The organism is Fervidobacterium pennivorans (assembly GCF_001644665.1).
GTDB classification, from domain to species: domain Bacteria; phylum Thermotogota; class Thermotogae; order Thermotogales; family Fervidobacteriaceae; genus Fervidobacterium; species Fervidobacterium ngatamarikiense.
In genome coordinates this window covers 55,103-112,773 of sequence record NZ_CP011393.1, presented here as the reverse complement: position 1 = coordinate 112,773, position 57,671 = coordinate 55,103, and the positions used below count along the sequence as shown (strand labels likewise).

The 57,671-nt window shown below is 38.8% G+C and carries 48 protein-coding genes (2 of these 48 running past the window's edge); 23 read left to right on the top strand and 25 right to left on the bottom strand.

What is annotated here, in order from left to right; translation table 11 throughout:
• From JM64_RS00610 to JM64_RS00575, 8 genes are all read left to right on the top strand, one after another.
• On the top strand, positions 1–950 hold the 3' portion of the coding sequence (locus JM64_RS00610) for an ABC transporter substrate-binding protein (protein WP_064011067.1). 172 nt of this gene lie to the left of the window's left edge; 950 of the gene's 1,122 nt are visible here — the last part of the coding sequence; the start codon falls outside the window, past its left edge; it ends in the stop codon at positions 948–950.
• A 78-nt stretch (positions 951–1,028) separates the two neighbouring features.
• A complete protein-coding gene (locus JM64_RS00605) occupies positions 1,029–2,141 on the top strand; it encodes an ABC transporter substrate-binding protein (protein WP_064011066.1) in 1,113 nt (370 codons plus the stop codon).
• Between the two features lie 87 nt (positions 2,142–2,228).
• Entirely contained in the window at positions 2,229–3,128 is a 900-nt protein-coding gene (locus JM64_RS00600; RefSeq protein ID WP_197473461.1) for a branched-chain amino acid ABC transporter permease, read from the top strand.
• Positions 3,129–3,149: 21 nt separating this feature from the next.
• Positions 3,150–4,217: a branched-chain amino acid ABC transporter permease gene (locus tag JM64_RS00595; protein ID WP_064011065.1), complete on the top strand. Its 1,068-nt coding sequence runs from the start codon at positions 3,150–3,152 to the stop codon at positions 4,215–4,217.
• Positions 4,214–5,095 (top strand): ABC transporter ATP-binding protein, encoded by an 882-nt coding sequence (locus JM64_RS00590; RefSeq protein ID WP_064011064.1) that lies wholly within the window; start codon positions 4,214–4,216, stop codon positions 5,093–5,095. The genes JM64_RS00595 and JM64_RS00590 overlap by 4 nt, the downstream gene beginning before the upstream one ends.
• Entirely contained in the window at positions 5,082–5,792 is a 711-nt protein-coding gene (locus JM64_RS00585) for an ABC transporter ATP-binding protein (RefSeq protein ID WP_064011063.1), read from the top strand. The genes JM64_RS00590 and JM64_RS00585 overlap by 14 nt, the downstream gene beginning before the upstream one ends.
• A 247-nt stretch (positions 5,793–6,039) precedes the next feature.
• Positions 6,040–6,648 (top strand): 4Fe-4S cluster-binding domain-containing protein, encoded by a 609-nt coding sequence (locus tag JM64_RS00580; protein WP_082868220.1) that lies wholly within the window; start codon positions 6,040–6,042, stop codon positions 6,646–6,648.
• Positions 6,636–8,561, top strand: coding sequence for an anaerobic ribonucleoside-triphosphate reductase (locus JM64_RS00575; RefSeq protein WP_156487865.1), 1,926 nt, complete (start codon positions 6,636–6,638; stop codon positions 8,559–8,561). The genes JM64_RS00580 and JM64_RS00575 overlap by 13 nt, the downstream gene beginning before the upstream one ends.
• 4 nt (positions 8,562–8,565) lie before the next feature.
• On the opposite strand, the gene mutS is transcribed toward JM64_RS00575, so the two are convergent.
• On the bottom strand, positions 8,566–11,088 hold the full coding sequence (gene mutS / locus JM64_RS00570) for a DNA mismatch repair protein MutS (RefSeq protein WP_231882399.1): 2,523 nt from the start codon (positions 11,086–11,088) through the stop codon (positions 8,566–8,568).
• 11 nt (positions 11,089–11,099) lie between these two features.
• A complete protein-coding gene (tsaB, locus tag JM64_RS00565) occupies positions 11,100–11,807 on the bottom strand; it encodes a tRNA (adenosine(37)-N6)-threonylcarbamoyltransferase complex dimerization subunit type 1 TsaB (RefSeq protein ID WP_231882395.1) in 708 nt (235 codons plus the stop codon).
• Positions 11,808–11,993: 186 nt separating this feature from the next.
• On the opposite strand from tsaB, the gene JM64_RS00560 reads away from it, so the two are divergent.
• Positions 11,994–13,274: a glycerate kinase type-2 family protein gene (locus JM64_RS00560; RefSeq protein WP_064011061.1), complete on the top strand. Its 1,281-nt coding sequence runs from the start codon at positions 11,994–11,996 to the stop codon at positions 13,272–13,274.
• A gap of 80 nt (positions 13,275–13,354) precedes the next feature.
• On the opposite strand, the gene JM64_RS00555 is transcribed toward JM64_RS00560, so the two are convergent.
• A complete protein-coding gene (locus tag JM64_RS00555; protein ID WP_064011060.1) occupies positions 13,355–13,660 on the bottom strand; it encodes a cupin domain-containing protein in 306 nt (101 codons plus the stop codon).
• Positions 13,661–13,675: 15 nt separating this feature from the next.
• A complete protein-coding gene (locus JM64_RS00550; RefSeq protein WP_064011059.1) occupies positions 13,676–14,986 on the bottom strand; it encodes a DUF438 domain-containing protein in 1,311 nt (436 codons plus the stop codon).
• Positions 14,987–15,288: 302 nt separating this feature from the next.
• Here JM64_RS00550 and JM64_RS00545 point away from each other — a divergent pair, with 302 nt between their 5' ends.
• Positions 15,289–16,833, top strand: a complete 1,545-nt coding sequence (locus JM64_RS00545; protein ID WP_064011058.1) for a hypothetical protein — start codon at positions 15,289–15,291, stop codon at positions 16,831–16,833.
• Positions 16,834–17,028: 195 nt separating this feature from the next.
• Positions 17,029–17,538 carry a hypothetical protein gene (locus JM64_RS00540; protein ID WP_064011057.1) on the top strand — a complete coding sequence of 170 codons (510 nt, stop codon included), beginning with the start codon at positions 17,029–17,031 and terminating at the stop codon, positions 17,536–17,538.
• Positions 17,539–17,584: 46 nt separating this feature from the next.
• Here the strand turns inward: JM64_RS00540 and galE are convergent, their stop codons facing one another.
• The 3 genes from galE to JM64_RS00525 all read right to left on the bottom strand — a co-directional run bounded on the left by galE (position 17,585) and on the right by JM64_RS00525 (position 22,158).
• Positions 17,585–18,574 carry a UDP-glucose 4-epimerase GalE gene (gene galE, locus JM64_RS00535; RefSeq protein WP_064011056.1) on the bottom strand — a complete coding sequence of 330 codons (990 nt, stop codon included), beginning with the start codon at positions 18,572–18,574 and terminating at the stop codon, positions 17,585–17,587.
• Between the two features lie 71 nt (positions 18,575–18,645).
• Complete coding sequence (locus JM64_RS00530) at positions 18,646–21,060, bottom strand: ATP-binding protein (protein ID WP_064011055.1); 2,415 nt, start codon at positions 21,058–21,060, stop codon at positions 18,646–18,648.
• Between the two features lie 30 nt (positions 21,061–21,090).
• Positions 21,091–22,158, bottom strand: coding sequence for a metallophosphoesterase family protein (locus tag JM64_RS00525; RefSeq protein ID WP_064011054.1), 1,068 nt, complete (start codon positions 22,156–22,158; stop codon positions 21,091–21,093).
• Positions 22,159–22,293: 135 nt separating this feature from the next.
• Between JM64_RS00525 and JM64_RS00520 the strand changes: the two genes are divergently transcribed.
• On the top strand, positions 22,294–23,304 hold the full coding sequence (locus JM64_RS00520; protein ID WP_156487864.1) for a phospholipase C/P1 nuclease family protein: 1,011 nt from the start codon (positions 22,294–22,296) through the stop codon (positions 23,302–23,304).
• 12 nt (positions 23,305–23,316) lie between these two features.
• Here the strand turns inward: JM64_RS00520 and JM64_RS00515 are convergent, their stop codons facing one another.
• From JM64_RS00515 to JM64_RS00430, 18 genes are all read right to left on the bottom strand, one after another.
• Entirely contained in the window at positions 23,317–24,615 is a 1,299-nt protein-coding gene (locus JM64_RS00515) for an IMP cyclohydrolase (RefSeq protein WP_064011052.1), read from the bottom strand.
• 26 nt (positions 24,616–24,641) lie between these two features.
• Entirely contained in the window at positions 24,642–26,663 is a 2,022-nt protein-coding gene (locus tag JM64_RS00510) for a methyl-accepting chemotaxis protein (protein ID WP_064011051.1), read from the bottom strand.
• Positions 26,664–26,725: 62 nt separating this feature from the next.
• Complete coding sequence (locus JM64_RS00505) at positions 26,726–27,370, bottom strand: SDR family NAD(P)-dependent oxidoreductase (RefSeq protein ID WP_064011050.1); 645 nt, start codon at positions 27,368–27,370, stop codon at positions 26,726–26,728.
• Between the two features lie 47 nt (positions 27,371–27,417).
• Complete coding sequence (locus JM64_RS00500) at positions 27,418–28,740, bottom strand: hypothetical protein (protein ID WP_064011049.1); 1,323 nt, start codon at positions 28,738–28,740, stop codon at positions 27,418–27,420.
• A 104-nt stretch (positions 28,741–28,844) separates the two neighbouring features.
• The gene (locus tag JM64_RS00495; RefSeq protein ID WP_064011048.1) at positions 28,845–30,581 is read right to left on the bottom strand and encodes a peptidylprolyl isomerase; all 1,737 of its coding nucleotides are present in this window, start codon (positions 30,579–30,581) and stop codon (positions 28,845–28,847) included.
• Positions 30,578–32,095, bottom strand: coding sequence for a lysine--tRNA ligase (gene lysS, locus JM64_RS00490; RefSeq protein WP_064011047.1), 1,518 nt, complete (start codon positions 32,093–32,095; stop codon positions 30,578–30,580). Before lysS ends, JM64_RS00495 begins: the two co-directional genes overlap by 4 nt.
• A gap of 73 nt (positions 32,096–32,168) precedes the next feature.
• On the bottom strand, positions 32,169–32,639 hold the full coding sequence (greA, locus tag JM64_RS00485) for a transcription elongation factor GreA (protein WP_064011046.1): 471 nt from the start codon (positions 32,637–32,639) through the stop codon (positions 32,169–32,171).
• A 61-nt stretch (positions 32,640–32,700) separates the two neighbouring features.
• Positions 32,701–33,156: a transcriptional regulator NrdR gene (gene nrdR / locus JM64_RS00480; RefSeq protein WP_064011045.1), complete on the bottom strand. Its 456-nt coding sequence runs from the start codon at positions 33,154–33,156 to the stop codon at positions 32,701–32,703.
• A 2-nt stretch (positions 33,157–33,158) separates the two neighbouring features.
• A complete protein-coding gene (whiA, locus tag JM64_RS00475; protein ID WP_064011044.1) occupies positions 33,159–34,070 on the bottom strand; it encodes a DNA-binding protein WhiA in 912 nt (303 codons plus the stop codon).
• Positions 34,067–35,056: a gluconeogenesis factor YvcK family protein gene (locus JM64_RS00470; RefSeq protein ID WP_064011043.1), complete on the bottom strand. Its 990-nt coding sequence runs from the start codon at positions 35,054–35,056 to the stop codon at positions 34,067–34,069. The genes whiA and JM64_RS00470 overlap by 4 nt, the downstream gene beginning before the upstream one ends.
• On the bottom strand, positions 35,053–35,901 hold the full coding sequence (gene rapZ / locus JM64_RS00465; RefSeq protein ID WP_064011042.1) for an RNase adapter RapZ: 849 nt from the start codon (positions 35,899–35,901) through the stop codon (positions 35,053–35,055). The genes JM64_RS00470 and rapZ overlap by 4 nt, the downstream gene beginning before the upstream one ends.
• The gene (gene murI / locus JM64_RS00460; RefSeq protein ID WP_064011041.1) at positions 35,858–36,664 is read right to left on the bottom strand and encodes a glutamate racemase; all 807 of its coding nucleotides are present in this window, start codon (positions 36,662–36,664) and stop codon (positions 35,858–35,860) included. The genes rapZ and murI overlap by 44 nt, the downstream gene beginning before the upstream one ends.
• 45 nt (positions 36,665–36,709) lie before the next feature.
• A complete protein-coding gene (locus tag JM64_RS00455) occupies positions 36,710–36,964 on the bottom strand; it encodes a cell division protein ZapA (protein WP_064011040.1) in 255 nt (84 codons plus the stop codon).
• Positions 36,951–37,202 (bottom strand): hypothetical protein, encoded by a 252-nt coding sequence (locus JM64_RS00450; RefSeq protein WP_014451973.1) that lies wholly within the window; start codon positions 37,200–37,202, stop codon positions 36,951–36,953. Before JM64_RS00450 ends, JM64_RS00455 begins: the two co-directional genes overlap by 14 nt.
• 21 nt (positions 37,203–37,223) lie before the next feature.
• Positions 37,224–37,844, bottom strand: a complete 621-nt coding sequence (locus tag JM64_RS00445; RefSeq protein WP_014451972.1) for a site-2 protease family protein — start codon at positions 37,842–37,844, stop codon at positions 37,224–37,226.
• Between the two features lie 67 nt (positions 37,845–37,911).
• Entirely contained in the window at positions 37,912–39,282 is a 1,371-nt protein-coding gene (locus JM64_RS00440; protein WP_014451971.1) for a B12-binding domain-containing radical SAM protein, read from the bottom strand.
• A complete protein-coding gene (locus JM64_RS00435; protein WP_014451970.1) occupies positions 39,242–40,009 on the bottom strand; it encodes a type III pantothenate kinase in 768 nt (255 codons plus the stop codon). The genes JM64_RS00440 and JM64_RS00435 overlap by 41 nt, the downstream gene beginning before the upstream one ends.
• Positions 40,010–40,049: 40 nt before the next feature.
• Positions 40,050–41,546 carry an HD domain-containing protein gene (locus JM64_RS00430; protein ID WP_014451969.1) on the bottom strand — a complete coding sequence of 499 codons (1,497 nt, stop codon included), beginning with the start codon at positions 41,544–41,546 and terminating at the stop codon, positions 40,050–40,052.
• Between the two features lie 261 nt (positions 41,547–41,807).
• On the opposite strand from JM64_RS00430, the gene JM64_RS00425 reads away from it, so the two are divergent.
• The 11 genes from JM64_RS00425 to JM64_RS00375 form a co-directional block, all read left to right on the top strand.
• Positions 41,808–43,622, top strand: a complete 1,815-nt coding sequence (locus tag JM64_RS00425) for an ABC transporter substrate-binding protein (protein WP_064011039.1) — start codon at positions 41,808–41,810, stop codon at positions 43,620–43,622.
• A gap of 304 nt (positions 43,623–43,926) precedes the next feature.
• The gene (locus JM64_RS00420) at positions 43,927–45,165 is read left to right on the top strand and encodes an ABC transporter permease (RefSeq protein ID WP_231882393.1); all 1,239 of its coding nucleotides are present in this window, start codon (positions 43,927–43,929) and stop codon (positions 45,163–45,165) included.
• Between the two features lie 15 nt (positions 45,166–45,180).
• Positions 45,181–47,667 carry an ABC transporter permease gene (locus tag JM64_RS00415; protein WP_064011038.1) on the top strand — a complete coding sequence of 829 codons (2,487 nt, stop codon included), beginning with the start codon at positions 45,181–45,183 and terminating at the stop codon, positions 47,665–47,667.
• 5 nt (positions 47,668–47,672) lie between these two features.
• Positions 47,673–48,674, top strand: coding sequence for an ABC transporter ATP-binding protein (locus JM64_RS00410; protein WP_014451965.1), 1,002 nt, complete (start codon positions 47,673–47,675; stop codon positions 48,672–48,674).
• Positions 48,658–49,653: an ABC transporter ATP-binding protein gene (locus JM64_RS00405; RefSeq protein WP_014451964.1), complete on the top strand. Its 996-nt coding sequence runs from the start codon at positions 48,658–48,660 to the stop codon at positions 49,651–49,653. Before JM64_RS00410 ends, JM64_RS00405 begins: the two co-directional genes overlap by 17 nt.
• Positions 49,654–49,813: 160 nt before the next feature.
• Positions 49,814–52,438 (top strand): alpha-amylase family glycosyl hydrolase, encoded by a 2,625-nt coding sequence (locus JM64_RS00400; RefSeq protein WP_064011037.1) that lies wholly within the window; start codon positions 49,814–49,816, stop codon positions 52,436–52,438.
• Positions 52,439–52,584: 146 nt separating this feature from the next.
• The gene (locus JM64_RS00395; protein WP_064011036.1) at positions 52,585–53,292 is read left to right on the top strand and encodes a hypothetical protein; all 708 of its coding nucleotides are present in this window, start codon (positions 52,585–52,587) and stop codon (positions 53,290–53,292) included.
• A gap of 113 nt (positions 53,293–53,405) precedes the next feature.
• Entirely contained in the window at positions 53,406–54,161 is a 756-nt protein-coding gene (locus tag JM64_RS00390; protein WP_014451961.1) for a hypothetical protein, read from the top strand.
• A 43-nt stretch (positions 54,162–54,204) separates the two neighbouring features.
• Positions 54,205–55,407 (top strand): hypothetical protein, encoded by a 1,203-nt coding sequence (locus tag JM64_RS00385; RefSeq protein ID WP_064011035.1) that lies wholly within the window; start codon positions 54,205–54,207, stop codon positions 55,405–55,407.
• A gap of 43 nt (positions 55,408–55,450) precedes the next feature.
• Entirely contained in the window at positions 55,451–57,439 is a 1,989-nt protein-coding gene (locus JM64_RS00380; RefSeq protein ID WP_064011034.1) for an early set domain-containing protein, read from the top strand.
• Positions 57,440–57,607: 168 nt separating this feature from the next.
• On the top strand, positions 57,608–57,671 hold the beginning of the coding sequence (locus JM64_RS00375; RefSeq protein ID WP_064011033.1) for a 6-phosphofructokinase. 1,115 nt of this gene lie beyond the right edge of the window; only the first 64 of its 1,179 coding nucleotides appear in the window; it begins with the start codon at positions 57,608–57,610; the stop codon falls past the right edge of the window.

Sequence of the window (57,671 nt, the reverse complement as noted above, 5' to 3'; positions counted from 1 at the left end):
GTCAAAAGATTGAAGTTGTGTACATGGACACACGCAGTGAAAAAACGGAAGCTGCAAACGGTATTGCGAGATTGATTGACAAAGAAGGAGTCATAGCAGTAATTGGTGAAGTTATCAGTGGTAATTCAATTGCAGCAGGTGAGATTGCAGAAAAGAAGAAAGTTCCTATGGTTAGTCCATCATCAACAAACCCGCTAGTCACTCAAGGTAAGAAATTCGTTTCAAGAGTCTGTTTCATCGACCCACTTCAGGGAACTGCACTTGCAGAATTTGCTGTTAAGACGCTGAAGATAAAAAAAGCGACAGTATTCACTGATGTGGAACAAGATTACAGTGTTGGACTTTCGAACTATTTCATTGAAAGGTTTAAGAAATACGGTGGACAAGTGCTTCAAGTTCAATACAAATCTGGTGACCAAGAGTTCAGTGCACAACTTTCACAAGCACTCGCGTTTGGTAGTGAAGCAATAGTTGTTACAGGTTATTACAATGAAATAGCTCTTGTAGCACAACAAGCAAGGTCACTTGGTTTCAAAGGTTACATCCTGGCTGGAGATGGAGCTGACGCACCTGAGCTTATCAAAATCGGAGGGCGAGCTGTTGAAGGTATATACTTCTCAGACCACTACCACCCAGATGCACCTGTAACACAGGTTTCAAAGAAGTTCGTTGAGGCATTTGTAAAGAAATACGGTGTCAAACCATCGACACTTTCAGCTCTTGGATACGATGCATACATGCTTATTGTTGAGGCAATTGAAAGAGCGAAGACGACAAAGCCAGAATTGATAGCTACTGCTATCAGGTCAATTAAAAACTTCCAAGGCGCTACTGGTGTGATTTCGATAGATCCAAACACAGGTAATCCAACAAAAGATGTAGTAATTCTAACAGTTAAGAACCAGCAATTTGCATTTGCGGCAAAGATTTCGGCAAGTGATTTGAAATAAATCTTTGTTTGATAAAGTGGGGGCAAATCCCCCACTTTTAAACGAAACACAAAAAAACTAAACAGGAGGTGTTGTAGTGTGAGGAAAACTCTTAGTATCTTGCTTCTCCTGCTTACCCTCAGTATCTTTGCTGATATTAAGATTGGTGTGCTCCTACCTATGACAGGTGGGCTTTCTGCTTTTGGAGATTGGACGAAGAAAGGTATTGAACTTGCATATGAACAGAAAAAGACAGTGTTAGGTGAAAAGATAGTGCTTGTTTATGTTGATACAAGAAGCGAAAAAACAGAAGCAGCAAATGCTATGGCACGGCTTATAGACAAAGAAAAAGTTGTCGCAGTCATAGGTGAAATTTCCAGCAGCAACTCGATAGCTGCCGCGGAAATAGCAGAAGCTAGGAAAGTTCCACAAGTTGCGGTTACATCAACAAGTCCACTTGTCACTCAGGGAAAGAAATTTGTTTCAAGGGTTTGCTTTATTGACCCGTTCCAAGGAACCGCATTGGCAGAATTTGCAGGGAAGAATCTTAAGGTCAAAAAGGTGACAATATTTATTGATATCGAACAAGACTACAGCGTATCTATGACGAATTATTTTGTTGAACGCTTCGAGAAGAAATACAAAGGTCAAGTTCAGAAGGTTCAATATAAATCAGGAGACCAGGAATTTAGTGCTCAAATTGCACAAGCAATTGCTTTTGGAAGCGATGCTATCGTGATTCCTGGTTTTTACAATGAAATAGCTTTAATTGCGCAACAGGCTCGCTCTATGGGGTTCAAGGGTTACATCCTGGCTGGTGATGGTGCAGATGCTCCTGAACTAGTTAAAATAGGCGGAAAAGCGGTTGAGGGGCTCTACTTCACAACGCATTACGTCCCAGAAGCGGCAAATACCAAAATATCAAAAGATTTTGTTGAAGCGTTCAAAAAGAAATACGGAATGCTACCAGCCATGAATGCCGCACTTGGGTATGACGCATATATGCTTATAGTTGATGCAATTGAACGAGCAAAATCAAAGGATCCAGTGAAGATAAACGAAGCTATCAGGTCCACAAAAGGCTTCCAGGGTGTTAGTGGAACTATTACTATAGATGCTAACGGAAACCCAATAAAAGACGTGATAATAGTCAAAGTCCAAAACGGACAATTTAGATACGAAACAAGAATAGAGCCCAAGGATTTGCAATAATAATTGAAAGTCCCTGCCTCACTTAACATGGGGCAGGGCTTTCTTTGTTTAGCTTGAGATGGGGAGGTGCCTGTATTGACTATAAACCTGACGATTTTTGTTCAGAATTTGTTTAACGGGCTTATGGTTGGTGGACTGTACGCCCTTATCGCTGTCGGTTATACGATGGTCTATGGTATATTGAGGTTAATCAACTTTGCTTTTGGTGACATTATGGTTATGGGTATTTACTTTGCCTATTATGGTGCTACTTTGATAAGGCTGAGCTTTCCGTTGGCTGTGATTATCTCGCTTGGAGTGACGGCTGTCCTAGGGGTGTTGATTGACAGGCTAGCCTATAAACCTCTTAGAAATTCGCCTAGGATTTCCGCGCTGATAACGGCAATAGGTGTTTCTTTCTTTATTGAGAGCTTTGCTGTGGTGTTTTTCGGTCCCAATTACAAAGCATTCTTGGAGGCTTTGCAGAATAAAACAATAGCGTTTGAGTCGTTTGTTATTGGCAATGTGTATCTGCCGAAGATTATTTTCATAATACTTGGAATAACAGCAGTTGCACTTTTTGTGCTCTTTTTAATTGTTTACAGAACGAAAATTGGAATGGCTATGAGAGCAATAGCGGCTGACATACCAACAACATCTTTGATGGGTGTGAACGTGGATAACGTAATAGGTTTCACATTTGCCATTTCTTCTGCACTTGCTGCTCTTGCAGGAGTTATGTGGGCATTAAGGTATCCGAGCTTTTATCCTTACACAGGTTTTGTGCCTGGGTTGAAGGCGTTCATAGCGGCAGTTCTTGGTGGAATTGGTTCGATTGGTGGTGCAGTGCTTGGTGGTATTTTGCTTGGTGTTATAGAAATGATGATAATAACGTTTTTCCCAACGCTTATGCAATACAAAGACGCTTTTGCTTTTATTATCCTTATACTGATTCTTCTTGTAAGGCCAGCAGGTCTTCTTGGCAAACGCGCTGTGGAGAAAGTTTAAGCTGAAGTTGGGGTGGGAGCGATGAAGAGCAAGACAAAAAGAGACTTAGGTCTAACAATTCTATTCCTAATAGTTGTTATCATTCTGCTGGCAGTTGCTGATGCGAAGTTTGATTCATACAAAAAGCAAGTTCTTTCTTTGATGGCAATATACGGGATAATGGCGGTGAGTTTGAATCTTGTCAATGGAATTACCGGTGTATTCTCGCTTGGTCATGCAGGTTTCATATTGCTTGGGGCGTATACATCGGCACTTTTGACGATACCGCCAGACCAGAAAGCGATGATATTCATTATAGCCCCGCCAAGTCCTTTGATTGCAAATTTACACACGGACTTTTTAACTGCAACAATAATTGCAGGTTTGGTTGCAGCATTTGGTGCGTTTATCATAGGTTTCCCGGTTCTGAGGCTTTCAGGTGATTATCTTGCGATAGCTTCACTTGGTTTTTCTGAAGTGCTTAGAATTCTCGCACTTAACTTACAGTCCATTACGAATGGTTCACTTGGGTTGAAAGGATTGCCGAATTACACAAACATTTGGTGGAGCTGGGGCTGGCTCTTTGTCACGATAGTTTTTATTGTTAGCCTTGTAAAGAGTTCGTATGGTCGTGCACTCTTGGCGATACGAGATAATTCTATCGCTGCTGAGGCGATGGGTATCAATGTTTTTAAACATACACTTTTGTCTTTTGTGATAAGTGGCTTTTTTGCTGGTGTCAGTGGTGCGCTTTACGCACACTGGCTTACAACAATCGACCCAAGGATAACAACGTTTGGACCAATACTTACTTACTATGTACTCATCATGGTTGTTCTTGGTGGACTTGGAAGCATAAGTGGCTCGGTTGTTGGTGCGATAATCTTTGCATTCCTGATGGAATGGCTTAGAGCTTTCGAGCAACCATTTACATTCTTTGGAAAACAATTTCCAGCAATCCAAGGTATGAGGATGCTGGTGTTGTCTGTGCTATTTGTTGTCACAATGATTGTGTGGAAGAGGGGAATTTTTGGAAGAAGCGAACTCACTTGGGAAGGAATAATCAACTTCTTCAAGCGAATTGGCTTGAGAAGGAGTGGTGAAAAATGAGCAATGTAGTCCAAGATAAACCAAATAACGTCAAAAACAAACGAGTAATTCTTAAAATGGACCATGTCACAATGCAATTTGGAGGTCTAACTGCAGTAGATGATTTTAATAACGTCGCTTATGAAGGTGAGATTCTGGGAATTATAGGTCCAAACGGTGCTGGTAAGACAACAGCGTTCAATGTTATCACAGGAATTTACTATCCAACAAAGGGTAGGATAATCTTTGACGATATAGACATTACGCCGTACAGACCGCATCAAATCACGCACCTTGGAATAGCAAGAACATTCCAAAATATCAGGCTCTTTGGAACATTAACTGTTCTTGATAACGTGCTTGTAGCGATGCATCATCTACTCTCTACAAGGGATGCGGATAAGATTCTCAGAAACCATGGTAAACCGCCGAAGATAAAAGGACATCTCTGGTTCTGGCGTGCTGTAACGAAAATAGGATACAAAAAGAAAGAGATGGAAATGCGAGAAAAAGGTATGGAACTTTTGAGAAAGGTTGGACTTGACCATTTGGCATACGAACTTGCTTCATCACTTCCGTATGGTCAACAAAGAAAACTTGAAATCGCAAGAGCATTGGCTACGGAACCAAAATTGTTGCTTTTGGATGAGCCCGCAGCAGGTATGAACCCAAAGGAATCAGAGGAATTGATGGAATTCATCAGATACATCAGGGATGAGTTTAAGCTTACAGTGATACTCATTGAGCACGATATGAAGGTTGTTATGGGCGTTTGTGAAAGGATAATAGTTATGGATTCTGGAAAGATTATCGCAGAAGGCACACCGGAAGAGATAAGCAGAAACCCGAGAGTTATAGAAGCTTACTTAGGTAAGGAGTGGGAACATGCCGGTGCTTGAAGTTGAGGGACTCCACGTATTCTACGGCGCAATACATGCTATTAAAGGTATTTCTTTTAAGGTAGAGAAAGGACAGGTAGTAACTCTTATTGGTGCCAACGGTGCTGGAAAGACAACTACACTTTCCACAATAGCGGGTTTGGTAAAACCAAAAAGGGGAAGAATATTGTTCGACGGGAAGGATATTCAAAACCTGCCTCCACACCAAATTAACAGGATGGGAGTTTGCCTTGTTCCGGAAGGAAGAAGGATATTCCCTAACCTAACGGTTATGGAAAACTTAATGATGGGTGCTTTCAATAGAAAAGACAAGGATGGAATAAAACAAGACCTCGAGTGGGTATTTACACTCTTTCCAAGATTGGCTGAGAGGAAAAATCAGCTTGGCGGAACACTTTCTGGTGGCGAGCAACAAATGCTTGCAATTTCGAGAGCTCTAATGAGTAGACCAAAAGTCCTCATGATGGATGAACCATCACTTGGTCTTGCTCCAATACTCGTCGAAGAAGTTTTTGAGATTATCAAAAAACTCAATTCCGAAGGAATTACTATACTACTTGTGGAACAAAACGCCGTCGGTGCATTGAACATATCGCACTACGGATACGTCTTAGAAACTGGTAATATCGTTCTTGAGGGACCCGCAAAAGACTTACTAAAGAACGAACAAGTAAAGAAAGCCTACCTCGGATTGTAAAATCTCATCTTAACATCTATTGATAGTTGTCAAAAAACAATAAATACAATATCTCGGGTGGGATTTTGAAAATTCCCACCCTTTTTTCTTGACAGCAGGGCGTAGGGTATGATACTATATATAGTGTAGTTGTTTAAGAATTATACAACATAGCGTATTTTATCTTTGTTTTATCGGCTTCCCTTCGGCTTCTTATCATTTTTATCTAATTTATCTAACGCTAACTTAGACTTTGTGGGGGATGTGTATGGAGATTATGCAATCAGAGGGTGTTGTTCTAGAACCTTTCCAATCATTGATATTAGGAAAGCCACTTTTACGAGTTGTTCGTGTGATGCAAGGGGACCATCCGAGCCTACCTTCCGTGAGCGTTTACTTCCAAGGATGCGACGCCTATCCGAAGTGTTTGGGTTGCCACAATCCAGAGACGTGGGATTTTGATGAAAAGTTTGCTGTTGATTTTTCTCACTTAGTACAGCACGTGGTAGCCAAGCTTGATGTTCTTTTGAATGTGTATGACAAGGTTGCTCTTGTTTTGCTTGGAGGAGAGCCACTTTCTCCGAGGAACAGAAAGTATGCTTACATACTTGCAAGAGTTGTCAAGGAAGTTTTCCAAGAGAAAGTCGTAGTTCTTGTTTACTCTTGGAGGACTCCCAAGGATTTGTTAGAACTCGACGTGCCTTTAGATTACTTTGATGAGTATGTTCTTGGACGTTATCTACAAAAATATCATCGCGATGGGTTCCCTGCCTCAGCAAATCAACTTTACTTAACTAAAGAGGAACTCAAGCAGATTTTTGAGACTTTGAAAATCAACAACCAAATGAAGAAGGGGGAAGTGTTATGCAGCTTTTGAAAGACATGCTAAGAGCGTTTAGTTTTTCAAATGACTTTGTTGATGAAATTTCAAATGTGCCCGCAGAGTTTTTGGAGTTAGAAGGTCTCAACTGGCAACTCGATGTTGTGAAGTTTACTGAACATTTCTTTGATAATGGGATTTTGAATTCTACAATAGATGCGAATGCAAATGTAAGAAGTACGAATGTGTATACATACTTCAACGAGGTTGTGAAGCCATGGTCAAAATTGTATTCTATTTACTACATCTACGAACGTATGAAATCACTCTTTGGGCAAGAGGATGCAAAAAATTTTCTTAGATACCAGATGTATGGAGACATATACTTGCATGATGCCCACCATGCTGCGTTCGAACCATATTGTTATGCTTACTCGCTAAGACCAGTTGTGGAAAAAGGATTGTTTTTTATTGATAGCATAAAATCAGTCCCTGCAAAGCATCTTTCTTCATACATTCAGCATGTGATTCAGTTTGTCATGTTTGCTTCCAACCAACAATCAGGTGCTGTTGGCTTGCCTGATTTCTTTGTCTGGCTTGCTTATTTTTACAGGAAAGATTTGGAAAGCGGTGTAATACCAAAAGATAAAGCTCAAGAATACTTGCACCAGCACTTCCAGATATTCACATATTCTATCAACCAACCTATTAGAGGCACTCAATCACCTTACACGAATTTTACATACCTTGACAGGAATTACATCAAAACAATATTTGAAGGCGAGACATACCCTGATGGTTCGGCTATTACGGAATATGTGGAAGATATAATCTCCCTGCAAAAAGAATACTGGTTGTGGATATCTAAAGAAAGGGAAAAACAGATGTTTACCTTCCCTGTATTAACAGCATCTTTGCTTTACAAGGATGGAAAGTTCGTTGATGAAGATAGTGCGCGGTTCATAAACAAAGTTAATATGAAATGGCAAGATACGAACTGGTATGTCTCTGATAGTATCGATGCAGTTGCTTCGTGCTGTAGGCTAACAAGTTCGACAAGGGAGTTAAAGTTCAAGTTGGGACCTGATAAATTGGCGGGAATGGTCAATTCTATCGGTGGTTCTGATTTGAACATAGGTTCGTTCAAGGTAGTTACCATAAACCTGCCAAGGATTGCACTGGAAACCAAATCGAAAGAAGAATTCTTGAGAAAACTCCAAGAGAAAGTTATATTAGTCCAGAAAGTGCTGGCAGCAATAAGAAACATCATCCAGGAAAGAATTCAGCAAGGAGTTCTTCCGCTTTACAATTTGGGTTTGATGGATTTGAACAGACAATACGGAACAGTTGGTATAAACGGATTGTTTGAAGCTTTGGAGATAATGAGGCTAACGACGGTCGATATAGATGGAGTGAAATATTCTCAAGAAGGTGAACTGTTCGCAAGTCGATTGCTTGACGAAATCAAAAGACTTAACGACGAAGCTTTTGAAAAGTACGGATTTACGTTCAACATAGAACAAGCTCCAGCCGAAAAGGCAGCAGTTACGTTTGCACAAAAGGATAGACTACTTTACAACACAAATTATGTCCTTTATTCAAACCAATGGTTGCCTCTGACAACTGATACAGACATGCTCAACAGGATAAAGTATTCAGGTATACTCGATAAAAAAGTCTCTGGTGGGGCTATCTTGCATATCAACATAGACTCACCGTTCAGAACAGAAGAAGAAGCATGGAACACGGTAAACTTGGTTGCAAAGATGGGTGTGGTGTACTTTGCGTTTAATCAAAAGATAAGCGTATGTGAGGAAGGACATGCGTTCTATGGAACCAAATGCCCAACATGTGGGAAGAACAAAGCAGACGAATACATGAGGATAGTTGGTTACCTTGTGCCAGTAAGCTCGTTTAACAGTGTGAGGAAAAAAGAAGAATACCCAAAACGGGTATTCTACAAAGCATAAAATATTAACCCCATCCCCCTTTGTTCCGCAAATTAATTAAAACATTCTCAACTGTCCCTCCGGGACAGTTTTTTTTTGTGGATTTTATTTTCTTCATCTGCCCTTCTTTCAAAATGCCAACTTTCTTTTCTATATCGCTCTTTTCAACTATTATATTGAGGATTTCTTTAGCCCTTTCAACAATGCTCTGTGGTAAGCCGGCGATAGCAGCGACTTCTATTCCGTAACTTCTATCGGCAACTCCTTCCACAACTTTGTGAAGGAAGATAACACCATCTGGAGTTTCTCTAACCTCGATAGTTAAATTTTTAATTCCTGGGTACATATCAGCCAACTCGGTCAGTTCTGTGAAGTGTGTGGCAAACACTGTTTTGCATTGCACTTCATTGTATATATACTCGCTTATAGCCCATGCAATGCTTATTCCGTCAAATGTGCTGGTTCCTCTCCCAACCTCATCGAGCAAAACAAGGCTCTTTTCAGTTGCTTTGTTGAGGATAAGAGCGACTTCGCTCATTTCTGTTAAGAACGTGCTCTTTCCAGTTGATATGTCATCTCTTGCACCCATGCGGGTGAATATCCTGTCAAATACTGGAATCTTTGCAAAATTTGCAGGGACAAACGACCCAATCTGCGACATTAATGCAATTAGTCCAATTTGCCTTATATACGTACTCTTCCCACTCATATTTGGCCCCGTTAATATGTACATTCTTAAATTTGCATCCATGTAAGTGTCATTTGGCATGAATTCGTTGACAAACCTTTCAACGACAGGATGTCTACCTTGTAGTATTTCAAATTCTCCGTTTGAAAGAACAGGTCTAACGTATCCATAAAGTCTGGCTATGTAGGCGAACGATGTGTATATATCAATCCAAGCGAGTGTTTCAGATGTTTTTCTCAATGCCTCCGTATATGTCTTCAGTTCGTCGCAGAGGTTTGCAAATATCAATTTTTCAAGTTCCTCCACGCGCTCCTTTGCAGCCAATATCTTTTGTTCAAATTCTTTTAGTTTTGGGTTCGTGTAACGTTCTGCGTTAACGAGAGTTTGAAGACGTGTGTAGTCTTCCGGGGCATTTTTCGTTTGACCCTTCGGAATTTCGATGTAATACCCAAAGACATTGTTGAACCCTACCTTCAACTTTTGAATACCCGTTCTTATCCGTTCCATTTCTTCAAATTCTTTGAGTTTTTCGTTTGAATGGTAAAGAAGTTCTCTGTATTCATCAAGTTCTTTGGATACACCTTCTCGGATGATTTTTCCTTCTCCTAAGTCTCCCTCAATCTCGTCATTTAAGGTGTTTTGAATTTTTTCTTTAACGATACTCAAATCTGGTAGTTCTTCGACAAGGTTTATCAGATTTTCATTGCTTTCCAAAGCTTCTCGCAAAGGCTTTATAACTTCCAATGTGTTTTTCAAACTGATTAAATCCTTTGGCTTTGCACTGTCGTACTGGAGTCTGTTGATTATTCTCTCCAAGTCATACACACCATCGAGATATTCTCTGATTTCGTTTGTGAGCAGCATATCTTCAAAGAATGCACTTACCATATCGTGTCTTTTCTCTATCGCTTTTCTGTCTTTAAGTGGATGGAGAATTATCCACTTTAGGAGTCTTGCACCCATAGGGGTTTTAGTTTTATTCAAAACATCGAAGAGGTTTTTCCCACGTTCACCTGGAACGAGTGACAGGTTCTCGATGGTGGAAGAGTCAAGCACCATGTAAATTGATTCATCAAGCACTCTTGGTACCTTGAGCTTTGCTTGTTTGTTAAGTGTGTAGTTGAGATATTTGATTGTTGCACCCAGTGGATAATGTGCTTCACCAAGTTCGAAGTGTTCTATCGTTGCTAATCCGTACGCTTCTTTGATAGCATCGATTGCTCCTGTGTAATACCAATCATCGAGCCTGTCAATGAAAATTTTGATTCTATCTTTAAGTTTGGGATACAAACTTTCAGGGCAAATGATTTGGGAGATTTCGTGTGTTTCAGCATAGTCATAAAATTCTTCGAGATTATCAAATTTCTTTACTATCACATCTCCTGTCGAAGTGTCGGTGAGAACGCAATACAATTCTCCTGCTTTTGTTTCGTAAATAGATGCCATGTAATTGTTGCTCGTTGTCAAAAGTTCGTCTTCAATAAGCGTTCCAGGAGTTATGACACGTGTCACTTCCCGCTTAACGATACCCTTTGCAGTTGCAGGGTCTTCCATTTGCTCGCAGATTGCTACCTTATAGCCACTATCTACGAGCTTTTTCAGATAATTGTCCAGTGCATGGTAGGGTATGCCTGCCATTGGTGCATCCTGACGTTTTGTAAGAACAATATTCAGCACCTTTGACACAACGAGTGCATCATCGAAGAACGCCTCATAGAAATCTCCTAATCGGAAGAGCAAAATCGCATCTTGGTATTTCCTTTTTATATCAAGGTATTGCTTCATCATGGGTGTTAATTTCATATCCTTAAGATTGGGGAAGAGAGCATCGGTTGAATTTGTTTCTGGGCGATGAGTCATTAAACCACCTCTCATTTTTCCTGCAGTTGATGTATTTGCTTTTGCTTTTTCTCGAAATTCAACTCGGCGATACTTTTTTGCAAATAAAGCGGTTCTATGTGCAGAGCATCGACAAAATTATTTGAGCTTATTTCTTCGAGAGTTAAGAGATAAAGGTTTCTTGCACTTGGTAAATTGTACTCTGAGTACTTTGGTTCTTCAAGAACGATACCGATATCCTTAAAATTCTCAGCCCCGTCTCCAAGTATCAGTGCTGGTTTGTTTGATACAACTCCTTTGAACTTCTCTCTTACAACATCAATAGATTCTATAAATGGTTCAACAATTGTTCTGAGTTTGCCAGTTTCAGAATGATATAACCCGGCGTAGAGGTAACCTTCCCTTGCTTTTCTAACAACTCCTATGTATCCGTTGAACGTTAGTGCATTCATTGCGATAAGCTTCAGTGAACTTATTTGAACGAACTTTTTTCCAATTCCCAAGCCAAGAGAAAAAGATATGCCAACCCGAAGCCCTGTTAATCCTCCAGGTCCAATTCCTATTCCGATAACATCTAAATTGCCAAAATCCACTTCCTTCATCTTTTCAACTACCTGAGACACTTGAATACCATGCTTGGCTTTTGTATCGAGCTCAACCATTATCTTTTTTTCTTCATCAAAATAACAGGCAACAACCCGTGGTGAGGACGTATCGATTGAGAAAACCTTCAACGTCATTCCTCCTTGTCTTTCATAGCTTTTTATGTTGTCTTACACATTATTTTATCACAGTTGATGAGCAAAATCTATTTCCCAAGTCACTGTTCTTGTTCTTCTCTTTAAATTCGTGTACAAGTGATATAATGAAATTTACCACGCACTGGGAAAAGTTACTGAGATTTCAAACTTAAGGGAGTGCCTGGATTGGAAAACAAAAACTTGCGAGAAGATATAAAGACAATAATTGAGAAAGTTAAACAAGAAATTCTTCCAGACAACACAGTCAAGATTTGGCTGAAGAAAAACATTTCCAAATTTCAAGATTTAAAAGGTAACTTGTATGTTGTCGCCATCGGTAAAGCTGCATGGCGTATGGCAAAGGCTGCAAATGATGTGCTCAGACATATGATTAGCGATAAAGTTATTCATGGAGTGGTTGTAACAAAGTACAACCACTCCGAGGGCAATATTGAGAATTTCGAAATTTACGAAGCGGGACATCCTGTTCCAGATGAAAACACACTCATGGCAACCAAAAGAGTACTCGAGTTGACAAACAATCTCAAAGAAAATGATGTCGTCCTGTTCCTTATTTCTGGTGGAGGTTCAGCACTCTTTGAGATGCCAGTGGATGGCGTAAGCCTCGAAGATATCCAAAAACTGACCGAAGCACTGTTAAAAAGTGGTGCAAATATAGTAGAGATAAACAACGTTAGAAAGCATCTATCGAAAGTCAAAGGTGGAAGATTTGCACAGCACGTCTATCCAGCAAAAATCGTGTCTCTTGTACTTTCGGACGTATTAGGAGATAGACTTGATAGTATTGCATCTGGTCCTGCGTATCCAGATGGAACAACGTCTCAGCAGGCGATTGATGTGCTGAGAAAGTATAACATAACGGTGAGTGAGAAAATTCTAAATGCATTAGCACAGGAAACTCCAAAAGAGTTGTCGAATGTTGAGACATTCATAATCGGCAGTGTAAAAGTTGCCTGTGAGAATGCTGAAAAATTTGCAAGTCAGCTTGGATACAACACATTCGTTCTTACAACTACACTCGATTGTGAGGCAAAAGAAGCAGGAAAATTTTTGGCTTCCATAGCAAAAGAGATAAAAAACAGCGACAGACCAGTCAAGAAACCAGCTGCGATAATACTTGGTGGAGAAACTGTTGTGAAAGTAAAAGGAAGCGGAAGAGGTGGCAGAAACCAAGAACTGGCTTTATCCTTTGCACTTGCAATTGAAGGACTTGAAAACATCGTACTTTGCAGTTTCGGAACGGATGGAACGGATGGACCAACCGATGCTGCAGGAGGCATTGTCGATGGACAAACAGCTCATAAAATAAGGAAAGCAGGTCTTTCTCCGGAAAGCTTTTTGGAAAACAACGATTCATATAACGCACTCAAAATCGCAGGAGACTTATTAATCACAGGACCAACAGGGACGAATGTGAACGACCTTATCGTCCTGCTTGTTGGATAGCTAAAAAGGTGTAAAAGAAATGAAGGTCGGTCCAAAAGGACCGACCTTTTTTAAATCTCATAAATTTCCAAAGGAAAACATCACTTAATCTTGACCACCAACACCTCTGCTACCGTATCACCAGTGTTTTCCACGCTATGAAGAATGTTCTGCGGAAATTCAATCAATGAATCCTTCTCGAGTTCGTAAGAATCATTTTCAATCACGACTCTAACTTTCCCACTTATAACGAACAACAACGCAAATTCTTTTGATGAGTGCTTTTCAAGCTTCCCACCAGGTTGGATGGTAATCTTTGCCACGATTGCCTTCTCAGAATCATAGAATCGTCTTGCATCGATTAATCCACCCAAAAGATTTTGAACATCCGAAACTTTGTAGACCATACTAAATCACTCCTTTCATTCCTCATCGTAGATTCGTTTTTCGCCTGTTATTTTTTGTATTGGTGCGATATCTTGAGTGACTTCCAATGTTCCGATGTATTCTCCTTTTTCATTTCTCACAGCAAAGTATCTTATAAGCACATATTTTTCGCCAAGTTTTATCCAGAAATCAGCATTGTCACGCTTTCCAGATTTGAAATCTCTCAGTATCTTTTCTACAATATGGACACTCTTTGGTGGATGGCAATTCTGGACTTTCCTGCCGATTACATCTCTTGTTCTTAAGAATATCCTTTCTTTACCTTCGCTAAAATATCTAACTTCATCGTTTTTGTCTACGAATGTTATATCTATAGGTAAAGTGTTAAGCAAATATGTAAGTTCCTCGATGCTAAATGAACCAGATGGGAGATTAATCCTACCCTGAGAGCTTAATGGAGCTGCTGCTGTGTTTTCTTGACTAAGGACGCCCATCTCTTGTAGAAGACTTTTCAGCTCGTCGTAGGCTTTTAAGAGTTTCTCGATTTGCACTGGTTTTTCTGAAGGCATATCTTTTGAATCCTTTTTATGTGGTTTTTCAAAATCAATAGGTTCTGGGAAATAGCAGCAGTAACCTATTTCATCGAAGGTCTTTCTAATTTGCTTGAATTCATCTTCGCTGACAAGACTAAGCGCCGTTGGGAAAAGGATGTGATTTTCTTTATGCATGTGCATCATGAACATTTCGAGCAGTTGTATTGTGATATTCACTCCTTCTGTTTTGAGTCTTTCTACATCGCGGTTTTCTATTATCTTTGCAAAGTCCTTTATCATTACCCGCATCGTGTCGTGTTCAGACCACATAACCTTTGGTGGTTGCTCTACACCGTATTTTTCCACATACGGGAAGATTCCATACTCTTGCTTTTGGAAATGAAGCTCTATCTTTTTCAGTTCCTCTGTCAGCTTACCAATTGCGATAAACGTTTCAAAAGAAGGAGACTTTGTTGCTGTATCAACCAAATCTTTTAGTTGTTTTAGCATTTCCAGAATCTTTTCGTGTTCTTTCATGGATATGTAAATCGGATGCCACGGTTCAACCGTTGGCTCCTCGTTCAAAAATTCTTCCATCAATTCAAGATGAACATCACAGATTTCCCTGATTCGCTCAACTGAAATACCATCTTCTCTCGCAAGCTCGTTTTCAACAATGGCAATCTCTACAGGCTTTAACTCCTTGATAACTGATTTAATCTCTTCTTTGAGTCTTTCCAATTCTTCCGGATTTTTGTCAGCACGTCTAATCAGGTTTTTCAAATACTCTCTCTTGTTAAAAATTTCTGCCATAATTCGCACCTCCTACACTTTTATTAGTTATACCTAATTGTATTTTATAAAAAGAGAAGGTAGATGTCTGTAACATAGGTTACGAAGGAATCAAAAAAATTCGCTATAGCTATTCTGTATGGTTTTTTTGTAAATAGTCACTATAGATAACCTTGATAAACGGGATTCTGGATTTATAATAAAAATGTAACATTTTATACAATGAGTTTTTTATATAGCTCGGACTAGTGCGGAAACGTCGTAAGAATATCACTGGAGGTGAAGGGGCATGATAAAACAGAGTTGGTTTTCCAAGTATTTTTTTGCTTACAGTAATATTCTTGATTGTGCTTTTAGCAACTGGGTGTGCGCTGTTTGGTCCAGAACCGTTACCAAATCAACCAGTTACGGACCAAACAAAACTCGAAGCGCGTGACCCGAGGTATGTTATTGAGCTACTTGCGGATGAAGAGTTGGCAACTATTTCTCAAGAACTTTCTGAACCTTTACTTGCGAAAAGCTTGAAAGACATTTTTGAAGGAAAACTTAGTGTTAAAACTTTGGCAGAGGAATTTGACCTTTCACAAATTCTGGACATCGTTTTACCTCATGAGACGTTTATAAAGAAAATAGAAGCCTTCTTAAATGATGGTGCGAAAAAATTCTACACCCATCCAGAAAGACAAAACTACATTGTTGAAATCCAAGGCGAAAGGAAAGATAAGATAGTTGCACTTGCTAAGCGGATTAATCCAGAAGTAAATGCTCCGGAGAAGTTGTACATGGACTACAGGGACTTCTCTGTGGCATACAACATGCTTGCCGGCCTTTACTATTCATATATTGCAGCTGTGCAAGCAGATCACTTTGAAAAAGCATGGAAAGAAGTTCTGACTATTACAAGTACAGATACAAAATTTGTAATAAAAGATGCAAGAGACTACATTAGGGCAATACTCTTTGAGTTAGCAAAAGGTCCTCTGACTGATTTCTCGAAAGTTAGAGAGTATACTACAAACTTGCTATCTATCAATAATCCTACTGATTTACTTAACATGGCAGACATACTAAACCCAGAACCATTTAAGCTTGTAAATGTGAACAAAATGCTCGATGCACTAAAATGGAGTGTTATGAGTTACCTCGAAATTGGTGCGTTTGAGAACAACACAAGTATAGTTGATAATAAAGGTTACAGAAAAGATGGAAAAGAATCAATAACAACGCTCTTTGCGAAAGCATTTGAAATGAATGAGTGTTTCATAGCAAAGAACGTACTTGAAAACAAACTTGAAATGCCAGAGAACCTTGGAACTCTTAAGTTGAACGGAAAAGTTCCAGAAAAAGTTAAAGATGTTCTTGAAGAATTTAATAAAGCTCTTCCAAATGTTGGTATGATTGAATTAACTCAGGAAGCTACAATGAGTCTTCTTTTTGATGAATACAAATACAAATTCATCTACACGTTAGATTTCAGAAAATTGTACAAAGATTCTATCGATTTGAGAGATAACAATATTGGTATAAAAAAGGCTTTCTTCGATACCATTTTTGCAAGTGCGGATGCTTATAATGGTTTTACTCAAAGGCTTGCTAATGGTCAGTTAACAAACGAAGATGTAAGTTTGATAATTAACAACCTCCCATTCATCGTTTTGAGTATAGACCCAAATAACCCAAGCACAGGTGTTAGGTTCCAACTCAACAACAATGGGGATCTAAATGACCCTGCAGCAAAGATAGAGTTTATACTCTATGCCAAATATACAGAAGTTGTGCCAAAAGTTTCATCGGCGGTAAAAACATTCGTAATAAGGGAAGGTTTGAAACAAAAGCTTGAGGAGATGTTGAAAACTAGTCAGAAATAACGTATAGATTTTAAAGATAAAATAAGATAGACCATCTGAAGCAAGCCGGTTTTTTCGGCTTGCTTTTTTTATTTTCTAAGCAAACTTTCAGCAAACTACAAGGACGTTTTAAGCTTTGCTGAGTACAATTGCATTGTCCTTTGTAAGAAAGGACGAAAAACAAGAAAACCACAAACTTAGAGGAGGTTGGTAAGTATGAAAAAGTTCTTAGTCGTCTTAGCGGCAGGTGTGCTTTTGGTAGGTAGTATTTTTGCATTTGGTCCAGCAAGTGCGCCAAGGTATGGGTATCAGTCAGCAACTACTCAACAAACGCAAGTTCAACAAAACACACAAACAAGGCTCTACAAAAATCTACCTGCAGGAACAACACTTGGTGAGACTCAGACATTCAAAGGAACGGTTAAGGAATACACATGGGATGTAAACAAAGGCTTTACACTTAAAATTCAAGTTGGAAACACGGTATATGATGTTCATGCAGGACCTATATTCAAATCAGTTGAACTCAAAGCAGGACAGCCAATAGAAATTGTTGGAAAACTTGCAACAAGTGGGGAAAGTAAGTTTATATTAGCTGAAAAAGTTACGGTAGATGGAAAGATTATTGATACGGCAAGTTTGAAAGGACCAAGATGGCAGGCAAATAGGGCAGGTGTAGTTAGAAAAGCACAAAGACCAATGCAGGCAAGAGGATGCAGAAGATAATCAAACAAAAAGGCTTCGGTGAAAAACCGAAGCCTTTTTTATTATGTCACTTCTTTCTGCAAAAATCCTTTCTCAATTTTCTGTGCCAATTCCAAGCAGTTTTAATAATATCCTCAAGGTCGTATTTGGGTTGCCAATTGAGTATTTTCCTTGCTTTTTCGTTGTCAGCTATTAAATATGCTGGGTCACCAGGTCTTCTGCCAGTTTCTTCGACTTTAAAATCAAGCTTTGTGATTTCTTTGACTTTTTCTATAACCTCCCTGACGGAGTATCCCGAACCATTGCCAAGGTTGAAGTAATCGGTCTTGTTTTCGCTCATTAGATATTCCAAACCTTTTATGTGTGCGTCCGCTAAGTCATTGACATGGATGAAATCTCTTATGCATGTACCATCTTTTGTGTCGTAATCTGTTCCGAATATCTTCACGCTTTCTCTTACTCCGCAAGCAGCATCGAGTATCAACGGAATTAGATGTGTTTCTGGTTCGTGCGCTTCTCCGATTTCCAAAGATTCATCAGCGCCTGCTGCGTTGAAATATCTGAAGCGAATGCTTTTTAATCCGTAGGCTTGGTCGTAATCTTCGAGTATTTGTTCAACCATGTATTTGCTTTTGCCATAAGGGTTAATTGGTGCTTTTGGGTCGTCTTCTTTTATGGGAATACGTTCTGGCATGCCATATACTGCAGCGGTTGATGAGAATACAAAGTATTTTACGTTGTGTTTGAGCATGGCATTCAGTAATGTAATGGTATTTGAAACGTTGTTTTTATAATATTTGTTCGGGTCTTTGACAGATTCTCCTACCTCGATGTAAGCGCAAAAGTGCATTACGGCTTCTACGTTGTAGTTCGTGAATATTAAATCAAGCAAGTTTTCATCTGCGATGTCGCCTAATATAAACTCACCATATTTTGCAAAGCTACGATGTCCATGAGAAAGGTTATCTAAAATAATTACGTCGTATCCCCTTTCTTTTAGCATCTTGCAAACATGTGAACCTATGTATCCTGCGCCCCCAGCAACTAAGATTGCCACGATATCTCCTCCCGGGTTTTCGTATATTTTGAGCTTGCCATTTTAAATTCTATCATTTACTTTTTTCGCTGTCACCTTTCTTCTATAAATTCCTCGAGCTTGATAATATCGATGCCGATTTTTTCCCCTATTTCCACAACTTCGTCTTTCGCTGTGAAATACAGAAATTGCCAACCTTGTTCTGATAGGTCCACAAGTTTTTTGATTTGCTTTTCAAGGCGTTTTTTGTCGTACTTTATGAACGGGTCATCGAGGATAAAGAATGCTTTTTCTCCGCTGTTTTTTCCAAAGAGATGTTCTGCGAGTGCGAGTCTAATGGAAAAGTAAAGTTGGTCGTAAGTGCCAGCTGAGAGTTGTTCGGGTGTAAATTCAACTCCGGAGACGTCTTTGACTTTTATTTTCCCGGTATTTTGATTACTTTCGTATGATATATTTACATAGCGCCCGTCAGTAATTTCTGCGAAGAGATTTATTAAGTTGCTTTGCTTGAAGATGTCGGATATGTTTTTCTTTTCTTCCTCCTCGATTTCTTGGAGTATTTTAAGAGCGGTTTGTTCGATTTGCTTTTGCTTGTTCATGTTGGTGATTAACTTTTCGAGCTCTGATTTGAGTTTTTCAAGGTCCGATTTGTATAGAACATCTGGTATTTCGTCGAATAAACCTTCTATTAGTTGTGATTCTTGCGCTTTGATGAAGATAAACTTCATGTTCTCTTGCTGCTGTCTTTGATTGTTTTTTAGGATTTCCAGTTCTTTTTGGAGTTGGTCAATTTTACTTTTTATCGTTTCCTCTGATTCCACTGATTCGGTGGGTTCTACTGTTTCTTCGCTTTCTTTTGGTTTGTTGATACGGAGCTCCGTCAGGTAGTTGCGGATTATATCTTTTAATTTTTCTAGCTTTTGAGTTACTTGTGTATCGAAGGGTTCCGGTAAGTCATTTGGGAGTTCGTTAAACTTTATACCGGAGGTCTTTATTTTCGTGAGGATTTGGGATTTTATTGCTTGGTACTGTCCGTCGAGTTTTGATTTTTCGTCGAGCTTTTGCCTCAATTCACTGGGTGATTTTACAGATAGTAGGTCTAATAGCTCGTCTCTTTCTTTTTGAGCTTGTGAAAGAGCGTTTCGTTGGCTTTCGAGTTCGGTGAGCAAACTATTCTTGCTATTTTCAATCTCAATTTGACTCGTCCTGAGTTGGCTTTCTGTTTTGAGGATTTCTTTGTACTGTGATTCAGCTTCGAGGCATTTGGCTTTAACTTCAGTAACATCACTGAACGGTGTTCCGAAAAGTTCGGTTGCATCTCTTAGTATTTCTATCTGAGCTTGTTTCAGGTTATTGATTAATTTAACTGCTTCGAAAGTTTTTAACAACATGAAGATAGAAATTCCATAGAAAATGGAAGAAAGCGTGCTTTTGAGAACAGCGCCTGGTGCGAAGATGAGAGAAAGTGTTCCAGTGATGAGCATAGCGATACTTAAAATGAGCCAGAGAGTTTTTTTGTGTTTTAATTTTTCAAACCCCAAGCTTTGCGATTCGTAAATGAAAATTTTTTCCTTCATTTTTGCTGCAAATTCAGATTGTTCACGCATCTTTGGAATGTTCTTTTGTATACTCGTTAGTTCGGTTGTAATTTTTGTGAGAGATTCTTTTGCTTGTTCCGCTCTTTCTGTTAGTTCATCTACCTTTTCCTCAAAGTTTTTGATTTTGTTTTCGAGCTCAATTAGTTTTTGCAATTTTTCGTTCGTGTAAGGTTTGTATTCTTTTAGCTTCTCTACCACCAACTCGAGTTTATGGATATCTTCCAAAAGTTCGTTGCAGAAGCTTTCTTGTTTCAGGATTTCCAAAGTTTTTAGTTTTTTCTTTAATTGTTCGATTTCTAATTGTATTTTTGTTATTTTTTCTTCTATTTCGAAATAATCGGCATTTTCAAGTGCAGGTAATAGTGTATCTATTTCTTGGATTACAGCCCTTGCTTTTTCGTAACGTTGTTTGTATTTTGCGTCTTTTTGGTCTTTAAATATTCCGCTTTCCGTGATGATACTGTTTTCCAAAATTTTTGCTCGAATGGATTGAATTTCTGATATCCTTGAGCCTACCAGTTTCTCAGTGACTATGCTGTACACATCTGATTCTTTGTTTTTTTGAGAGCTTTCGATACCTAAATCGCTATTTCGAATGATGATGGTATTCTTGAGTTCTTCGTGGGATAAATTGAACTGCTTTAAAAATTCACCGTTCTCTACATAGATTGACTTCCCACCATCTTCCAGGATGAGATAACCAGTGGGAAATTCCTTCACTCGGTCAATGTTTTCGTAATATTTTTCCTTTGCCTCTTTTTTACCAACGAGCATTTTCAGGATAGCTTCTATTGTTAACGTCTTACCGCTTTCGTTTTTTCCATAGAATATTGTGAAATTTCTCAGTTGGAATGGTTTTGAAAACGTGATAGGTCCGTATTCACTAATGTGGAATTTTTTTATTCTCACGATAGTTCCCCTCCCGATAGGAACTTATTTTCACATCATAGCGTTAATAAATATTTCGATGAGTTGCCTTTTGCCTTCTTCGTCGAGCTCTTCGTCGTTTATTTTTCCAACCTTCTTGAGTATTTTCTCGAATATCGGGTTATTGCTAAGTCTTCCAAGGTCCTTTGCCAAGAATTCAACTTCAGATTTTGGGTTAAAGTTTTTCGCAAGCACTTGTAGTTTGGAGTTTAATTCTGATTCACTAAGGTTGTATTTTGCGCCATCAAAGTGTCCGGTTACTTTAAAGATAGGTGAGCAGTTCGCTGGAATGTTTAGGCTTTTTAATTTTTCTATGAATTTGTCGACAGGGTTTTCTTCATCGAATATGCCCAGTCTGATTTCGAGTTCTTCGTAATAGAATGATTCGATTTCCAATTCTTCCGGTTCTTTGCCTACTTCCAATAAATCGACTTTTCTTTTCCCTCTTTCTTTTTTCGTAATTGAAACTGGGGAACCGGAGTAAATGAAGAATTTATCAGAGGTTTTCAAAATGCTTAGTTTCGTGTGGAAATGCCCTGCCAGGATATATTGAAAATTAAGTGATTTGAAGATATTTAAATCGATAGGCATGTAACGACCTCTTTCACCAAAGTCGTCAGATTCGTAAAATGGAGCAATCAACTCTCCATGGAAGAGAAGGATGTTTGGCTTGGTATGAGATGTGTGCGTGTTAGCTTCGTGTATTACCTTAACTGTTTCCTTGGAAGATGAACATTCCTTTTTGAATGGAACAGCGATTATTCTCGCATCGCTAAGTTCAAAGACATTATTTTCACTCGAGATGATAGTGACGTTATTTCCGAGATAAAGCCCATCTTCGTAAAATGTTTCGTCATGGTTACCGGGAAGAATAAGAGTTTGAAAAGGTGCTTCCGAGAATATTTTTCTTAGTCTTTCGTAGCTTTTTATAGCGTCTTCTTTGCTATCAAATAAGTCTCCACAAATTACCAGAACATCAACGGAATTGTCCTTTGCTTTATTCACTATGAGTTCAAGCGCTTCCCATCTTTCAAACGTATCTGTTCTTAAATGTAAATCGGATGTGTGAAGAATCCTCATGGCAATCACCTCGATGTGGTTATGCTGTTCTTTGGTAGCATACACATGTATTATAACACCCAAGGTGGTATTTTCTGACATTTCTGGTATATAATCGTGATACAAGAAATTAAGGAAGTAAGGAAGGTGGTTTTGATGAAAAACTATAAAGTATTGATTGCGACTGTAATGGGACTTTTGGTATCCTCTTGCATAACCTTAGCCTGGAGCGGTCACGATGTTTTCACGTTTTTGGTCGCTACATCTATTCCGGGATTTGATTATCAAAGAGTTGTTGAGATAAGACAATACACATATTTGGAGAAACGAGCTTACAACGAGGAAATGTATGTAACAGAAGACCTTATCCTGACGGGTAAGGCAAGGATAAATATCGACGAGGATTTGATTAGAGAAAGTGGAATAAGATTTTTGCCAAACCGAGTTGTTCAAGATGGTAAACTTCCTGTGTGGGCTATATTTCTTGTATATGCTTGCTTTCCAGACAACGGTATGGATTTTGTTGAGCAATCAGAGATTTTGAGAAGCTTAATTGGAGATACACAAGCAAATAGGCATGGATATTTGAAAATATCGTTTTTTGAGTATCTAGAAGGAGATAAATCTTTTTTGCACTTTTTGAAAATGTCAAAAGAAGCTTTTAAAAATGGAGATGAGTATTGGGGATACAGGTTTCTTGCGTATGCTCTCCATTATCTTGAGGATTTGATGCAACCATACCATGTCAGACCTGGAACGGTTCCAGAACTTATTCGATTTATTTTCGATAAAAAAACCAGAATATTTCTTAGGAATGCTCATAGCACGTACGATGTTTATATGACATTTTTGCTACATAGTTCAAAATACAGAGAAGAGTTCCGACAGATGATAAGGGACGCAAAACCTTTGATACTGCCGGTTTCGGATGAGCAACTGATATACGAAGCAATAATGTATTCCTATTCGGCATTTTTTGACATACATGCGGAAGTTAAAAAGGTTTTTGGTCAGATACTCTACGAAAGAAAAGCCACCATACAAGATTTCAAAAGAGCGGAAGAAAAAGGAGAATTAGACAGGTTGTATGAATTAACAAAAAAGCTTGCGAGTACACTCGCAAGCTTGGCTAAGGGGGTTATTTTAAAAACCGTCCCGTCAAACTAATAAATTTTAATTTCAAAAAGTGAAAATGTTAATACCCCTTTCACCACAGATTTTTGTGAACAAACTATCAATCTCCGCGTTCGTATAGATATTTAGTATCTTAGTTCCTGTCTTTTCGGATATTGTTAGAATTTTTTCAAGGTTTTCCATAATATCGGCTAAGCATGTTTCAAATCTGAAGAATCCGTCTTCTTGTTCAGCAATTAATGTGTTTTTTGGCATGAAGCTTAGAAGTAGTTGGAATATATTCCACGGTTTTACAAGCTTTTTTAACATCATGTTTCCCACCATTTGTGCAACTGGTATTTTATCAACTTCGGTGATATCGACTGTGTAAGAAAATCTAATTAGTTCTTTTTCTTTAAGTGTATCTTTTGCGTATTCTTCGTCTTCTATTTCTTCAAACGCGATAGTGATGAATGTACTTTCTCTGAGTTTTCTCACCATATCGTTTGTAAGGCTCCTTAAGACAACCGTTGATCCGGTAAGGTCACATATTCTTCCACCAGAGGCTTTTAAGTTGACCATGGAGACCGGAAATGAGTCATTAAATCCAATAACCAAATCTGGTTCACTTGCAACAACAATGGCTCCCAGTGTTATTGCAGTGGCTTGTTTTGTGTATTTGCTGAGCTTTACAAATTTTTCGTTCACGTCGTCGAGGATTTCATAGCTAGTTTGAGGAGTGGAGAATTTTTCAAATGTCATATGTTCATATTTTTCAGAAGCGAATAGTTCTGAGAGAACTTTGTGGATTGTAGAGTCGTATTTCATTGTGTAATAGAACGCTTTGAGAGCAAACATTCTTCGGTCGTGAAGAGGAACGTCACCACACGAATCTATTAATTTTATGATTTTTTGATAATCATTAGGGTCACACACAACAACAACGTTTCTATGGTTTTTTGCGGCTGCTCTCAACAGTGCAACACCACCGATATCGATATTCTCTATCAAAGTATCTTCATCACGTGTTTGTTTCTGGACCTCTTCAAATGGATACAGGTTAACGACAACCATATCAATAGGAATTATGGAATGTTCTTCTAAATCTGCGATATGGGACTGTTCATCGAAGTTAGCAAGAATGGCACCGAAAATGAAAGGGTGCAAAGTTTTTACGCGACCACCAAGTATTTCGGGAAAGCCTGTTATTTCTGAGACTTGCTTCACAGGGATGCCTGCATCTGCCAAAAGTTTCGCCGTTCCACCTGTGCTTATTATCTCCACACCTCGAGTATGGAGTTCTTTTGCAAATTCAACAACGCCGGTCTTATCAGAGACACTTATCAAAGCCCTTTTGATATTCACGAAAAAATCACCCCCACGTTAATTTTTCAAATTTTCAGGGCTTTTTGAACTTCTACGATTTGGTTCATGATAATGGAGAATGTTTCTTCTATTTTCTTCTGTGTTTCACCGAATAGTTCAAGAGCTTGTTTTAATTCTTCTGAGATTTTTGTTATCTCGTATATGCTGTCTTTTAGATTGTTGATTTCAGACGACTGTTTTTCAAAGGTTGCTTCTACTTTTTCGAAATCATGGGTTAGCAATTGTACACTATCAAAGAATTGGTAAATAGCTTCTGAGAACTTTCTGTTGCTTTCACTTATAATTTCTACATTTTTAAACAAATTAAGTAGTTCTTCCGAAAAACCTTCAAATCTGTTAGAAATAGATGTGATGTTGTTTTCTATTCGTTCTGCAAACTCAGATGCCTCGTTTGCCAGTTTTCTAATCTCATTAGCAACTACAGCAAAGCTTTTTCCTGCTTCTCCGGCTCTTGCTGCTTCGATAGATGCATTGAGAGAGAGTAGGTTTGTTTGGACTGATATAGATTTTATAAGGCTCGATATATCCTTTATTTTTGCAAAGTCGTTGTAAAGTTCATCGAATGTTAACTTCAATTTACTGCTCATCTGATTGAAGTTTGTGACGATATTTTCGATTTCAGAAAAGTTTTCTTTGCTACTTTCTGATATTGAGATGATGTCGGACATAACTTTATCTGATTTGTCAACGGTTTCTTCCAGCAATGAGGAGGTCTTTACCATTTCGTTTAAGAAATTTTCGAAGTATTCAACTGTAATTTGTAGTTTCTCGAGGGCGTTTTCGGCATTTTTTACAGAAGAACCAAGGTTTCTATATAGTTCCTCGATTTCTTCAAAGTAGTTTACGGAAGATGTTGAAAGTTCATTCACTTTATCTCTAGATGCAACAAGATTTTGAATATAGTTTGTTTGCTCCTCCATAAGTTTACTGATAGCTTCGTTCATGTTTTGTGTGGTTCTAAAGACTTCTATAGTCCTTGCTGAAACGTATATGGCTATCGTAAGTCCAAAGAAAAGTTGACCTATGTTGAAGAACATAAATTCTATCTTAACAACGTTGGCTACAGAAAGTAAAGATAAGAACGTTGCACCTATAACTGCTGAGAATCCAAAGAGTACCAGTTGCTCTTGTCTGGTCTTTACTTGTTTAACGAGTATTCCAAGAATCCACAAAAGTAAAACGAGAGAATAAAGGTAGAAAATAGCATAAGAGCTCTTAAGCTGTGTCATATTTCTGGCTAAGATTACCGGGATGAAGAACAACCAATAAAGCAAAATGTAAACCTTTTCGACTTTTGTAGGTTTTCTTTTGAAAATTTCGTTTATGAATCGGTACGCAAAATACATACTAAGCGCTGCACCCAATATTGCTAGTTTTTTCCAGAGTATGAAAGGATACAAAAACAGGTTCATCTCATCTATACTTGTCAATAGTGGTGAGATTACAACTATGGCTCCGTATAGGAAGGTGTTCTCTTTGAGAGCAATTGCCAGTAAGAGTACGATGATGAAAAGGGCTATCATAAAACCTGAGCCTAAGTAAAACATCGATTCTTCAATGGCGTTAGCACGTTCGATGAATTTGATAATATTATCATGCCCACCTATGTAGAATTTTCGTTCAATGCCACCATTTGAAATGAAAGAAAGCTCAATAAGTACATCCCCTTGTAGGATTAGCGGAAAATACCTATGCCAAGGGTTAACGCTGCCTTTTTCTGATGAAACAGAATAGATTATCATACCGTCCTGATAAACCTTTATATACTGGTTAGCTGTTACCGAAAAAGCTAGGGTTTTCCCTTTGTATCTGGACCCATCTATCTTGATTTGCATGATGTAATGGTTGTTCTCTTTGTCTGCGATGAAGTAAGGGAATGGCTTTTCTTCACCATTAACTATAACTTTTGCATCATTAAATTCCTCTATCCCAGGAACATTTCTGTAAGCTCCCATGAATGCAACTATTAGGGATATAATAAATAAACCAGACACGGCTATAAGTAAGTTCTTCATCAAAACTTTCATATGTGCCCCTCCTTGACAACATGTACCTGACTTTAGTTGTAGTGGTATTGGGGCTCTTAGAGCTACCAAGGGATAACCTTACCTGTATAGTCGAGGAAGACTCCGGTCTGGTTCAAATGACGAATTACTTTAATTATGCCAGCAGCGGATTCCTCAGGCAGCAAAGGAGCCTCAGGTCCACCCATGTCTGTTTTTACCCATCCTGGATGGATAGAAACAACGTACATATTCTTCAATTTATGAGCAAGCAATTTTGTCACCATGTTTAGGGCAGCTTTTGAAATAGAATACGGCACGGACGTAGTCCCACCTGTGCTTGAGATACTACCGAGGATACTGGAGATATTTATTATCTTGGCCCCATCTTTAAGTTTACCTTGTTTGTAAGATTCTTGTACAATCATGTACGGACCCATTGTGTTGACTTTAAATGATAGAAGCATACCTTCTTCTGTGACTTCGGGAAACCGTTCTTCGATGAGGACCCCCGCATTGTTTATGAGAACGTCTATAGGTTCTTCTATTTGTGAAACGAACTCTTCTATGGAAACGGGATTGGAAGTATCTACTTTCAATACTTTAAGGTTTTCATGCTCGAATGGCATAGAGGTTCTGACACCTACGGTCAATCGTTCTCCTTCGAATAGTAGTTGTTTTGCTAATGCTAGTCCAATACCCCTATTTGCACCTGTGATGACCCAGTGCATGTTCTCCCCCCTAAAATTTAGTTTTTTATTCTCATTTGTTACTCATGTTACTCATCGTCTTCGACTTTGTAATTTGGATTCTCTTGATATAATTGTTCCAAGTATTTTTTTGAGCTTTCTTCGTCTCCAAGTACTTTGTTCATTCTGTACAGATACTCAAGAGCTTTTTGTCTTACCTCGGGGTTTTTAGAGTTGCTCAATTCTTCAAGTTCGGAAAGGTTTGAATATATGTACTGTAGAACAGAAAGTGTGTCACCTTTCTTTATGTACCCTATCAAAATCTTTGCGAGTTCTACATTGTATTCTAGCACAACGTTTTCGGAATTGTCGAAATTCCTAAGTCTTGCAAGAACTAAGAATGATTTGTATCCCATATCGTAAAGTTTCTTTATTGCTAGTTCGTATTCTTTTTTGTACTGTTCGTCTAGCTTAGCATCTTCGATAGCTGTGATAAATCCAGAAATTTCTATCGGCTCAACTGAAAGGAGATTTCCTGATTTGTCAAACAGGGAGGAGTAGTATTTTTCCACTAATTTTTCCGCAGGGACGTTTTGGACCATGTCAAACCAAATTGCATACTGTGATGGAACTATGAATTTGATACTTTCAGCTGAAATTTTTTCTTCCACATATTTTTCGAACTTATTTTCTGAAAGACTACTCATAACTTCTTCGTACATTGGAGAAGATTTGAATTTTTCGAATGTTGAAAGGTCATTCAGGTTTTTTATGTAGAATACAAAACTCGCGTTATCAGTTGTATGCATTCTAACTGGTTTTTCTGAGGGTGCGAAAAGAACGTCAACGAATGCCTCATTAGTTTCTGATTTCTTAAGCCCTAAGTATGTATCGGTACTCAAAAGTTCTGAAGGGGAAGCTTCAGAAAACTCTTGAACAGCCTTTTCGAAACCAACTTCAATTACTCTCTTGTAAAATTCTTTTGCTATTTCTTCTGTTTCGAAAGCAGCGTAATCAAAATCAATGAATGCCTCTTTTTGTATTTGCTCACGGTTGTTCTCGTAGTATTCTTTCATGTCAGCTTCCGAAACGTTCGAGTGGGAAGATTTGAAATCTTCCGGTGATAAACCTTCTGCGGAGGATAGATATCCGATAAATTTGTCTTCTAGAAGTTTTTTCATTACTAGAGCTTCAACGTAAGGTTTTTCGAATAGAGGGTCAAACAAACCATAGTATTGCTCGTAAAGCTGATACATTTCATCAATTTCCTCTTGGCTAATTCCAGCGATAATATCTCCGCTCTTTTCAAGGTACGCCACAAAATTCTGTAAATTACTCGCTAATGCCAAAGAGCTGAAAAAGAAAATACCGACTGCAAGTAAAAGACTAAGAATCTTAAAATACCTTTCCATGCTAACACCTCCATTAGAATTTTTTCAAACCAAATCTTATAAATAAACCGTAACTTGCCAAATGAAATTATCCCCCGCAGATTTTGCGGGGGATATTCTCGCTGTTATCTGTTATTTGCCGTTTGTGTGGATTTGGTGGTTGTTTGTGTTGAAGTGTTTGTTGTCTGTGTAGATTCGTTTGTTGTTTGTGTTGATTGCTGAGTAGCTTGTGCTTCTTTTTGTTTAATCATATCCTCAAGTTCTTTTTCAGCCGAATCAAAGTTTATACTGTAATCTGGTTTGAGTTCTTTAAGCTTTTGTAAGTAATCCTTTGCTGTTTTCGGATCATCGAGTAGCTTGTTCATCTCGTACAACTTGTAATAAGAATCCGCTCTTATCTTGATATCAACATTCGTTGCTTCGGCAAGGTCTGCAAATCCTTGATAAACTTCAAAGAGTTGGTTCATCACGATGTAAGCTCCACCTACTGAGAGATATGGTTTGATGGTGTCGTACAATTTAGTGTAATAATCAAATGCTACATCTTTCTTGTCTGGGAAGTATTCTTTCATCCTTCTAAGTATTTCGAGAGAAGAACCTTTTACCTGGTCATAGATGGATAGGACTATCTTCTTTTCGAATTCTTTAACATCTTTCTTTACTGCATCGAATGACGTATCCGTGCTAGCTGCGATTCTATCTGCAACTACCAAGAATGCTGCTTTTTGCTCGGCTGGTATGTCGGTTCTTACTTCTTCTGTTTTTGTGAAGAGTTGTTCATAGAGTTTTTTATAGGCGGTAAGTAAATCTTTTCCTTCAGCCGTTAATGCTTCGTACCATGTCTTGTAAACAGCATCCCTTATCTCGAACGCCACTTTGTTTTCTTCTTTCCATTTCTTGAAGTTTTCACCGAATTTTTCGTTCTTTAGGTTCGTAAGGATTTCGTTGAATGCTTCTGATTTTTTGAAGTTCTCGAATGTGTCAACTTTTTGGACACTTTTAACATTGAAAACAAAGTAAGTGCCGTTGTATGGGAATGAGACAAGTGTTGATGTAGCATCGAAAATCATTTTTTCGAGCTCTTTGGGAAGTGTGCCTTTGTTCAAAGTGTAATCTGTCATTGTCAAAGATGCTTCGGATGCAGCTTGAGTTACACCTTTTTCCATTGCGGATTTGACGAACTTTTCCATCTCTTCTTTGGTAGAGAATGTGACATAGGATGTCTCTGCTTTTGTATATTTGTTTATAATATCTTGCTTGTTTTTATTGTAGTAGTCCTGGACTTCTTTGTCAGCAACCATTCCAAGTTTGTCTTTTACAGCTTGTATTGTTAGCTCTTCTTCTTTTTGGCGCGTAAGCTCTTTTTCATAGTTTGTAAGGCTTCCATATTGGGCTTTAATTTGTTGGAGTTTTGCATTATCCTTCTTTGCTTCATCGATAGCTTTTTTCACTTCTTCTTTTATTTTGTTTTTGTCCGGTTTGATTTTGTTAACCTCGGCATAGTAGAGCATCAATTTTTTGTTGAGTAAATCGACAGTGATTAACGTTTTGACATATGGTTCCTCGATTACGGGGTCAAGCGATGGATTACCATATTGAGCTAAAAGGTTACCGTAAACTTCTTCAACATTTTCTGGGAATACCCAATATGCTTCGTTCTTTAAAGCTGTACCATCTTTAGTAACGTAGCCGACAGTTTCTTCGATAGTTCTTTTCATCTTTTTTGCTGCTGGTGAGTAGTTGACAGCGAGTGCCCACAACGCGATACCTGCTATAAAAGCAATAGCTATAACCCAAATGAATACTTGTTGCCACTTACTGATATGTCTCCTAAGTTTTACATCTTTACTTTCCTTACTCATACTCTATCTCCCCCTTCTTCTGCTTTTTCAGAGATTTCAATTTCTTCTATATCGATATCGCCTTCAGGCCTGACGAGTGGGAATGCTATTACATCACGTATGTTTGGGCTATCTGTTAACAACATAACAAGCCTGTCGATACCTATTCCAAGTCCACCTGTTGGTGGCATTCCATACTCAAGAGCTCTGATGAAATCCTTATCGAGCATGTGCGCTTCTTCATCGCCGAGGTCTCTTAATTTTAATTGGTTCATAAACCTTTCGAGTTGATCAACAGGGTCGTTGAGCTCGCTAAATGCGTTTGCCATCTCCCGACCGTAAATTATCAACTCAAATCGTTCAGTAACCCTTGGGTCTTCCCGATGTTTTTTGGCTAGTGGTGAAATTTCTACAGGGTGCTCAAGCAGGAACGTTGGTTGGATAACCCTGTCTTCCACAAGGTCCCAGAGCTTTTCTATCATGTGTCCCCTATCTTCAATTTCCACGTCAACTCCGCGAGCTCTTAGAACAGAAAGCATCTTTTCGTCAGAATCCTCAAGTATATCTACGCCGAGATTTTCCTTTATGAAATCTCTCATCTTTATCCTTCTCCATGGTCTTGTGAAGTCTATTTCCTGACCTTGGTAAGTGATTTTCGTTGTTCCGAAAAGTTGCTCAACAATATAAGTTATCAATTCTTCAGTGAGGTTCATCATGTCTTCGTAGTCTGCGTAAGCTTGATAGAGCTCTATGGAAGTAAACTCTGGGTGGTGTTTGTAGGAAATACCTTCGTTTCTGAAAATCCTTCCTATTTCGTAAACTTTGTCGAACCCACCTACAATGAATCTTTTCAAATGTAGTTCTGTTGCGATTCGCAGGTACATATCGATATCTAACGCGTTACAGTGGGTGACAAAAGGACGTGCAGAAGCACCACCTGTAAGGTATTGTAGTATAGGTGTCTCGACTTCATAGAACCCTTTCTGGTGCAAAAATTCGCGTATCATTCTAATTATGTCGGAACGTATTCTGAACCTTTTTATGGTTTCGTCGTTAGCAATCATGTCTACATATCTTTGACGGTATAGAATTTCTTTGTCCTTTATACCATGCCATTTTTCAGGCATAGGTCTGAGTGGTTTGACTAAGAGCTGGAACTTTTCAACAAGTATTGTAATTTCACCAGTATTACTCTTGAATACGATTCCTTCAACACCGATGATATCTCCAATTGTTACGTGTTCTTTGAAGAAATCAAAGTTCTCAGTCTTATCTTTACGCACATAGGCTTGGATACGACCGTAAGTGTCTTTAATGTGGAAGAACGCACTTTTGCCATGTTCTCTTATGGACATTATTCTTCCAGCTGTGGATACTCTCTGGTCAGTGACTTCTCCGTTAGCAAGATGTTCAAACTGTTTCTTTATATCTTCGGTGGTGTGAGTTTTCGGATACGAGTACGGATAAGGGTTAATACCAATCTTTCGAAGTTCTTCGATTTCTCTGATTCTCTGTTCTCTGAAATCTTTAAGCAAGATAAATCCCTCCTGAACATATTGTCCTCTCGACTTTTTGCTTATCTTTATCGTTTGGTTAACAACTACTCTATTACTCAGCTGTTATGTCCAACACTTGATATTTGACAATTCCTTTTGGTGCTTTGATTTTTATTGTTTGACCCTTTTTTGCACCGTTTATACCTCTTCCAAGTGGTGAGTCGATGCTGATTTTATTTGCAAATATATCAGCTTCTTGTGGATTAACAAGCTGGACTTTTAATTCTTCGCCTGTTTCAAGGTTTTTCAATAGTACCCAGTCACCAAGACTTACTGTTGATGAATCGAAAGCTTCGGCTATTATTTCAGCGTTCATGAGCATTTGTTCAAGTTCGTTAATACGAGAAGCAATTCGGCCTTGCTCGTTCTTTGCTTCTTGGTATTCTGAGTTTTCCGAAAGGTCTCCAAGCTCTCTTGCAGCCTTTATCCTTTCTGGGATTTCAAACATGAGTTGGCGTTTTAATTGATCAAGTTCTTCTTTGAGTTTTTGGTAACCTGCTCTTGTCAACTTAACTTTTTCCATCACTTTATCCCTCCTGAAATCATGATTAGTCTTCTTCCTTAGAGATTTATTCACCATTCTTTTATGATTCTTGTCGTAATTCTTTTATAACCTCTATAAACTGATCGATTTCTCTGAAGTCTTTGTAGACAGATGCAAAACGGACATAGGCAACTTGGTCGGTTTTCTTCAGTTCATCCATAACTATTCTGCCAATTTGTTCAGTGCTTACCTCGACCGTTCCGCTTTTTTGCAAAGTAGAAACAACGTTATCTACGATTCTTTCTATATCTTCCAATGTAACTGGCCTTTTTTCAAAGGCTTTCAAAAGTCCGTTTAGTATCTTTCTTCTGTCGAATTTCTCTCTTCTACCATCTTTTTTTATAACCGTAATTGGTCCAGTTTCGTATCTTTCATACGTGGTAAACCTCGCATGACAATTCGGGCATTCCCTCCTACGTCTTATTGCCCTTCCTTCACTAAGTTCTCTTGAATCAAGCACTCTTGTATCTTCGTATCCACAGAATGGACACCTCATCTTTACTCACCACTTCCTTTTACCCTTTCCAGAAGTTTTTCCAATTTTTTGAACCTATTGTATACCATACTTTTTGTAAGCGGTGGTTCAAAGAGTTCCCCAAGTTCCGATAAAGTGAGGTCTTCATGTTCTAATCTTAGTTCCACAAGTTTTCTTAGTTCATCAGGCAAGTTTTCTAATCCTACTTTTTCTATGACTTCGTTGATAATTTTTAGCTGTTTTGCATTACTTTCACCAGTTCGTTTGGCATTAGCACTTAAAAAATTAAGCGTGCGGTTTATATCCGCTCTTATTTCACGAGATGTTGTTATTTTTTCTATATGGGACGCAGCACGAATTGCCCCAATCAGTTCTAGTACTTCTTGTATATCGTATCCGCGTTTTAAGTAGTACCTATAATTATACCTCAACTTTGTGATTTTTCCAATCACCCCAAGGAATTCTTCCAATTTTTCGTCAACAAAAGAAAGTAATTGCTCACTATACGAAACAAGTTCAAAATGGTAGTTCTTTGCTGGGTCAGTTACAGAACCAGAAGCAACAAAGAAGCCTCTCAAGAACGCACCGAATAATCCAATATCCTCCTGTATTTCTTTGGGCATTGAAAGAATGGACAATTGGAGTTTCTCAAGTATATCTGTCGGAATGAAAATCTGAACTCTTTTACGTTGAAGCTTGTTCTTTATTAGTGTTAGCTTCTTTTTGTCTATACCCAAAAGGTGTAACAAATTCATAACCCTTCTGGCTGCAGGTATAAATCCAACTTCAAGCAAAACATAACTATCAACAGAGGTTTTTACATACGTACCTTTACCTTTTAAATAACCAATAAGCTCAGCCTGTGCTTCGGCTTGGCTGAGAACTTCTACCTGACATAATTCACCTTTAACTTCTTCAGAGAATGTGTATTTCACAGCTTCACCTCTAAATCTGATGGTTTTCTTTCAGCTTTTTGGTTCTTGACTGAGTTCAATAAGTTAAACAATATTTCTGATATTAAAATCGAGTCGTGACGAATTCTATACTCACCCTCAAATATTATGGAGGAATAGTGACCTGTAATTACACGATTATCATGAATGTCCACTTTTACAGGTTCAGCACCTTTTTCGATATACTTTTTAAGAACTTCTTCGTTCGATGGTGGAAATGAGTGAATAATGTAATCAACAGACACTCCCGCGTATCTTTCAATTTCTTTTACATGGTTTTTGAGAGTGTATCCAAATGTTTCTCCTGGTTGTGTCATGATGTTGCTTATGTATATCTTTACAGCATGTGACTTTTTGATACATTCTTGAAAACCCTCTATAACTAAATTTGCAACAACACTAGTATACAGGCTCCCAGGTCCAAAGATGACTGCGTCGCTTTCTTCTAATACTTTTTGAACTTCCGGGTTTATTCTCACAGGCTCGTGTAGTTTCAGTTCGACTATACGGTTCTTTGTCTTTTTGGAATATTCAACAATATTTGTTTCACCGACCACGTGCGTTCCATCTTCGAAAACAGCTAACAATCTTGCCATTTGCAATGATACAGGAAGAACTCTTCCTTTTATCGCGAGGATATCAGAAGCCTTTGCTATGGCTTCTGCAAAGCTTCCGGTAATTTTTGTTAATGCCGCCAGAATGATATTACCAACGCTGTGCCCTTTCAAAGAACCATCTTGGAATCTATAGTTAAACAACGTGCTCAAGATGCTTTCAGAATTTGCAAGTGCTACTAAGTTGTTTCTTATATCACCCGGAGGTGGGACATTTAATTCTTCCCTGAGTATTCCAGAACTTCCGCCTTCATCGGTTATTGTGACCACAGCGGTTATATCAAAGGGATAATTTTTTAGACCTCTTAGTAATGTTGAAAGGCCAGTGCCACCACCGACAGCAACAACCTTCATCCAAGAGTCACATCCCTGTGCTCAATTGTTGTTTTGAAGTTTTCTTTTCTAAGTTGGGAAGCCAATTCCTCAGCAAAATAAACAGACCGGTGTTTACCACCGGTGCATCCTATTGCAACTACCAATTCTCTTCTGCCTTCTGAACTGTATCTGCTAATAGCAAAGGAGACAACGGATTTAATTTGGTATAGATAATCGTTTACTCCGTCGACCTTTTTCAAAAATTCTTTTACTTCTTTGTCCCGCCCATCTTTTGGGCGAAGTTCGGGGATATAGAAAGGATTGGGGAAGAACCGAACATCAAAAACGAAATCGGCGTCAAGTGGTATTCCATACTTAAATCCGAAACTTATAATGTGTACGGTAAAATCTTTGGTTTCGACGTTTCCAAGAAGCTTTGTCAATTTTTCTCGTAATTGGTGGGGATTTAGTTGAGAGGTATCAATAACAATATCTGCCATTTCAAGAACGTCTTTCATCATTTCTATTTCCAAGTCTATAGCTTCCATTATAGACGTGGTTTGTTTTGAAAGTGGGTGAGCTCTCCTAGTGTGTGCGAACCGCTGGACCAATGTTTCTTTTGTTGCAGTCAAAAAGACAACCTTTGTGAAAGGAAATCTCTCTTTGACCTCTGCAATTGCTTTTTTTACATTCCCAAACATATATCCTCGAATGTCTATGACTATTGCTAATTTATCAATGCTAGGCAATACAAGACTTGCTACTTGATATGTAACTTCTGGCGGAAGGTTATCTATACAGAAGAAACCTAAATCTTCAAGCAAACCAGCAGCGGTGGACTTACCCGCTCCCGAGTACCCTGTCAATATCACAAGCTCTTTCAAAGTATACCACCTTCTGTTCTAATTCTGTGACTTCAAGATGTTTCACTTGGTAAGGATGTCTGAATCCAATCTTTTTAAGCTTTTTCTCAAACTCTTCTGGATTGCCAGTTACATAAAATTCGACGAACGGCTTTCCACTGCCAACAAGGTGGGATATTTCTCTAACCATTTCATCTGCGGGGTCGATAATTCTAACGTTTTCCATAACACGTGCTATTATGTCCTTAAGGAATGGGAAATGTGTACATCCAAGAATCAGTTCGTCGGGTTTAAATCTTCGAAATGGTTCTAGATAGAATTTAACGACGGCTTCAACCATGTTGCCATAGAATATACCTTCTTCAACCAATGAAACGAAAAGCTGAGCGGGTCTTTGAGCAACCTTTTTTCCTCTTTCTTCAAGAGCGTGCTTATAGATACCGCTCTGAACTGTTGTATGAGTGCCTATGACCGCAACTCTCTCATATTTTGAGGCGTTGACACCTGCTTGGATAATGCTGTGATACGGTATTTTGAAAGCATGGCGATATTTCGCCATTGTTGAATCGGAAGTGTTGCATGCTGCAAATATTCGCTCAACTTTTCGCTCCATCAGAAAGCCAATGATTTCCCTACTGAAAGTTTCTATTGTATCACGTGATTTTGTACCATATGGGGCACGCATAGTGTCTGCAACGTAAATATAATGAGCCGGTAGGGTTTCAATTAATTTTTTTAAGACAGAAAGACCACCTATTCCTGAATCGAATAGTCCAATTCTCATTTGCTCCTATATCCCTCCATGGTAAGATTTTTCAGTTATCAGTTTTTAACCCAGCGTTCTAATCTTCTCTTTCACTCGGTTATAAAGTTGGTCAAGCTCTTTCTGAGTATTGTATTCATTTTCAAGTAAGTCACAAATCATGAGAACCAAAAGTTCATCAAACGGAATCTCGTCGTAAAGGCTTCTGTAAGATATTTGGAGCTCTTTGAGTCTTCTGAGTACATAATCTATGAGTTCGTCAGAGCCATCAGTGGCAAATTCGTAATCTTTGCCGAAAACTGATATTTTAACCTTCCTCATGTTCGCTCACTTCCAATATGCGCATTAAATCTTTGACTCTGACAACAAGCTTGTTTATGATTTCTTCGTTATTCCTAAGCAGGTTCTCTAAATGGTTCTTTTCTCTTTCTAATTGACTAATCCTCTCAATCGCTTGATTGAGCTCATTCCATAGTTTTTCGTTTTCTTTTTTCAGCTCCACGTAACTTGTTACTATGCCCTCTACCAAACGTTCCAATTCTTGCACCTTTTCGTTCATTATACCACGCTCCCTTGCGTTTTACCAGTTTCCAAAAATGATAAAGTTTGTAACGTTTGTAATAAAAATAACTAACGGGTGCATTATCATAGGTAAAATCCACAAGACAAGAAGTCCCAGCATGAATAGGATACCATAAAAATTAAATTTGATGTACCACTCATACGATTTGTCTGGCAAAAACGCCAAGACTATCCTTGAACCGTCTAAGGGCGGGAGAGGTATCAAAGAAACGATAGATAAAGTAAAGCTCCATTTTGAAGCAATGTAAAAGAGGTTGAAAACTATCGGAGAGTTGGAAAACCTACTCACCATTCCGTATATTATTCCTAGCAAGAAGCTAGCAACAATACCGTAAATTGAGAAAAAGAACATTTTTTTTCGTCTGATTTTGAGGTAATCAATTAAAGGAGACCTAGTCCAACCAAAGTCAAAGAATAGAAATGTTAATAGTCCTACAGGGTCGATGTATCCAATGGGTGATTTTTTTAAAAGAGGAAAAAGTCTGTTCGAAGAACTTAGTCGCTCCACACTTATTCTGTAAAATAGGCATCTGAAAAACTCACGTGGCCAGCTAATTAAGACATAAGCAGCAAAGCCATAAATAACGTTCTTCAAAGCAGAAAGAACAAGCTGATTCAAAGAAGTCCCCCTCCCCTGCGCTTATACTTATAACAAGATGCACGTAATAACTTTTCCTTTTGCTCTGTCAAACTTCTGTTTTACTCCACCCAAGTTCAATTTTCTTTTGTTTAGCATATTCTTTCACTTCATGTATCTGTTCGTAACTCATATTGTTCCACCAGTAAGGTAACACTGTATTGTTAAGCAATAATGGATCTTCAAGACCTGTAAGCTTTCCTTTGTTTACCAGGTCTATCCAAATATCCGTTCCAACAATTGGAGTAAATTCGTTAACGGAGAAATCTATATCTATACTCGCACAAACATCTATTGCGTTCTTGACGTCCTCAACGCTTTGCTCAGGCAGATTAACCATAATATATGCGCTGACTTCTTTATGTGTAAAACCAGCGTTGTGTAGGATTTCCGATGCGCGAATGATATCTTCATCTCTAACCTTGCCACCAGTTGCAATTTGGAGCTTACCGGATGTTTCGTATCCAAGTTTGATTGTTTTAAAATTGGCTTCAAAAAGTAAATCCGCAGTTTCTTGGTCTAACAATCGCGCATGTATACCGTTTGGCAAATGAAATCTGAGGCTTTTATGCAAATTTCTTTCCAAGATTTTTCTTAAAATAGGTTTAAAGTGCCTTTCTTTGTTCACAAGTATCGCATCGTCGAAGAAAACGATGTCTTTGACCTTTAACATTTCAGAAAACAGCTCTATCTCTTCTAATATTTTCTCTGGATCTTTGAATTTCATATTATCCCAATTTCTGTGGGCAATACAATATGTACATCTATAAGGACAACCAAGTGTTGTCAACAAAACAACGTATCCTAAATTATTATACAACTCATAAGCAGGTGACAGGTCTGTGAACCAATCAATATCTGTGCTGGGAATATTCCATCCAAGTAAATCGTTAAGAAAGCGAGGTAGATAACTCAAGTCTGTTTTTGTGAAAACATACGCTCCAGATTTCTTGGCTATGTGAAGCTGATTTCTTGCAAAGAACCCCCCAAGCACAACAGGAACGGAAAGTTCCTCTTTCAAAACACGTATAGTATCAAAATAACCAGGATACCAATAAGTCAAAGTAGATGTTACGAAAACTGCACTTATATCATTTTTAACTTCTTTCAATCTTTTCCTAAAAAGTTCTTCAGGCATTCCGTATCTTTTGTATTTTCTAGGCATGAAATATAATATGTCTGGTTTTTTAATCTCTATGTGTGGAAACTTCCCAGTGCCGTAGAATTTGTCTTTTGGAACTTTCGTATACAGCGGCAATTCAGGGTCGTACCTGTTCATCAAATCTATTAGTTCGACTTCTATGCCAAGACTTTTCAAAAAGCTACCTACATATAGCAAACCAACGGGTTTTAACCAAAAATCGTAAGCAGCGAAATCTTCAATCCAGGGGTTTACGAGCAGTATTTTTCTTTTCTTCATAGAAGTAGTACATCCCTCGCAGTGTCAAATCTTTGTCGATTATTCCATCAACAATATTCTTTACAAAAACAGACTGACCACCAGTATGTATTATCCTTGGAGCTTCTCTAAATTCTTTGACTATGTGCTCAATAACATATTTTACTGCACCAATTGTTGCATTAATAGCACCAATTTGGATATTTGATTCCGTGTCTTTGCCTATGAACGTTGGATAAGGTTTAAGCTCGACTAATGGCAACTTCGCGGTGCCTTTGAACAGAGCATTTACCATCATCGCAAAACCTGGCATTATTGCTCCGCCTTCGTAAACACCGTCTCGAAGTACTTCAATTGTTATCGCCGTTCCGTAGTCTATAACGATACAGTTATTCCCGTAATCTTTTTTGGCAGCTATGACATCGCAAACTCTATCTGCACCTATTTCTTTAGGATAGTGCACGTTCCATATTATTTTATCATAATCTTGCGCTCTGACAAAATAGACTTCTCCGTTTCCGTATTTTTGAGCAAAATATTCAAATACAACATTTACTGAAGGAACAACCGAAGAAACAACTATAGGCAAATTTTCAACATAGTCTTTGAAAAAGCTTTTCAAAAATGCGTATAGTTCGTCCTCTGTTTCATACTTTGAGGTTGAAATTCGATATTTTTCGAATTCTTTACCTTCTCTTGTTAAAGCAATCGTTGTATGTGTATTTCCTACATCGAACAACAAAACCATAAATTGGAAAACCTCCTTACGTGTTACCTAGTTACAATATTTACCATCGCGTCGTTACTTCCACACCTGTTTCAGGGAGTATCTTGTATTTCTCCAGTATCTCGCGTATATCCTTCGTAACATATATTCTTACAATTTGTATCAGGTTGCTCTTCATGAAGTTGTAAGCCGGATACTGTCTAACATATTCTTCAAAGGTCATTAGGCTGTGTTTTTTTAGAATGTATATATTACTTCTCAGAAACTCTTCGGGATGAACAATTGTAAGTTTGTAAGGGGTATCTATTTTGAAAATTTCATCAAAGTTACCAAGGATGTGCTTGATTGTTTTCATGTCTTCTTCGTCGGCAATTTCCAAGCATCTTTCAAGCCTTAGACGAATTTTTTGTAGCAAGTCTCCGGCAATACCTTGGCTTACGAGTGTTGGGTCGACACCTTCTATTGAAAATGGTGTTTCCAAGACAACTTTCCACAAATTTCGTGATTTTAATCTCTCGACAATTTCGTAAGCCATTACAATGTCAAGTTCGAGAGGTTGAAGATCTATTTCGTATTTTAAAAGTGCTTGCTTTGTATCCTCTCCACCACCGTATTGTTCAACGAGATTGTAGAAATTGAATATAACTTCGTTAATGATTGTTTGATCAGTGAGGTCCAAAAATTTTTCAATGTCCAAAACACGTTCGTCTAATTTAAGCGCCTTGTATGAAAGGTCCAAGAGTTCTTGTATCATCATGTCCGCTGCTCTTGAAGTTTTGTGGAAGTAAACGTTCTTGTACATCATAAATCTGCCAAACAAGATTGTGTATATTTCGTCGACAACTTTTGAATCGTAAGCTAGAATAGTTTTTCCATCTTTTTCAACGATTTTTGAATTCCTAATCAACCGGTCTATAGAACCCGTACCAAATCCTCTTGTCCCCGCATAGTATGAATCTCTCAAAACAAAATCGAGTCTGTCAGCACCAAGTGGACCCTGGACAACTGCAAATTCAATCGTTCCTTTTTCTTCACCTTCGTAAACTTTTATTACTTCTTCCATCAACTGTGCAAAGTTGTCTTCCATGTTAGTTGAGAGTTCACCAAGTGTTATCTCCAAATCTTCTAACACAGCCTTTTTTAGAGTTGATGGAGCTTCTTCGTACTTTTTTATTAACTCTTTTGGAAAGTATTCTCTCAATAGTCTTGTTCGATACTCATCGTGTCCATCATTGAACCCAAGCCTTTTGTAAACGACATCATCAAATTGATGGCTGAAAGGTCCATGACCAATATCGTGGAGGAGTCCTGCGAGACGTAAAATACGAACCTTATCTGGTGTATCATAAAGATGTTCGGCATATACGCCAGAAAGGTGCATCACACCAAGCGAATGTGCAAAACGGGTATGTGTCGCACCAGGGTAAACATATTCAGCACCTACCAATTGGCTGAGGTATCTAAGCCTTTGCATTGCTTTCGTGTCGATAATTAATATTTCAACCGGATAAAGCATGATTTCTGAATAAATTGGGTCTCTTGAAACCTTATGATACACAACTATCGCCTCCTGCTAAAATTTTGTCGTATTTTTATTTTACCATATAACAACGAAAATTGGACGTATTATCACAACAATTGCAAAAAATGTTTTTGTTGGTTGGGTATTCATTGTTTTTACCTACTTGCAATGGACGATAAAAATGTTGTATAATTAATACGAAAATTGTAAAGGTGATAGGCTCTTGTGCATTAAATTTAATTGTTCATGAGAAAAATAGGGGGGCTTCCCACACCACAATAAAAGGAGGGGTTGGCTGTGAAAAAAGTTTTTGTGGGACTTTTGGTGCTTGTTGCACTGTCCATTTTCGCTGTACAGGTTAACTACGGTATCTTCTCTGATGTTACGACAACGAACATCTGGAACTTGCTCGGCTCAGGTTCATCTTCTTGGAACTTTGTTGTTCAGTTGTGGAAATATCCTTCCTTGCTTGGCATGAACAAAGACGGTACTCTCATTCCATCTGCAGCTGCAGAAATTCCTAAAATTGAAAAAGAAGGAAACATGTACACAGTAACAGTAAAACTCAGAAAAGATATGCGCTGGTCAAACGGTGCTCCGTTCACAGCAGATGATGTTGTTTTCACCTACACAACTGTAAAAGGTATGGAAATACCTGGTGGTAACTGGGGTGGAGCTTACGAACCAGAAAAAGTCGAAAAGATTGATACTTGGACAGTGAAGTTCTACTTCAAAGAAAAGAAGACGATGACGATTTACTACGACACACTCATGACCGCTATCGTATGCAGCAACTACTGGAAACCAATAGTAGAAAAAGCAAAGAAACAAAAAGACCCAGTAAAATGGCTACTTTCACAAGAAGTTATTGACCCTGGTATTACGGCACTCAACCTTGGAAAGATTGAAAAAGGTGCGTTCGTGCAAGTTGTAAAACAAGTTCCAAATGACAAATACTGGGCATACGGTGAAAAGAACATTTACTACAAAGGTGGCGGGTTCTCAATTGTTAACCCAAAAACAGGTTTCAAATGGTCAACTGGAGACACAAAACAACCTGTCACACTTCAAGTGGAGAATGGACCATTTGTAGACACAATTGTTTACAAGGTATTCGGTAACAAACAGGTTGCTATCCAGGCTCTCATCGCTGGCGATATTGACTATATTTACAACCCAGTTGGACTTACCGCTGGTGAGACTGAACAACTCAAAGGTCAAAAGGATATAAAGATAGTTTCCAACCCACAACTTGGATTCAGATACCTTGCATTCAATATGAGAAAGTTCCCAATGAATGTTAAGGAATTCAGGCAAGCTATAGCTGCACTTATCGACCGCGATTTCATTTGTAACCAAGTGCTCCAAGGAAGAGCAATTCCACTTGCAACACCAGTACCACCAGCAAATAGTTTCTGGTACAACTCTGCTGTTAAGACCATCGGAGAAGGACTCAGCATGGGTGAAAGGTATCAACTTGCAGTCAGCTTGCTCAAGAAAGCAGGATTCAAATGGGATACAGAACCAGTTATCGATCCAAAAGATGCAAAGAACCCAGTTAAGACACCTGGTAAAGGTTTGAAAGGTCCAGACGGAAAGCCAGTACCAACACTTACACTCCTTTCACCGGGTATGGACTACGACCCAATGAGAGCACAGACAGCAATGTACATCGAACAATGGGCAAAGAACATCGGTATACCACTTAACTTGAAGCTCACAGACTTCAACGAAATTGTTACGAAAGCATTTGATGAAGTTGACTTCGACATGTACATACTTGGTTGGGGTATCGGAAGGGTGCCAACATACTTCAGGTCATTCTGGCACAGTAAAGAAATGGCACCAGATGGATTCAACACACCAGGTTACAACAACCCAGAATTTGATGCAATTGTTGAAGAATTCGAATATGCAGATACGTTTGAACAAGCAAGGAAAGCTATATTCGAAGCACAAAAGATACTTGCAGAAGATCTGCCATACATAATCCTCTTCACTAATCCAATGATAGAAGCCTACAGAACATCAATCAAATTCCCATTTGACAATATGCTTGATGGTATCCAGGGTTACTTCGGATTCCCAGAAGGTGTAAGGAGGGTTCAGTGATACTAAGCTGAACAACTCAATTATTAAAACCTAAATACGTAAGGTCCCCCCGCAAGGGGGGACTATTAAATGAGGCGCTTGAGAAATTCAAAACTTGCAGAAAAAACTTCCCAAATCATATAAAAGTGTCCAAACTGATTAAAGGGAGAGGTGAAGATGAGAAGTTGGGAACTGATTTTATACGCACTCGTGGTACCTTTGGTAGGTATCTATTTTTCCCTCAGGAAAGGCAAGAGACCTATTAATTACAAATTACATATTCCTTGCAATCTCACTTGCGTTGTACTATGGTGCTCTTTTCAATGTGGAATACCTTTACTTGTTCAGTCCAAGATTTAATTTCATCATTGCACCAATAATATACTTCTACGGTTTTGACTTGCCTGGACTTGCCAAGTTCATCAGGAACAGGACTGCTCAGATTGTCCTTTTGCTTATAATCTATGTAACCGTTGTCTTCTTTATCTTCTTAGCCATGCCAGGTGACTATACCACGAAATTTTTGGATCCGAAGTTGATGAGAAACCCTGAAATGTATGAAAGAATGAAAAAACTCTTTGGTGTGGACGATCCGTGGTATGTTAAGTATTACAAACACATGAGAAATTTCTTTAACTTGGAGATGGGTATATCATTCAGTGAATATCCTAGGAAAGTTGAAGAAATCATCGCTGAAAGATTACCGAGAACTTTATTCTTGTTCCTCGCAAGCTCTGTTCTTTCGTTCCTTCTTGGCTTTGACCTTGGGAAAAGAATTGCATGGAGAAGGGGAGGATTAATAGATAAGGCAGCTACATTTGTGGGAATTGTCTTTTGGACGATATTCACTCCATTCTACATGCTTATCCTTATATGGCTCTTTGCGGTTACATTAAAGTGGTTCCCGCTATCTGGTTTTGTTACGCCTGCCAAGTGGTTTAACGCTCCTTTTAGTGCACAGGATGTGTTCATAAGGTTATTGTGGACGGAATTCTTTTTGCTTGTCATGTGGATTATCGGTATTGTATTAGCGTCGAAGTTAAAAACGATAAAGGCTAAGAAGATAGCCGCCTGGTCGTTTGTTATAGCAGGTGTTGTTCTTTCAATCATGTACTGGAGTACCAACAAAATGGGGAGCTATGCTCTTGATATAATTTACCATCTTGCACTCCCCGTCATTGCACTTGTGACATTACACTTTGCAGGAGATATGCTTGTTATGCGTGATACCATGCTTGAGGTAATTAAAGAAGATTACATTACGACAGCCAGAGCAAAGGGACTTCCTGATAAGGTTATACGAGATAAACATGCTGCAAGAACCGCTTTGCTTCCTTTAATGACCAGCTTTGTTATAGGTCTTGCTTCCACGGTAAGTGGAGGAGTCATCACAGAAACGATGTTCTCGTGGAAAGGTATGGGACTTACACTTCTTGACGCAACAACCTCTCAGGATACACCATTAGCTATTGGGTGTCTGGTTTTTACGGGTGTTTTAGTACTTGTCGCCCACCTGGTTGCTGATATACTTTACGCATTCTTAGACCCAAGAATCAGATACTGAGTGAGGTGATAGCAGATGGCACAAACTAAAAACACAGAATTGAAAGAATCAATACTGAAGATAAAATTCAAGCTTTTTATCAAAAATTTCAAAAAGAACTGGGCGCTCTTTAGAGAAAGCAAGATGGGAATGTTTGGACTTTGGGTTATCATAGCCTTTGGTATATTTGGAGCGCTATCTCCTGTTGTCCTCAACATACTTGACCCGAACATCTATGATCCCGTCACAGGTCTTGATTCAAGGATACTTTCCAGCAAGTACATTACGGACTATTTATCAACTCAAAACTTGGTCAAGGGAATCGAAATTCCAACAGCACAAATTTGGGTATATTCATTTATGGATAAAGGAGAAGCTTTTAAGGAATCAATGGAGAACTTAGTGAGAAACTCACAATACGAAATTATGACCACTTACGCTCCAGATGCTCTTAGACACTTACTTGATACGATAGCTGATAGTTACATTCCTGCTAAAGAGAGAATGTATTTCCAAAATAGTATTTCGGAGCTCGTTGAGAAAGGTATAATTAAATTCTCTGCCATAGTTAGTGTTAAAGACATAGGAAACAGGGAAAAATTCTCGTTCCAGAACTTCTCAGAGTTACTCCAAAAAATTGATTACACAACCTTGGCGGTTGCTTTGTCTCCTTACAAAGATTCGGATGAGGTCTCAAGAGTAATACTTTGGTTCAGAAGTTTGAACAGAGATAGACCCGAAGTTATTGATGATTTCAATGCAAAATTATCTACCGAGTATCCACAAGAGCAAATTGAGGAAGCTGAAAATAAAGTGCTGGAAGTTGCAAGGTCTTTGGTATCCGAAAGCACTGGACAACAGCTTTTTGTAAGTTCGGATTCACAATTTTCAGAAATAGTAAACAACGAAATTGTTGGTGTTTCCGATTTGGTTAACGCAGCCGTTTTTCCGTTGATTCAGGAACTGTTAGTAGTAGGATACGAAGATAAAGAAATAACCGAAAAACTAAACGCATCCAGATTTAAGCATCTTGTAGACATTGCAAAGGGTAAGCTTTCTGATCTTTCAAGAAAAGAAATACTTGAACCTGCTTTGAAAAAGGCTAAAGCAACGCTTACAACAATCGAAGAAGAAATGAAGGAAGCTGGCGTTGAAGTTTCTTACAAGGATGTGGAAAAATTTTTGGAAGCATACGCTGGTTTTGAACTAGCAAAAGTTTCTGTTGATATCGGTCCCGAGACAAGAGCGAAACTTGAGAATGGTATAAGAAAATACTCCGAAGAAACTCATAAATCATATGTCTATGAGTTGAACAAAATATTCAAAGATATAGCCATGGCAAGGTCAATGATGGCACTACTTCTGAACGATACTAATGTTCCTGAGAGTTACGAAACACTTGGTAGTCAGGTTGTAAAGGTATTATCTGACCCAGTTACATCTCTTATGGGCTACGCCTTTGGAGGAACGAACAAACTACAAAAAGTTATTTCCAACATAGAGAATTCACAGCTGGATGATTTCAAACGGTTAGATATAGTCGAAAAACTGAAAAACTACGAAAATAAAGAGCCTATTGAAGCAGTGAACTTTTTGATTGGTCAAGGAGATATCAACGAAGAAATATACCTGAGGATGATAGAAGAACATAAGATGCATCTTGAGGACACCACTCTTTGGGACAAGATTTCTTCTGAAACGGTTGCAAAAATGCAACCAAAAAAAGTAGAGTGGGATAAGAAATTTGCTGAGACAAAGCTTGTTGAGTTATTCAATAGGCTGTCTATTACCAATAAAATTGGTGTTGCTCATCCGCTTCCACCAAACAGATGGCATTGGCTCGGAACGGACCCTGTTGGAAGGGATACATTGGTGCAACTAATGGTAAGTACTCCAAGTGAATTTGTTCTTGGTGTGCTCGCAGCACTCATTACGGTTGTAATTGGTACGATAATTGGTACTGCGGCAGCTTACTATGGCGGAGTTGTTGATGTTATATTCATGCGCATAGCCGACTTAATGATGCTCTTCCCATCAACAGCGTTCTTGATAGTCCTCTCTGGTTTCATGACGATGAATCTATTTAAGCTTGCAGTCATACTTGGTTTACTCGGTGGTTTTGGAGGCATTACGCTTGTTTTGAAAGCTCAAGCACTTACAATTAAGGTCAAACCTTACATAGATGCAGCGAGAGTTTCGGGAGGTAGCCATGGGTACATCATATTTAACCACATAATTCCGAATGTCATGCCTCTTTCGTTCCTGTATATGATGTTCAATGTCACAGGTGCAGTCTTTTCAGAAGCGGTTCTTAGCTTCTTTGGACTAATGAAAGTAAGGATGTCTTGGGGATTGATGATAAATACTGTTTGGAGTTCTGGTTACCTTGGCTCTGGTAACATCGGCGCTTACTGGTGGATGTGGGTTCCAGCCGGTGGAGCTATCACGCTTCTTTGTTCTGCCTTCTACTTCCTCGGTAGGGGACTTGAAGAAATAGTCAACCCAAGACTTAGAAAGAGGTGATTGTTGTGGCAGTGTTGAAAGTTGAAGACTTAAAGATGCATTACAAAACAAAAATGGGCTATGTAAAAGCCGTTGATGGGATATCGTTTGAGTTAGAAGCCGGAGAAAGTCTAGGTATAGTCGGTGAATCTGGTTGTGGTAAAACGTCAGTTTCAATGACATTGTTAAGGATACTACCAGAAAACGCAGAATTTAAGGGTGGACATGTATGGTTCAATGATAATGGAAAGATGGTCGACCTCGTTAGCTTATCAGAAGAAGAAATGCGCCACTATAGATGGAAAGGTATTTCAATGGTTTTCCAAGCTGCAATGAATTCGCTAAACCCAGTGTACAGAGTCGGTGACCAAATCGTTGAAGCTATACTCAACCACTATCCAGATACGCCTATCGACGAAGCAAGAGCGAAAGTTGCAAAGCTTTTTGAATTAGTAACGCTCGACCCAAAACGTATGGACCAATACCCTCACCAATACAGTGGTGGTATGAAACAAAGGGCAGTTATCGCACTGTCGCTATCTTGTAACCCCAAGGTTATAATTGCAGACGAACCAACAACAGCTTTGGATGTTATCGTTCAGGACAAGATATTACGAGAATTGAAGAAAATTCAAAAAGAACTGAACATGGCGATGATTTACATTTCTCATGATATTGCAGTTATTGCAGAAGTAAGCGATAAAATTGCTGTAATGTATGCAGGAAAGTTTGTTGAACAAGCAGATGCAACAACTGTCTTCAAACGTCCGATGCATCCGTACACGTTCTTGCTTATGAATGCATTCCCGAGCCACGTTGGTGAGAAGAAAAAGCTATTTACAATACCTGGAGAGCCACCAAACTTGCTCAATCCGCCTACAGGATGTCGATTCGCACCAAGATGTCCATGGGCAACGGATAAGTGCCGAACCGATGAGCCGGAATACAAAGAGGTTGAAAAAGGACACTATGTAGCATGCTGGCACCCACTGACTGAAGAGGTGAGAAGAGATGCGTTTAGAAAATAAAAATGTACTACTTGAAATAAAGAATTTGAAGAAATACTTTCCGGCCGAAAGAGCACTCTTTTCCAGGGCAAAACATTTTGTCCATGCAGTAGATGACGTATCGTTCGAAATTTTGGAAGGCGAGTCGCTGGGACTTGTTGGTGAATCTGGTTGTGGAAAAACAACGACTGGTAGGATGGTTGTAAGATTGGAAACACCAACGGATGGGACGATAAAAGTACTTGGCAAAAACATCGATGAATATGAACGGATGGAATACCATGCGATGGTTCAAATGATATTCCAAGACCCATACGAATCTCTAAACCCAAGGATGACTATATTCGACATAATAGCAGAACCACTAAATATACATAACGTTGGAACACTTGAAGACAGAGAAGAGAAAGTCTCACAACTACTCCAGGAAGTTGGTCTTACACCACCTGACAGCTTTTTGTGGAGATATCCTCATGAACTTTCCGGTGGTCAAAGACAAAGAGTTGCTATCGCAAGGGCACTCGTTTTGAATCCTAAACTCATCGTCGCAGACGAACCAACATCGATGTTGGATGTTTCTGTCAGAACAGCAGTTATGGAGCTAATGATGGAATTACAACAAATTCATGGAATGAGTTACCTATACATAACACACGACCTTGCGGTTGCAAGATACATGGTTAACAGGATAGCGGTTATGTACCTTGGAAAGATTGTCGAACTTGCCGAAACTGAAGAATTATTACATCATCCTATGCACCCATACACACGAGCTTTAATGGACGCTGTTCCTGTGCCAGACCCAGAATACAAAAGGAATGAGCCGAATATCATTGGAAATATAAGTGCACCAATTGACCCACCACCAATATGCAGATTCTATGACAGATGTCCATTTAGAGTTGACAGATGTAAAACGGATCCACACCCAGAATTAAAAGAAGTTGCACCTGGTCACTACGTTGCTTGTTATTTAGTGCATGAAGGTAAAATAAAATAAAAAGTCAATGCTAGATGATAATCCCCTTGTTGTCAGAAATGGCAACAAGGGGCTTTTCTTTTTTTTGGAAAAAGTTCCAAGAGCTTGAAGTTATGGTTTGATAAGATGATAAAATAACAAAATAGTAAAAATTATGAATTGTCGGGGAGGAAGAGTTAGCATGCTCAGAATCAACAAGCTTAGCTTATTATCTTTTGTGGTATTGATTGTCTTAATTATTGTTCTTAGTCTTTCAGCATGTTCTTCTTTGAAAACGGCTGGCAAGATACAAATTTCGATAAATGTTAATACTCCCAAACCGGTAGAAACGAAGGACATAAAACATGGTCTTAATGCATACATCGACGAAGTATCGAGTGTCGAGTTGATTGTTTACGATTCGGCGAACACGGAAGTTATTAAGCAGAGTGTGAACAAAAATAAAGATATATCATTTTCATTTGAATTACCAAGTGGTGGTACTTACAAGTTCGTTGTAAATGGAAAACGAAACGACAACAGCTTTGTCTTTACAGGTGAGAAAACTCAAACGCTCCAACCAGGACAAAGTTACACAATTTCCATAGATACAAAATTTGTAAATGGTTATCTTACAGTCTTTGTAGATTTAGATGATGGGTTGTTGGTTATGTATGATGTTCAGGAATTAAGAGCTCTTCTGAAAGACAGCTCAGGTAATGTTATCAAAGATGAGTTTTTCCAGATAACACCACAAGCTACAAGATTAAGTATCTCTATTGACTGCTATCCAAGAGTGTATTCTGTTGGTATTTCTGCAAGGCTGAAGGATAAGGCAACTTCAGAAGAATGGAGTAACAATTTGGACGAAACAGCTGTAAGTGTTGAAATAAAACCTGGACTTACAAGTGTTTTAGATGGATTTAGGATTTTCTTTGACCCAGCAGAAGGTCATCCGCAGATTACATACAAATTCGGGGCACTCGCTCCAACAATTAATGGTGCTATCTACAATGTTGATACGAACGAATTAACGATAAATTGGTCTTATCCTTCGTCGATAGCTAACGCGAAATTTTACGTTTATCTTTTGGATAAAAACAACAACCTTTCTCTTTGGGACATAACAACTTCACACTCAAGTACAAAAGAACTCCTTGGGGTAGATTTTTGGAATGTGCAAAAAATTGGTGTCCGTGCGGTTGTCAATGGAAAGGAAAGCAAGATAGAATACATTGACAAATCAAACGTCAATATCACGTCAATTAACGTACCATTGACATCTTCAACAATGTACACTCTTTTCATACGCTCATTCTACGATTCAAATGGTGATGGAATAGGTGATTTTAAAGGGGTTTCTCAAAAGATAAACTATCTTAAATCCCTGGGTGTTGACACAGTTTGGTTCCTTCCTTTCAACAAAGCCAAATCATACCATGGTTACGATGTCGAGGACTATTACGACGTGGAACCGGATTACGGTAGTTTCTTGGACCTTGAAAATATGATAAAAGAGCTCAACCAAAACGGCATCAGGGTGGTTATGGACTTAGTCGTTAACCACACTTCCGATACCCATCCGTGGTTCCTCGATGCGGTTGAAAATACAACGAATTCGAAATATTGGAATTATTACATCATGACATTGGAAAATAGAGACGGATGGAACCACTGGCACTGGAAGATAAACTCTAAAGGTCAAAAAGTTTATTACTTTGGGTTGTTTGATTTGTCGATGCCAGATTTGAATTTCGATAACCCTGCGGTAATGGAAGAGATAAAGAGGATAATCGATTTTTGGATAACGGTTGGTGTTGATGGATTCAGACTTGATGCACCAAAGCATTATAAAGGGTGGGATTGGAACGATGATATACCAGGTTCAGCATACTATGCAAAACAAATAGAGAACTATATAAGGAGCAAGCTTGGAAGTGATGCAATCGTTGTTGGAGAAGTATACGATGGAGATCCGTCAGTACTTTCTCAATTTGCACCGATGCCAGCACTCAATTTCACGTTCATGTACGGAATCACTGCAAATCATGAAGGAAAAGACAATTTACTCGTAGAGACAATCTCTTGGGTCAACGGAGCAACGTACTATCTGAACGTGAACCACTTCCCGTTTATCGATAACCACGATTTGAACAGATGGATTTCTGTATTGATAGACCAAAAATATTCAGGTGACACGCAAGCGGGGATAAGACAATATCTGTTGACGAATGCTTTACTACTCTCACTTAATGGAATGCCAGTAATTTACTATGGTGACGAGATTGGCTTAAGGGGATGGAAATGGAACGGTGACCCTTGGGATTTACCAGTGAGAGAGCCGATGCAATGGTATGCCAATCAACAGGGTGCAGAACAAACATGGTGGACTAAGCCTATATATCAACAGAAAAACATAACCTTTGGTAATGCGAATGTAGACGGAGCGATGTATGATGACCCAAACGATGGTGTATCGGTGGAAGAAGAACAAACAGGTTATAGTATACTGAATTTCTTCAAACAATTTATTAACTTGAGGGCGAGCTATCCGGCATTGGCAAAAGGTTCATTGACAATAGAAAGAGATTGGAAGAATTTATATGTGATTAAACGGGTGTATGGAACACAAGAAGTGCTTGTCCTTATCAATCTTGACCCAACATGGCCCAATAACTATACTGTGCCTGCAGGTTACAGATGGGTGTGGTATGCGTTCTTCAACGGTTCAATGTTTGAATTCGGGCCAAAGAGTGAAAGTCCATTAACAAACGATACTAACTGGACAGTTAATCCAAGACAAGTTTATGTATTTGTGAAAAACTAACGAAAGGTTGTGCAACATTCCGTGGAAATGTTCCAACTTGGAACTTTTTTCATTGGAAAGGTGTATAATACGATTTTGGGAAAGATTTGCGGCGTTGGTAACCTTGAAGATTTGTAAAAACACTTCAGAAAGGGGAGGTATGGAGTATGAAAAAGGTACTTTGGTTGTTTATTGCGGTATTGATGGCTTTAGTTGTTACCAGTTGTGTTGAACAACCACAACCACAACCGCAACCTATTGGAAAGACGATAACTGTTGATGGAGCACTTACCGAATGGGGAACACTCCTTGTTACGGATTTAGCAACAGATTCCAAATGGGGTTCAGCAAATGAGCTTTACGCTGCTGGTATTTGCTTTGATGCAACACAACTTTACATTGGTGGAGAGTATACGAAAGAAGGTTACAACAATTTCATGGTTATTGTGGATATCTCAGGAGTAGAAGGTGCGACGAATACAGCTCAACATGAATGGGGAAACAGGATGTATGCGGTTGAAAACGGTGACATCGACCTTGTAATTGAAGCTTGGGATAATGGTTTCGAAGCTTGGAAAGTGACACCAGACGGATTTGTGAAGATCACTGACAGTGTTTCAAAAGCCTTTAATGCAGGTGAACACATTAAAGCAGAGTTTGCGATCCCACTTGAAATATTTGGTATAACTAAAGCTTCGACAGAGCTTACAGTGAAAGCAGCGTTTGTCCTGACAGGGGGTACCAGTGATAATGGAACAGTCCAGTGGGCCGCAGATTTCTTGCCAGAACAAGAAGCAACACCTGTGTCGGGTGATAGTGGATATAAAGCCCCACTGGTGTTAAAGAGTATGATTACTTATAGTCCGGAACACTAATGTTAATATCGTTAAATTGCCAAAAAGAAGGGGCGCAAGCCCCTTCTTTTATGAGTTTTCTATACTTAAACTAAGCGATTACTCATCTTTTTATCTTTTCGGAGGTGGTCTCTTTGAAAAAATTGTCTGGTTTTAGAAGCATATCCTTCATTTTTGTACCCGTTTTAATTTTATTTATCCTTGGAACCGTTTCAAGTTGTATGAAGCTCCTGAACCTTCAGCTTCCAGATGGCATTTACGTTGTAGGTGAGTGGAACAACTGGGTGCCAACGGAAGGTGACAAAATGACACCCAGCACCTCAGAGGACGCTTATGTTTTTGAATTACCAGTTGCTTCGATAACTTTCAATCCGAGCCGTGGCGGACCACAGTTTTTGATAGGTTACTATAAGGTAATTTACAGGCAAAGTGGAGTTACAAAGGTTTCTTCCGCAATTCCTGTTTGGAAAGAAAACCTTGGAAGTGATACAAAGCTTACGATTTATGCCACACCAACAGCTATGGTTAATGGTTTAGCTGTTGGGGTTGGTGATAGTGAGAAGATGAAGACAGCTCAAAAGAACTGGTCAATAGGTGGAGAAATTAATAATTGGAATCTGACCCAAGGAGTAATGACTTGGGATGATACGAACAAGGTCTTTGTTTACGAAGTGAAGAATTTCGCGGGTCAAAAAAAGGAGTACAAATACAAACTCTCAAGAACAGATAACGAGTGGAAACCTTGGGAAATGAACTACGATGGAAAGAAATACGATGCAGGGATGGGACAAGACGCTTCCTTTTCGTTACCAGAGGATGGAACGTATGATTTGAAGTTTACGTATAATCCTAAGTTCTCTATCCTTGCGGTAACTTACACGAAGAAGTAGCTGTAAATTACTAAAAGAATTACCTTTGTGAGGTGATGATAGCGTGAAGAGTTTAATGTGCAAGATTTTTTTTGTTTCGTTACTGATATTGATTATAGTTTCAAACAATTTATTCGCCTTGCAAACAAGTTTTTCTACAAATTTTTCTGTTGCATATGATTTTTCAGCCGAAAATGTTGGAACATCATTCTCTACGGAGTTTAGAATGAACCCTTCCGCTCTTGGAAAAGATTTCGATTTTTCAGCAAGTTTAAATGGTTCGAATCTGGAATCAGCAAGGCTAACGTTCACGATTGAAGGTGCCAAAGTAAACCTTTACAAAAACACTGGTTTTATAAAGGCTTCAGACCCATTAGTTCTATATAAATATGACAGTGGGAAAGACGGTGTAGAAATTCAGACAAGTCATTTCAAGGTCGTTTTCTCTGACGTAGTGATGTATGCTGATATGAAGATTCCTTTTATGAACACAAACTTACTATTTGGCAAACGCGATGAAAAGTTCGATACAGCTTTGTATGGGTTTCTGAAAGTTTCTGGGTTAAATGTCAACTATGAGTTTGTATTACAAGACGTGAAAAATTTCGATATAAAGAACTCCGTTGGAATGGTTTCTGTCGCCGAAGGTAACTACAACTGGGGTGTTAGATACTTGCTTGCTGGTGCTACGAATACAAGCTTGGCACTCAGCCCTCAATATATAAGCAACCAAAACATCGTGAGTGCATGGTACAAATTCGGTTCACAACCTGCGTTTAACACATATGTGAATACGAATTTCAGCTTTGAAAAGTTTTCCGATGATGTGTTAAAAAACACTGAGGTTGGTATGGATATAAACTATGGTGGTGCATTCGTCAACCTTAAAAAGACAGGTTTTGCTGATGTTACAGGGGCAATGCCAACGGAGTGGGGAAAATTTAATGTAAGCCTTGGAACTACGTTCAGCTTCATGAACTTCTCGGGGAAATTTGCTTATTCGTTCGGAAAACCTGCACACAATGTAGTTAATACAATCGGAGAAGTTTATTACGTAGAACTTGGCCGTTCGTTTGGAAATATAAACTTATTTGCCAAGTATCAAAAGATAATTGGTTACTACGAAGAAAAGGACTTTTTCTTTGGAGAACTTAAGTTCACTGGTTTCCAGAACGCAGATTTTGCAATTCAAATTGGGAATGGAGATTTTGCAGGGGATAATCCATTCAAACCTGTTGTTGCGTTTAAAATCAACGCTTGGTGGTAATTTTTGGAAAGAAATAAAAAGTGAGGATTAGGAGGTGCGGTTGATGAAGCTTTCGATATTTTCAAACTTGAAAAAGGCACTGTTTGTTGTTACTTTAATTGTTCTACTTTCAACATTGTCGTTTGCAGGTGTTACTTACAAAGACGGAAAGGTTATATTCACATTCAAAGCTCAAGCTAACGTTGTTTATCTGGCAGGTACATTTAATAACTGGAGTCCAATAGCATGGGCGATGAAGTTAGTTGATGGGGTTTGGACCTACGAAGCGGAATTAAAACCTGGAACCTACCAGTACAAGTTTGTTATCGATGGCAAGACCTGGAAAGAAGACCCGGAAGCCCCAGCCTATGTGGATGATGGGTTTGGTGGCAAGAACGGAATCTTCACACTTACAGATGATGGCAAGATAGTAGCTCCGGAAGGAACAACTCAAGCACAAACTCAGCAAGGCGGAAAGAAGTATATACTGAATGAAAAAAGAGAAAACACGATATTTGTCGATGCTGATGGTTATGTGATTATCCGTTACTACAACAAAGACGCAAAACAACCTTACATTGCTGGTTCTTTCAACAATTGGAAAGCAGACGATACTCCGCTTTATTTTATCGAGGATGGATGGTGGGAAGCAGTATTGGAACTTCAACCTGGCGTATACGAATACAAATTCGTTGTTGACGGTAATTGGATACCCGACCCAAATGCGTTCGCATATACCGATGATGGTTTTGGTGGACTGAATGCAGTTATCGAAGTTGCACGCGAAGGTGGAAAACTTGTTGTAAAGGCACCAGCAACAGCAGTTAAGGAAGGAAAGCAAGAAGAAGCTAAAGTGGAAGAAAAGAAGCCCGTAGCAACGGTAGGAAAGGTCACACCGGGATTGTCTGTCGTTGATGGTAAGGTTGTTTTTGCAGTTAAAAAAGAGAATGCTCAAGAAGCTTATCTTGCAGGTTCGTTCAACGGATGGAACCCAAGGGCACAAAAGATGCAACTTATCGATGGATATTGGGTGACAACACTTGCTCTCCAACCAGGTGTGCATAAGTATAAATTCGTTTTTGTGATTGGTGGAAACGATGTCTGGGAAGAAGACCCACTCGCTCCAGCATACGAGCCAGATGGATTTGGTGGCAAGAACGGTGTATTCAAACTCGTTGAAAAAGATGGAAAGCTTGCTATTGAAGGAGTAGAATCGCAAGCAGGGGGACTACCGGTAAAAGGGAAATACGAGTTCACCTATTCGTTTAAGTTGGATGCGACTAAATATTTGGTTTTTACAGGTGCGCCAACCACTAAGTTGACACTGATGTTCGTTCCAAATTCAGACATCACAGTGTCCTTGGTTTACGGTGGAGCAACTGTCGACAGCGCTTTGTTTAACCTAAAGAACGATAAACTTAATGTTGGTTTCCATTACAAAACACCTTGGAATTTGCCCGCCGGAACCAAAGCCAAGGATACAGGCCTAGTTTTCAGTTATAAAGTAATGGAAAAGGTTTCTGTCATCTTCGGATTGGGCTACACGAGCAACAAACTTCCGATGGTCGGTGGTTTAGAATACAACTGTTTAACGCTCGTGGCGGCTTCTGATTATTACGCAACCGGTTATTCTGTTGCAGCAAGATACGATATAGAGAAGCCGTTCGGTCTTTCCGTCGAAGGCCTGTATAACTTGGCTAACTCCTCATATTACGTCGCTATGAGTTTTTCAACGGAACAGTTTGCGATTTATGGAAACTTTGATGGAAGCAAATTATTCACGGAAGCAAAAACAGAAATTTTTGGTTTTGGTCTGTACGCTAACGGTACATATACTCTCGGCTCCACAAATTACGCAGTTTATGGACAAATCAGTGTAGACAAATACAAATTCGGAATAGGCTATGAAAAATCCTCGACTACAAACGCAGTTTCAGTTGTTTTGGGAAGATTTGATAATGTTTATGACGTCAAATTGACCATCAAAAACACAAACCTGCAAAACATCATGGGAGCAACGACGTTAACATTGAGTGGTGTTGTTAGTTTCTAAATTAAACTAAATTTAAACTGAATTAGCGTTTTAGAAAACTATTTAAATGTTGTAACCCCGGACTATAGTTTTGGAATGAGTCCGGGGTTTTTGTTTTGCTTTCAAACTTTTGTGGTAAAATATCGATAAGTGTATTCAATGAATAAGCAAGGATTGGAGGGGTAGCTTATGAAGGCACTTTACGCACAGTCCGGAGGTGTTACAAGCGTTATCAATGCAAGTGCCTATGGTG

What these genes read in the sequence shown, in the direction of transcription:
- JM64_RS00525 (WP_064011054.1), bottom strand. Translation starts at nt 22,158, where the DNA reads ATGAGGATTCTTCACACATCCGATTTACATTTAAGAACAGATACGTTT.
- greA (WP_064011046.1), bottom strand. Translation starts at nt 32,639, where the DNA reads ATGGAAAAAGTTAAGTTGACAAGAGCAGGTTACCAAAAACTCAAAGAA.
- JM64_RS00415 (WP_064011038.1), top strand. Translation starts at nt 45,181, where the DNA reads ATGGCACAAACTAAAAACACAGAATTGAAAGAATCAATACTGAAGATA.
- JM64_RS00395 (WP_064011036.1), top strand. Translation starts at nt 52,585, where the DNA reads ATGAAAAAGGTACTTTGGTTGTTTATTGCGGTATTGATGGCTTTAGTT.
- murI (WP_064011041.1), bottom strand. Translation starts at nt 36,664, where the DNA reads ATGAGAATTGGACTATTCGATTCAGGAATAGGTGGTCTTTCTGTCTTA.
- nrdR (WP_064011045.1), bottom strand. Translation starts at nt 33,156, where the DNA reads ATGAGGTGTCCATTCTGTGGATACGAAGATACAAGAGTGCTTGATTCA.
- JM64_RS00575 (WP_156487865.1), top strand. Translation starts at nt 6,636, where the DNA reads ATGCAGCTTTTGAAAGACATGCTAAGAGCGTTTAGTTTTTCAAATGAC.
- JM64_RS00510 (WP_064011051.1), bottom strand. Translation starts at nt 26,663, where the DNA reads ATGAAAGTTTTGATGAAGAACTTACTTATAGCCGTGTCTGGTTTATTT.
- JM64_RS00455 (WP_064011040.1), bottom strand. Translation starts at nt 36,964, where the DNA reads ATGAGGAAGGTTAAAATATCAGTTTTCGGCAAAGATTACGAATTTGCC.
- JM64_RS00550 (WP_064011059.1), bottom strand. Translation starts at nt 14,986, where the DNA reads ATGGCAGAAATTTTTAACAAGAGAGAGTATTTGAAAAACCTGATTAGA.
- JM64_RS00405 (WP_014451964.1), top strand. Translation starts at nt 48,658, where the DNA reads ATGCGTTTAGAAAATAAAAATGTACTACTTGAAATAAAGAATTTGAAG.
- JM64_RS00470 (WP_064011043.1), bottom strand. Translation starts at nt 35,056, where the DNA reads ATGAAGGTTGTTGCTGTCGGTGGTGGCACTGGCCTTTCAACATTACTA.
- JM64_RS00505 (WP_064011050.1), bottom strand. Translation starts at nt 27,370, where the DNA reads ATGCACTGGGTCATCACAGGTGCAAATAGGGGTATTGGACTAGCATTA.
- JM64_RS00590 (WP_064011064.1), top strand. Translation starts at nt 4,214, where the DNA reads ATGAGCAATGTAGTCCAAGATAAACCAAATAACGTCAAAAACAAACGA.
- JM64_RS00440 (WP_014451971.1), bottom strand. Translation starts at nt 39,282, where the DNA reads ATGAAGAAAAGAAAAATACTGCTCGTAAACCCCTGGATTGAAGATTTC.
- JM64_RS00555 (WP_064011060.1), bottom strand. Translation starts at nt 13,660, where the DNA reads ATGGTCTACAAAGTTTCGGATGTTCAAAATCTTTTGGGTGGATTAATC.
- JM64_RS00435 (WP_014451970.1), bottom strand. Translation starts at nt 40,009, where the DNA reads ATGGTTTTGTTGTTCGATGTAGGAAATACACATACAACGATTGCTTTA.
- JM64_RS00595 (WP_064011065.1), top strand. Translation starts at nt 3,150, where the DNA reads ATGAAGAGCAAGACAAAAAGAGACTTAGGTCTAACAATTCTATTCCTA.
- JM64_RS00400 (WP_064011037.1), top strand. Translation starts at nt 49,814, where the DNA reads ATGCTCAGAATCAACAAGCTTAGCTTATTATCTTTTGTGGTATTGATT.
- JM64_RS00540 (WP_064011057.1), top strand. Translation starts at nt 17,029, where the DNA reads ATGAAAAAGTTCTTAGTCGTCTTAGCGGCAGGTGTGCTTTTGGTAGGT.
- JM64_RS00520 (WP_156487864.1), top strand. Translation starts at nt 22,294, where the DNA reads ATGAAAAACTATAAAGTATTGATTGCGACTGTAATGGGACTTTTGGTA.
- mutS (WP_231882399.1), bottom strand. Translation starts at nt 11,088, where the DNA reads ATGACTCATCGCCCAGAAACAAATTCAACCGATGCTCTCTTCCCCAAT.
- JM64_RS00380 (WP_064011034.1), top strand. Translation starts at nt 55,451, where the DNA reads ATGAAGCTTTCGATATTTTCAAACTTGAAAAAGGCACTGTTTGTTGTT.
- JM64_RS00500 (WP_064011049.1), bottom strand. Translation starts at nt 28,740, where the DNA reads ATGGAAAGGTATTTTAAGATTCTTAGTCTTTTACTTGCAGTCGGTATT.
- JM64_RS00450 (WP_014451973.1), bottom strand. Translation starts at nt 37,202, where the DNA reads ATGAACGAAAAGGTGCAAGAATTGGAACGTTTGGTAGAGGGCATAGTA.
- JM64_RS00580 (WP_082868220.1), top strand. Translation starts at nt 6,040, where the DNA reads ATGGAGATTATGCAATCAGAGGGTGTTGTTCTAGAACCTTTCCAATCA.
- JM64_RS00585 (WP_064011063.1), top strand. Translation starts at nt 5,082, where the DNA reads ATGCCGGTGCTTGAAGTTGAGGGACTCCACGTATTCTACGGCGCAATA.
- tsaB (WP_231882395.1), bottom strand. Translation starts at nt 11,807, where the DNA reads ATGACGTTGAAGGTTTTCTCAATCGATACGTCCTCACCACGGGTTGTT.
- JM64_RS00495 (WP_064011048.1), bottom strand. Translation starts at nt 30,581, where the DNA reads ATGAGTAAGGAAAGTAAAGATGTAAAACTTAGGAGACATATCAGTAAG.